The organism is Streptomyces sp. ISL-99 (genome assembly GCF_018614005.1).
GTDB lineage: Bacteria > Actinomycetota > Actinomycetes > Streptomycetales > Streptomycetaceae > Streptomyces > Streptomyces flavidovirens.
In genome coordinates this window covers 1-57,671 of the sequence record NZ_JAGGPC010000003.1, presented here as the reverse complement: position 1 = coordinate 57,671, position 57,671 = coordinate 1, and the positions used below count along the sequence as shown (strand labels likewise).

Annotated in this window: 45 protein-coding genes and 1 pseudogene (1 of these 46 running past the window's edge); 32 read left to right on the top strand and 14 right to left on the bottom strand. The window is 69.2% G+C overall.

From position 1 onward, the window contains the following. The 13 genes from J7E91_RS01585 to J7E91_RS01525 all read left to right on the top strand — a co-directional run. Nucleotides 1–814: the 3' portion of a methionine synthase gene (locus J7E91_RS01585; protein ID WP_214898439.1), read on the top strand. Its footprint begins 203 nt before the window's first position; only the last 814 of its 1,017 coding nucleotides appear in the window; its start codon lies off the left edge, out of view; the stop codon is at nucleotides 812–814. A 36-nt stretch (nucleotides 815–850) separates the two neighbouring features. Then, nucleotides 851–3,034, top strand: coding sequence for an NAD-dependent DNA ligase LigA (gene ligA / locus J7E91_RS01580; protein WP_214898437.1), 2,184 nt, complete (start codon nucleotides 851–853; stop codon nucleotides 3,032–3,034). Between the two features lie 295 nt (nucleotides 3,035–3,329). Then, nucleotides 3,330–5,465, top strand: coding sequence for a bifunctional diguanylate cyclase/phosphodiesterase (locus J7E91_RS01575; RefSeq protein WP_214898435.1), 2,136 nt, complete (start codon nucleotides 3,330–3,332; stop codon nucleotides 5,463–5,465). A gap of 153 nt (nucleotides 5,466–5,618) precedes the next feature. Beyond that, the gene (gene gatC / locus J7E91_RS01570) at nucleotides 5,619–5,915 is read left to right on the top strand and encodes an Asp-tRNA(Asn)/Glu-tRNA(Gln) amidotransferase subunit GatC (RefSeq protein WP_015036350.1); all 297 of its coding nucleotides are present in this window, start codon (nucleotides 5,619–5,621) and stop codon (nucleotides 5,913–5,915) included. A 5-nt stretch (nucleotides 5,916–5,920) separates the two neighbouring features. Continuing rightward, nucleotides 5,921–7,435 carry an Asp-tRNA(Asn)/Glu-tRNA(Gln) amidotransferase subunit GatA gene (gene gatA, locus J7E91_RS01565; protein ID WP_214898434.1) on the top strand — a complete coding sequence of 505 codons (1,515 nt, stop codon included), beginning with the start codon at nucleotides 5,921–5,923 and terminating at the stop codon, nucleotides 7,433–7,435. Between the two features lie 5 nt (nucleotides 7,436–7,440). Next, nucleotides 7,441–7,674, top strand: coding sequence for a hypothetical protein (locus tag J7E91_RS01560; RefSeq protein ID WP_214898552.1), 234 nt, complete (start codon nucleotides 7,441–7,443; stop codon nucleotides 7,672–7,674). A gap of 16 nt (nucleotides 7,675–7,690) precedes the next feature. Further along, on the top strand, nucleotides 7,691–9,202 hold the full coding sequence (gatB, locus tag J7E91_RS01555) for an Asp-tRNA(Asn)/Glu-tRNA(Gln) amidotransferase subunit GatB (RefSeq protein ID WP_214898432.1): 1,512 nt from the start codon (nucleotides 7,691–7,693) through the stop codon (nucleotides 9,200–9,202). Nucleotides 9,203–9,464: 262 nt separating this feature from the next. Then, a complete protein-coding gene (locus J7E91_RS01550; protein WP_214898430.1) occupies nucleotides 9,465–11,564 on the top strand; it encodes a phosphocholine-specific phospholipase C in 2,100 nt (699 codons plus the stop codon). A gap of 181 nt (nucleotides 11,565–11,745) precedes the next feature. After that, entirely contained in the window at nucleotides 11,746–13,968 is a 2,223-nt protein-coding gene (locus J7E91_RS01545) for an MMPL family transporter (RefSeq protein ID WP_214898429.1), read from the top strand. Between the two features lie 15 nt (nucleotides 13,969–13,983). Beyond that, nucleotides 13,984–14,538 carry a GNAT family N-acetyltransferase gene (locus tag J7E91_RS01540; protein ID WP_214898427.1) on the top strand — a complete coding sequence of 185 codons (555 nt, stop codon included), beginning with the start codon at nucleotides 13,984–13,986 and terminating at the stop codon, nucleotides 14,536–14,538. 35 nt (nucleotides 14,539–14,573) lie between these two features. Then, a complete protein-coding gene (locus tag J7E91_RS01535) occupies nucleotides 14,574–15,152 on the top strand; it encodes a hypothetical protein (RefSeq protein ID WP_214898425.1) in 579 nt (192 codons plus the stop codon). A 176-nt stretch (nucleotides 15,153–15,328) separates the two neighbouring features. Further along, nucleotides 15,329–15,526 (top strand): hypothetical protein, encoded by a 198-nt coding sequence (locus J7E91_RS01530; protein WP_214898423.1) that lies wholly within the window; start codon nucleotides 15,329–15,331, stop codon nucleotides 15,524–15,526. Between the two features lie 32 nt (nucleotides 15,527–15,558). Continuing rightward, the gene (locus tag J7E91_RS01525) at nucleotides 15,559–18,738 is read left to right on the top strand and encodes an AAA family ATPase (RefSeq protein ID WP_374224597.1); all 3,180 of its coding nucleotides are present in this window, start codon (nucleotides 15,559–15,561) and stop codon (nucleotides 18,736–18,738) included. An 80-nt stretch (nucleotides 18,739–18,818) separates the two neighbouring features. Here J7E91_RS01525 and J7E91_RS01520 read toward each other — a convergent pair whose 3' ends face one another. Further along, entirely contained in the window at nucleotides 18,819–19,997 is a 1,179-nt protein-coding gene (locus tag J7E91_RS01520; protein WP_214898421.1) for a sorbosone dehydrogenase family protein, read from the bottom strand. 222 nt (nucleotides 19,998–20,219) lie between these two features. Next, complete coding sequence (locus J7E91_RS01515) at nucleotides 20,220–21,212, bottom strand: aldo/keto reductase (RefSeq protein WP_214898419.1); 993 nt, start codon at nucleotides 21,210–21,212, stop codon at nucleotides 20,220–20,222. A 75-nt stretch (nucleotides 21,213–21,287) separates the two neighbouring features. Here J7E91_RS01515 and J7E91_RS01510 point away from each other — a divergent pair, with 75 nt between their 5' ends. The 6 genes from J7E91_RS01510 (at nucleotide 21,288) to serA (ending at nucleotide 31,031) form a co-directional block, all read left to right on the top strand. Next, nucleotides 21,288–22,226 (top strand): 2-hydroxyacid dehydrogenase, encoded by a 939-nt coding sequence (locus J7E91_RS01510; protein ID WP_214898417.1) that lies wholly within the window; start codon nucleotides 21,288–21,290, stop codon nucleotides 22,224–22,226. Nucleotides 22,227–22,562: 336 nt separating this feature from the next. Continuing rightward, complete coding sequence (locus J7E91_RS01505) at nucleotides 22,563–25,472, top strand: bifunctional diguanylate cyclase/phosphodiesterase (RefSeq protein ID WP_214898415.1); 2,910 nt, start codon at nucleotides 22,563–22,565, stop codon at nucleotides 25,470–25,472. A 205-nt stretch (nucleotides 25,473–25,677) separates the two neighbouring features. After that, the gene (locus tag J7E91_RS01500) at nucleotides 25,678–27,537 is read left to right on the top strand and encodes an acetolactate synthase large subunit (protein ID WP_214898413.1); all 1,860 of its coding nucleotides are present in this window, start codon (nucleotides 25,678–25,680) and stop codon (nucleotides 27,535–27,537) included. A gap of 26 nt (nucleotides 27,538–27,563) precedes the next feature. After that, nucleotides 27,564–28,091 (top strand): acetolactate synthase small subunit, encoded by a 528-nt coding sequence (ilvN, locus tag J7E91_RS01495; RefSeq protein WP_028813778.1) that lies wholly within the window; start codon nucleotides 27,564–27,566, stop codon nucleotides 28,089–28,091. Between the two features lie 108 nt (nucleotides 28,092–28,199). Then, nucleotides 28,200–29,201: a ketol-acid reductoisomerase gene (gene ilvC / locus J7E91_RS01490; RefSeq protein WP_214898411.1), complete on the top strand. Its 1,002-nt coding sequence runs from the start codon at nucleotides 28,200–28,202 to the stop codon at nucleotides 29,199–29,201. Between the two features lie 237 nt (nucleotides 29,202–29,438). Next, complete coding sequence (gene serA / locus J7E91_RS01485) at nucleotides 29,439–31,031, top strand: phosphoglycerate dehydrogenase (protein ID WP_214898409.1); 1,593 nt, start codon at nucleotides 29,439–29,441, stop codon at nucleotides 31,029–31,031. A gap of 165 nt (nucleotides 31,032–31,196) precedes the next feature. On the opposite strand, the gene J7E91_RS01480 is transcribed toward serA, so the two are convergent. Further along, nucleotides 31,197–31,784 (bottom strand): peptidase inhibitor family I36 protein, encoded by a 588-nt coding sequence (locus tag J7E91_RS01480; protein ID WP_251015030.1) that lies wholly within the window; start codon nucleotides 31,782–31,784, stop codon nucleotides 31,197–31,199. A gap of 1,208 nt (nucleotides 31,785–32,992) precedes the next feature. On the opposite strand from J7E91_RS01480, the gene J7E91_RS01475 reads away from it, so the two are divergent. The 3 genes from J7E91_RS01475 to J7E91_RS01465 all read left to right on the top strand — a co-directional run bounded on the left by J7E91_RS01475 (nucleotide 32,993) and on the right by J7E91_RS01465 (nucleotide 35,727). After that, nucleotides 32,993–33,361 (top strand): hypothetical protein, encoded by a 369-nt coding sequence (locus J7E91_RS01475; protein WP_214898405.1) that lies wholly within the window; start codon nucleotides 32,993–32,995, stop codon nucleotides 33,359–33,361. Between the two features lie 390 nt (nucleotides 33,362–33,751). After that, the gene (locus J7E91_RS01470) at nucleotides 33,752–34,420 is read left to right on the top strand and encodes a hypothetical protein (protein ID WP_214898403.1); all 669 of its coding nucleotides are present in this window, start codon (nucleotides 33,752–33,754) and stop codon (nucleotides 34,418–34,420) included. Beyond that, nucleotides 34,417–35,727, top strand: coding sequence for a hypothetical protein (locus tag J7E91_RS01465; protein WP_214898401.1), 1,311 nt, complete (start codon nucleotides 34,417–34,419; stop codon nucleotides 35,725–35,727). Before J7E91_RS01470 ends, J7E91_RS01465 begins: the two co-directional genes overlap by 4 nt. A gap of 204 nt (nucleotides 35,728–35,931) precedes the next feature. Here J7E91_RS01465 and J7E91_RS01460 read toward each other — a convergent pair whose 3' ends face one another. From J7E91_RS01460 to J7E91_RS01440, 5 genes are all read right to left on the bottom strand, one after another. Next, nucleotides 35,932–38,499, bottom strand: a complete 2,568-nt coding sequence (locus tag J7E91_RS01460; RefSeq protein ID WP_214898399.1) for a TniQ family protein — start codon at nucleotides 38,497–38,499, stop codon at nucleotides 35,932–35,934. Nucleotides 38,500–38,539: 40 nt separating this feature from the next. Beyond that, a complete protein-coding gene (locus tag J7E91_RS01455) occupies nucleotides 38,540–39,676 on the bottom strand; it encodes an ATP-binding protein (RefSeq protein WP_214898397.1) in 1,137 nt (378 codons plus the stop codon). Then, entirely contained in the window at nucleotides 39,673–41,853 is a 2,181-nt protein-coding gene (locus J7E91_RS01450; protein WP_214898395.1) for a helix-turn-helix domain-containing protein, read from the bottom strand. The genes J7E91_RS01455 and J7E91_RS01450 overlap by 4 nt, the downstream gene beginning before the upstream one ends. Then, nucleotides 41,850–42,602, bottom strand: a complete 753-nt coding sequence (locus J7E91_RS01445) for a TnsA-like heteromeric transposase endonuclease subunit (RefSeq protein ID WP_251015029.1) — start codon at nucleotides 42,600–42,602, stop codon at nucleotides 41,850–41,852. Before J7E91_RS01445 ends, J7E91_RS01450 begins: the two co-directional genes overlap by 4 nt. Nucleotides 42,603–42,714: 112 nt before the next feature. Next, nucleotides 42,715–43,869, bottom strand: coding sequence for a CdaR family transcriptional regulator (locus J7E91_RS01440; RefSeq protein WP_214898392.1), 1,155 nt, complete (start codon nucleotides 43,867–43,869; stop codon nucleotides 42,715–42,717). A gap of 164 nt (nucleotides 43,870–44,033) precedes the next feature. On the opposite strand from J7E91_RS01440, the gene J7E91_RS01435 reads away from it, so the two are divergent. Further along, nucleotides 44,034–44,960, top strand: a complete 927-nt coding sequence (locus J7E91_RS01435; protein WP_214898390.1) for a proline dehydrogenase family protein — start codon at nucleotides 44,034–44,036, stop codon at nucleotides 44,958–44,960. Nucleotides 44,961–44,995: 35 nt separating this feature from the next. Beyond that, nucleotides 44,996–46,627 (top strand): L-glutamate gamma-semialdehyde dehydrogenase, encoded by a 1,632-nt coding sequence (gene pruA / locus J7E91_RS01430; protein WP_214898388.1) that lies wholly within the window; start codon nucleotides 44,996–44,998, stop codon nucleotides 46,625–46,627. 102 nt (nucleotides 46,628–46,729) lie between these two features. On the opposite strand, the gene J7E91_RS01425 is transcribed toward pruA, so the two are convergent. After that, on the bottom strand, nucleotides 46,730–47,569 hold the full coding sequence (locus J7E91_RS01425) for a DUF1206 domain-containing protein (protein WP_214898386.1): 840 nt from the start codon (nucleotides 47,567–47,569) through the stop codon (nucleotides 46,730–46,732). A gap of 165 nt (nucleotides 47,570–47,734) precedes the next feature. On the opposite strand from J7E91_RS01425, the gene J7E91_RS01420 reads away from it, so the two are divergent. The 3 genes from J7E91_RS01420 (at nucleotide 47,735) to J7E91_RS36645 (ending at nucleotide 49,786) form a co-directional block, all read left to right on the top strand. Beyond that, a complete protein-coding gene (locus J7E91_RS01420; RefSeq protein WP_214898384.1) occupies nucleotides 47,735–48,793 on the top strand; it encodes a S1 family peptidase in 1,059 nt (352 codons plus the stop codon). Between the two features lie 56 nt (nucleotides 48,794–48,849). Next, a complete protein-coding gene (locus tag J7E91_RS01415) occupies nucleotides 48,850–49,386 on the top strand; it encodes a GNAT family N-acetyltransferase (RefSeq protein ID WP_214898382.1) in 537 nt (178 codons plus the stop codon). 271 nt (nucleotides 49,387–49,657) lie between these two features. Then, a complete protein-coding gene (locus J7E91_RS36645; protein WP_106964136.1) occupies nucleotides 49,658–49,786 on the top strand; it encodes a hypothetical protein in 129 nt (42 codons plus the stop codon). A gap of 28 nt (nucleotides 49,787–49,814) precedes the next feature. Here J7E91_RS36645 and J7E91_RS01410 read toward each other — a convergent pair whose 3' ends face one another. After that, nucleotides 49,815–51,383 (bottom strand): fibronectin type III domain-containing protein, encoded by a 1,569-nt coding sequence (locus J7E91_RS01410; protein ID WP_214898380.1) that lies wholly within the window; start codon nucleotides 51,381–51,383, stop codon nucleotides 49,815–49,817. 126 nt (nucleotides 51,384–51,509) lie between these two features. Between J7E91_RS01410 and J7E91_RS01405 the strand changes: the two genes are divergently transcribed. Next, nucleotides 51,510–52,553, top strand: a complete 1,044-nt coding sequence (locus J7E91_RS01405) for a 3-isopropylmalate dehydrogenase (RefSeq protein WP_214898378.1) — start codon at nucleotides 51,510–51,512, stop codon at nucleotides 52,551–52,553. 223 nt (nucleotides 52,554–52,776) lie between these two features. After that, entirely contained in the window at nucleotides 52,777–53,865 is a 1,089-nt protein-coding gene (locus tag J7E91_RS01400) for a branched-chain amino acid aminotransferase (RefSeq protein ID WP_214898376.1), read from the top strand. Nucleotides 53,866–53,950: 85 nt separating this feature from the next. On the opposite strand, the gene J7E91_RS01395 is transcribed toward J7E91_RS01400, so the two are convergent. From J7E91_RS01395 to J7E91_RS37200, 3 genes are read right to left on the bottom strand one after another with little or no spacing between them, the layout of a single operon-like run. Then, complete coding sequence (locus J7E91_RS01395) at nucleotides 53,951–54,979, bottom strand: protein-L-isoaspartate O-methyltransferase (protein ID WP_214898374.1); 1,029 nt, start codon at nucleotides 54,977–54,979, stop codon at nucleotides 53,951–53,953. Between the two features lie 15 nt (nucleotides 54,980–54,994). After that, the gene (locus tag J7E91_RS01390) at nucleotides 54,995–55,414 is read right to left on the bottom strand and encodes a lasso peptide biosynthesis B2 protein (protein WP_214898372.1); all 420 of its coding nucleotides are present in this window, start codon (nucleotides 55,412–55,414) and stop codon (nucleotides 54,995–54,997) included. Then, nucleotides 55,411–55,641 carry a PqqD family protein gene (locus tag J7E91_RS37200; protein WP_214898370.1) on the bottom strand — a complete coding sequence of 77 codons (231 nt, stop codon included), beginning with the start codon at nucleotides 55,639–55,641 and terminating at the stop codon, nucleotides 55,411–55,413. Before J7E91_RS37200 ends, J7E91_RS01390 begins: the two co-directional genes overlap by 4 nt. Nucleotides 55,642–55,752: 111 nt before the next feature. Between J7E91_RS37200 and J7E91_RS01380 the strand changes: the two genes are divergently transcribed. From J7E91_RS01380 to J7E91_RS01370, 3 genes are all read left to right on the top strand, one after another. Then, nucleotides 55,753–56,079, top strand: coding sequence for a transposase family protein (locus J7E91_RS01380; RefSeq protein ID WP_308375934.1), 327 nt, complete (start codon nucleotides 55,753–55,755; stop codon nucleotides 56,077–56,079). Nucleotides 56,080–56,992: 913 nt separating this feature from the next. Further along, nucleotides 56,993–57,253 (top strand): hypothetical protein, encoded by a 261-nt coding sequence (locus J7E91_RS01375; RefSeq protein WP_214898368.1) that lies wholly within the window; start codon nucleotides 56,993–56,995, stop codon nucleotides 57,251–57,253. 17 nt (nucleotides 57,254–57,270) lie between these two features. Continuing rightward, nucleotides 57,271–57,516 carry a hypothetical protein gene (locus J7E91_RS01370; RefSeq protein WP_214898366.1) on the top strand — a complete coding sequence of 82 codons (246 nt, stop codon included), beginning with the start codon at nucleotides 57,271–57,273 and terminating at the stop codon, nucleotides 57,514–57,516. On the opposite strand, the pseudogene J7E91_RS01365 reads toward J7E91_RS01370, so the two are convergent. After that, a pseudogene (locus J7E91_RS01365) lies at nucleotides 57,476–57,671 on the bottom strand (hypothetical protein); the annotation flags it as partial. The gene J7E91_RS01370 and the pseudogene J7E91_RS01365 overlap by 41 nt on opposite strands.

Below are 57,671 nucleotides of genomic sequence, written 5' to 3'. Positions count from 1 at the left end.
CGTCCATCTCGAACCCAGCGGCTGGCGCATCAGTGACCGGCCGGGGCGCGACACGCGGCGGGCGCGGTCCTGGCTGGGGGAGGACCTCGACGCGCTGGAGGAGTTCACGCAGGGGTACACGGGCCCGCTGAAGGTGCAGGCCGTCGGTCCGTGGACGCTGTCGGCAGGCGTGGAGACGCGCAACGGCGAGTCCGTGCTCCGCGACCCGGGCGCGGTACGTGACCTCGCGGGCTCGCTGGCCGAGGGGCTGCGGGCGCATCTCGCGGAGGTGCGGCGGCGGGCGCCGGGCGCGCAGGTGGTGCTCCAGCTCGACGAGCCGTCGCTGACGGCCGTACTGCGGGGGCAGGTCAGGACCGCCAGCGGGTACCGGACGTACCGGGCGGTGGACCGTCAGGTCGTCGAGGGGACGCTGCGGGATGTGATGAGGGCCCATGACGGTCCGGTCGTGGTCCATTCCTGCGCGCCGGACGTGCCTTTCGCGCTGCTGCGCCGGGCGGGCGCGGCGGGGGTCTCGTTCGATTTCTCCCTGCTCACCGAGCGTGACGATGACGCGATCGGTGAGGCGGTGGAGGGCGGTACGCAGCTGTTCGCCGGAATCGTGCCGGGCACCGACACGGCATTGTCAGACCCGGCCGGTAGCGTCATGGGTGTCAGGACGCTGTGGCGCAGGCTGGGGCTGAATCCGGGGACTCTGGCGGAGTCTCTGGTGATCACTCCGTCGTGCGGGCTCGCGGGGGCTTCCCCGGCGTACGCGCGCGCCGCGCTCGCGCACTGCGCCAGGGCCGCGAGATCGCTCGCGGACAACCCTGAGTAACGGGAATCGAATGGTCGGAAACGGGAGGACAAGACGGTGGCTGGCGAACAGCAGGTGGCGGTACCCGCGGAGGCACGGGATCGGCACGCACAGCTCGCTGAGCAGGTCGAGGAGCACCGCTTCCGGTACTACGTGAAGGACCAGCCGGTCATCAGCGACGCCGAGTTCGACCAGCTGCTGCGGACGCTGGAAGCGCTGGAGGACGAGTACCCCGAGCTGCGTACGCCCGACTCGCCGACCCAGAAGGTCGCCGGGGCGTACGAAACGGACTTCACGGCGGTCCAGCACCGCGAGCGCATGCTCTCCCTCGACAACGCTTTCGACGACGAGGAGCTGACGGCCTGGGGCGAGCGGGTCGCCGGCGAGCTGGGCTCCGTGCCGTATCACCTGCTGTGCGAGCTGAAGGTGGACGGCCTCGCGGTCAATCTGACGTACGAGAAGGGGCGGCTGACGCGGGCCGCGACGCGGGGCGACGGGCGCACGGGCGAGGACATCACGCCCAACGTCCGTACGATCGCGGGCATCCCGGACCGGCTGAAGGGCGACCGGATCCCGGACCTGGTCGAGATCCGCGGCGAGGTCTACTTCCCGATGGAGAAGTTCCAGGAGCTGAACGCTCGGCTGGTGGCCGCGGAGGACAAGCCCTTCGCCAACCCGCGCAACGCGGCGGCGGGTTCACTGCGGCAGAAGGACCCCAAGGTCACCGCGAGCCGTCCGCTGCACATGGTGGTGCACGGTATCGGGGCCCGCGAGGGCCTGGACATCGACCGCCTGTCGCAGGCGTACGAGCTGCTGCGCGAGTGGGGCCTGCCGGTCGCGCGGCACAACAGGGTCGTGAACGACCTCGCGGGCGTACGGGAGTTCATCGCGTACTTCGGCGAGAACCGGCACTCCGTGGAGCACGAGATCGACGGCGTCGTCGTCAAGCTCGACGAGATCCGGCTCCAGGGGCGCCTCGGCTCGACCTCGCGGGCGCCGCGCTGGGCCATCGCCTGGAAGTACGCGCCGGAGGAGGTCAACACCAAACTGGTGAACATCCGGGTGGGGGTCGGGCGCACGGGGCGCGTGACGCCGTACGCCCAGGTGGAGCCGGTGACCGTCGCTGGTTCCGAGGTCGAGTTCGCCACCCTGCACAACCAGGAAGTGGTGAAGGCCAAGGGCGTACGCATCGGGGACACGGTGGTGCTGCGCAAGGCGGGCGACGTCATCCCCGAGATCCTCGGGCCGGTCGTGGACCTGCGGGACGGCAGCGAGCGGGAGTTCGTCATGCCGTCCGAGTGCCCCGAGTGCGGTACGCCGCTGCGGCCGATGAAGGAGGCCGACATCGACCTCCGCTGTCCCAACGCCCGCTCGTGTCCGGCCCAGTTGCGCGAGCGTCTGTTCTACCTGGCCGGGCGCAAGTCCCTGGACATCGAGAACTTCGGGTACGTTGCGGCGGCCGCGCTCACCAGGCCGCTGGAGCCGGCCGAGCCGCCGCTGCGCGACGAGGGCGACCTGTTCGACCTCAAGGTCGAGCAGCTGCTGCCCATCAAGTCGTACGTACTGGACCAGGATTCGGGGCTTCCCAAGCGGGACCCGAAGACGGGCGAGGAGAAGGTCGTCACCTTCTTCGCCAATCAGAAGGGCGAGCCGAAGAAGAACACCCTCGCCATGCTGGAGAACATCGCGGCTGCGAAGCAGCGGCCGCTGGCCCGGGTCATCACCGGTCTTTCCATCCGGCACGTGGGCCCGGTCGCGGCGGAGGCGCTGGCCCGCGAGTTCCGTTCGCTGGACCGGATCGAGCAGGCGCCGGAGGAGGAACTGGCCGCTGTAGAGGGCGTCGGACCGACCATCGCCGCCTCGCTCAAACAGTGGTTCGAGGAGGACTGGCACCGGGAGATCCTGCGCAAGTGGCGGGCCGCCGGGGTCCGGATGGAGGAAGAGGGCGCCGGCGAGGAGCAGGGGCCGCGCCCGCTGGAGGGCCTCACGGTGGTGGTGACCGGAACCCTGCAGAACTACACGAGGGATGGCGCGAAAGAGGCGCTCCAGAGCCTTGGAGCAAAAGTGACCGGATCTGTTTCAAAGAAGACCGGTTTTGTGGTGGTCGGCGACAGTCCCGGCTCTAAGTACGACAAAGCCATGCAGTTGAAGGTGCCTGTTCTCAACGAAGAGGGATTTGCCGTCCTTTTGGCGGAGGGTCCGGACGCGGCCCGTGAAGCGGCTGTGCCGACCGAGGAGTAGGGGTGGTGCGGGACGGGGAAAGGGGCGGTGAGAGGGGGTAAGCACCGCAGCCGGGATCACCCGTTCAGCGCATAGCAGACGGACTCGGGTGGCTGGGTCGCATTCGGGCAACAGCGTTGGACCGCTGCCCCGGAGAGCCTTCTGCGGCCTACTGTTGAGATGTGCGCCTGCCGTGCACGGCTGCAATGAGGTGTCCCCTGCTCATAAAGAGCCCGGGAAAGGAATTTCAGTCGTGGACGGCATGACAACGGGGCCATCGCTTGGCAGGGGCACCGCCGGCTGTGAGAGGGACGGAATGAAACCGACCGAGAGTGCCGACCCGGCCTCACGGCTGAGGCGGTGGGCAGGCGCCCCGAGGGCGCTGCCCGCCGCCGTCGTGACACTGGCCGCCCTCGTCCTGTTCACCGGGATGGTCCGCGCCGTGACCGCGGACCGCGCGCTGTTCCCCGACAGCACGGTCGGCTGGTCCCTCGCGCTGCTCACCGGAGTCATCGTCGGCCATCTGGTCGCCCTCGGCCGCGACCGGTGGTGGGGCGGCACGGGATCGGGCGCCGCGCTCACCCTTGCCGTCCTGCTGCTGTACGGCTGGGTGCCCGCCGGTCTGGTCAGCCTGGCCGTCGTCGTGCTCGTCGGCGTGGCCCGCAGGCACCGCTGGAAACAGGGACTCCTGCACGGCGCGGTGGACATCCTGGGGATAGGCGTCGCGGCGCTCGTCCTGGCCGTGTTCGGCGACGTACCGACCGTCGAGAAGCCCTGGAACCCACTGGAGTGGGGGATAGAGACGGTCCCGGAGGTCGTGCTCGCCGCCACCGCGTATCTCGCCCTGACCCGGGTGCTCCTCTGGTACACGCTGGCGCCGCGCCGCGGACGGCTGCCGTCCGTCGCCCGGACGGCCCTGTACCGGCAGGCGCTCGTCGCGGTCGCCCTGCTCGGTATCGCACCACTGATCTGCGTGGTCGCGGTGGCGCTGCCGGTCCTGCTGCCGCTGTTCTCCGTACCGCTGATAGCGCTGGACTCCACGCTGTGGATCGCCAGGGCCAGGGCGGAGGAGCAGCTGCGGGACCCGCTGACCGGGCTGCCGAACCGGCACTGGCTGCTGCAGCGGGCCCGGCCGGTGCTGGAAGAGGCCCAGAGCACCGGCACCCGCTCCGCGCTCGTACTGATAGACCTCGACCGTTTCAGAGCGGTCAACGACACCCTCGGCCACCTGGCGGGCGACCGGCTGCTGCTCCAGATAGCCGACAGGCTGCGCCTGGCGCTGCCGCGCGGGGCGGAGGCCGCGCGGCTCGGCGGTGACGAGTTCGCGGTCCTGCTCCCCACCGCGGACTCGACGACCAGTGCGCAGCGCATCGCCAGGCATCTGGTGGCCGAACTCTCCTCGCCGCTCGACCTGGACGGGCTGACGCTCGTCCTGGAGGCCAGTGCGGGCGTCGCCGTCTTCCCCGACCACGCGCTGGACGCGGAAGGGCTGCTGCGGCGCGCCGACGTGGCGATGTATCAGGCCAAGCGGGACCGTACGGGCGTAGAGGTCTACGAATCCAAACGGGACAGCAACACACCCGACCGGCTCGGCCTGCTGGGTGACCTGCGGCGGGCGCTCGACGCGGGCGACGTCGAGCTCCACTACCAGCCGAAGGTGCGCTTCGACGGGCAGGTGGCGGGTCTCGAAGCGCTGGTCCGGTGGGTGCACCCGGAGCGCGGGCGGGTCTCCCCGGACGAGTTCATCGCCATCGCGGAGTCGTCGGGGCTGATGCCGCACCTGACGGAGTACGTCCTGGAGACCGCGCTCGCACAGGTCGCCCGGTGGCGGGCACAGGGACTGAACACTCCCGTCGCGGTGAACGTGTCACCGCGCGACGTGCACACGCCCGGCTTCGCGGGCGCGGTGGCGGCCCGGCTGGCCCGCCACGGTGTCCCCGCCGGGTCCCTGCAACTCGAAATAACGGAGCACGTGCTGCTGGAGGACCCGCAGCGCGCGGCGGACACGCTGGCCGGGCTGACCGGGCACGGCGTGAAGATGTCGCTGGACGACTTCGGTACGGGCTACTCCTCCCTCGTGCACCTGCGCCGGCTGCCGGTGAGCGAGCTGAAGATCGACCGGTCCTTCGTGGCCCGGCTGGCCGTCGACAACGAGGACGCCGAGATCGTCCGCTGCACGGTCGACCTCGCCCACTCGCTGGGACTGCTGGTGGTGGCGGAGGGCGTCGAGGACGACGAGACGTGGGAGCGGCTGCGGGACCTGGGCTGCGACGCGGTGCAGGGCTGGCTGGTGGCGGCGGCGATGCCGCCGGACGAGGCGACGGCCTGGCTGCTGGCCAGGGGCGAGCGCGGCTGGCACCGGCAGGTGGACCTGGACCGGGTCGCCGCCGCGGCCGCCCTGGAAGAGGCGCAGAGCCAGTCCCCGTCCCCGTCCGGCCAGCCGGTGAAGTAGCGGACCCGGAGTGCGAGTGGAGTGCACGAGAAGTACATGAGGCGTGTGTGAGGAGCGTACGAGGCCGTTCGCAGGGAATCCGTTTCGTGGGCAGGGGCCCGAGCCCCATAGGATTGGGCCAAAATCCACACACTCACCCCTGAGGATCGCTGCATGCCTGGCATCACGCGCGAGGAGGTCGCCCACCTCGCACGGCTGGCGCGTCTGGAGCTGAAGGGCGAAGAGCTCGATCACTTCGCCGGTCAGCTCGACGACATCATCGGCGCGGTCGCCCGCGTCTCCGAGGTCGCCGACCAAGACGTACCGCCGACCTCCCACCCGCTGCCGCTGACGAACGTCATGCGCGCGGACGAGGTCCGTCCGTCGCTCACCCCGGAGCAGGCCCTCTCCGGCGCCCCCGCCCAGGAGCAGCAGCGTTTCAAGGTGCCGCAGATCCTGGGGGAGGACTAATCACCATGACGACCGCCACACACAACGTCGAGCACATCATCAAGCTCACCGCCGCCGAGACCGCCGCGAAGATCGCTTCGGGCGAGCTCACGGCCGTCGAGGTGACCGAGGCCCACCTGGCCCGGATCGACGCCGTCGACGAGAAGGTGCACGCCTTCCTGCACGTCGACCGCGAGGGGGCCCTGGCCCAGGCTCGCGCCGTCGACGCGAAGAGGGCGAACGGCGAGAAGCTCGGCCCGCTGGCCGGCGTACCGCTCGCGCTCAAGGACATCTTCACCACCGAGGGCATGCCGACCACCGTCGGTTCGAAGATCCTCGAAGGCTGGATCCCGCCGTACGACGCCACGGTCACCCGGAAGCTCAAGGCGGCCGACGTCGTCATCCTCGGCAAGACCAACATGGACGAGTTCGCCATGGGGTCCTCCACCGAGAACAGCGCGTACGGCCCGACCGGCAACCCCTGGGACCTGACCAAGATCCCCGGCGGCTCCGGAGGCGGCTCCTCCGCCGCCCTCGCGTCGTACGAGGCGCCGCTGGCCATCGGCACGGACACCGGCGGTTCCATCCGCCAGCCCGCCGCCGTCACCGGCACCGTCGGCGTCAAGCCCACGTACGGCGGCGTCTCCCGCTACGGCATGGTCGCGTTCTCGTCCTCCCTCGACCAGGGCGGCCCCTGTGCCCGTACGGTCCTGGACGCCGCGCTCCTGCACGAGGTCATCGCCGGGCACGACCCGCTGGACTCGACCTCCATCGACGCCCCGGTCCCGCCGGTGGTCGAGGCCGCCCGCAACGGCTCCGTGGCCGGCATGCGCGTCGGCGTCGTCAAGCAGTTCCGCGGCGAGGGCTACCAGGCCGGCGTCCTCCAGCGCTTCGACGAGTCCGTCGAGCTGATGAAGGAGCTCGGCGCCGAGATCGTCGAGCTGGACTGCCCGTCCTTCGACCTGGCCCTCTCCGCGTACTACCTCATCGCCCCCTCCGAGTGCTCCTCCAACCTGGCCCGCTTCGACGCCATGCGTTACGGCCTGCGGGTCGGGGACGACGGCACGAAGTCCGCCGAGGAGGTCACCGCCCTCACCCGTGAGGCCGGCTTCGGCGACGAGGTCAAGCGCCGGATCATTCTCGGTACGTACGCGCTCAGCTCCGGCTACTACGACGCGTACTACGGATCCGCGCAGAAGGTCCGCACCCTCATCACGCAGGACTTCGAGAAGGCCTTCGAGAAGGTCGACGTGATCGTCTCGCCGACCACGCCCACCACCGCCTTCCCGATCGGCGAGCGCGCCGACGACCCGATGGCGATGTACCTCGCGGACCTGTGCACCATCCCGACCAACCTGGCCGGCAACGCCGCCATGTCGCTGCCCTGCGGCCTCGCGCCCGAGGACGGCATGCCGGTCGGTCTCCAGATCATCGCCCCCGCCATGAAGGACGACCGTCTTTACAAGGTCGGCGCTGCCGTTGAGGCCGCCTTCGTGGAAAAGTGGGGCCACCCGCTGCTTGAGGAGGCACCGTCGCTGTGAGCCCCATGCCCATCAAGGCCAAGGGATTCAAGAATTCCAAGGCCGGCACGTACCTGTCGATCGGCTCCACCGCCTTCGGCGCGATCAGCGTCGTCAAGCAGGCCCGTATGGCCCGCAAGGACAATGACACGCTCCGTCTCGTCGACGCCGTTGTCTCCGCCGCCGCCATCGTCACGGGCCTCGCTCTGCTTTACCGCGAGCTGAAGAAGCTCGGCGACGACGACGTTCTGCTGGGCTGAGAGGGAAAGTTTCACCGTGACCGTCACTGAACTGGTGTCGTACGAGGACGCACTCGCGTCCTACGACCCCGTCATGGGCCTGGAGGTCCATGTCGAGCTCGGCACAAAGACGAAGATGTTCTGCGGCTGCTCCACGGAGCTCAAGCAGGACGCCAACAGCCAGACCTGCCCCACCTGCCTGGGTCTGCCCGGCTCGCTCCCGGTCGTCAACGCGATCGGCGTCGAGTCGGCCGTCAAGATCGGCCTCGCGCTCAACTGCGAGATCGCCGAGTGGTGCCGCTTCGCCCGGAAGAACTACTTCTATCCGGACATGCCGAAAAACTTCCAGACCTCCCAGTACGACGAGCCGATCGCCTTCAACGGCTATCTGGACGTCCAGCTGGAGGACGGCGAGATCTTCCGCGTGCAGATCGAGCGCGCCCACATGGAGGAGGACACCGGCAAGTCGCTGCACGTCGGCGGCGCCACCGGGCGTATCCACGGCGCGTCCCACTCCCTGCTGGACTACAACCGCGCCGGCATCCCGCTCATCGAGATCGTCACCAAGCCGATCGAGGGCGCGGGCACGCGTGCCCCCGAGGTCGCGAAGGCGTACGTCGCCGAGCTCCGCGAGCTCATCAAGGCGCTCGGCGTCTCCGAGGCGCGCATGGAGCAGGGCCAGATGCGCTGCGACGTGAACCTCTCGCTGCGGCCGCACGGCCGTGAGGAGTTCGGTACGCGCTCCGAGACGAAGAACGTCAACTCCCTTCGCTCGGTCGAGCGCGCGGCCCGCTTCGAGATCCAGCGGCACGCCGCTGTTCTCAACTCCGGCGGCACGATCGTCCAGGAGACCCGGCACTTCCACGAGGAGGACGGCTCCACCACGGCCGGCCGCATCAAGGACAACGCCGAGGACTACCGGTACTTCCCGGAGCCGGACCTGGTCCCCGTGGCCCCCTCCCGCGAGTGGGTCGAGGAGCTCCGCCGCGGCCTGCCCGAGCTGCCGCGCGTACGCCGCAACCGCCTCCGCGAGGAGTGGGGTGTCAGCGAGCACGACATGCAGTCGATCCTCAACGCCGGCGCGATCGACCCGATCGTCGCCACGATCGAGGCGGGCGCGGACGCGGCTTCGGCGCGCAAGTGGTGGATGGGCGAGCTGGCCCGTAACGCCAACGAGTCCGGCCGCGACCTCGCGTCGCTGCCGATCACGCCGGAGCAGGTCGCCCGTATCACCGCGCTGGTGAAGGACGGCTCGCTCAACGACAAGCTGGCCCGTCAGGTCTTCGAGGGCGTCCTCGCGGGCGAGGGCGGCCCGGACGAGGTCGTCGAGAAGCGCGGCCTGAAGGTCGTCTCGGACGAGGGCGCGCTGGGCACGGCCGTGGACGAGGCCATCGCGGCCAACGCCGGCATCGCGGACAAGATCCGCAGCGGCAAGGTCGCGGCGGCGGGCGCGCTGGTCGGCGCGGTCATGAAGGCCACGCGCGGCCAGGCGGACGCGGCGCGGGTGCGCGAGCTGATTCTGGAGAAGCTCGGCGTGACCGAGGGCTGAGGCCCGTACGCCTGATGACGTACGAGGGGCGGCGCACCGGAATCATCCGGGGCGCCGCCCTTCGGCGTACACGAGCGGCTTAAGGACTTTCAGGGCCTCAGGACATGGCCGGATAGCGCTTGGACTCTTCGCTCCTTGTCTTGGACGTTCACGCCGGAGTCGTCGCCGGGTCTTCTCGTCGCCATCCGGTCTCACTACCGTCCCTGGCGTACCACTCAATGGATCACAGGCGGACCATTGGCTGTCGACTGGGAGGTCGAGCGTGTCACCGGACATTTCGCGCAGAAGGATGCTCGCTCTGGGCGGAGGCGCCATCGGCGCCGCCGCGGCCGGATCGCTGCTTCCGCCCTCGCTGCGGACGGCGATAGCCGCCGAACTGCCCTCGGGCGGGCTGGGAGCGGTCAAGCACGTCGTCGTCCTCATGCAGGAGAACCGATCCTTCGACCACTACTTCGGCACCCTGCGCGGCGTACGCGGATTCGGTGACCGCAACGCCGTGGAGCTCCCGTCCGGCAAGCCGGTCTTCGAGCAGCCCGCGCCGTCGCGCACCGTCCTGCCCTTCCCGGTCCGGGACGCGGCCGAGGCGCAGAAGAAGGACCTCCAGTACATCGGCGACCTCGACCACTCGTGGGGCGGCGGTGCCAAGGCCTGGAACCAGGGCTGGATGGACGGCTGGGTATCGGCCAAGACCGCCGCCACCATGGCGTACTACGACCGCCGCGACCTGCCGCTGCACTACGAGCTCGCGGACACGTTCACCATCTGCGACGCCTACCACTCCTCGATCCATACGTCGACGAGCCCGAACCGCAACCACCTGTGGAGCGGCTGGACCGGGCACGAGGCCGACGGCAGCCGCGCCGTCACCAATGCGGCGTACGCCGAGGGCACGCATCCCGGCTACCCGTGGCCGACGTACGCCGAGCGGCTGGAGAAGGCGGGCCGGTCCTGGAAGACGTACCAGGAGTGGGAGAACTTCACCGACAACAACATCGAGTTCTTCACGGCCTTCAAGAAGATCGCCCGCAAGGCCCTCGCGAAGGCTCCCGGCGGCTTCACCTACATGGAGGCCTTCTACGCCAAGGTGCGGGGCACCGCAGACGCCGCCGAGCGCGAGCGGCTGCTCGCCGCGCTGGAGGAGGGCGTGGCCACGCTGACGAAGGCCGAGCGCTCCCTCTTCGAGCGCGGCCTGCGGCGCGTCGAGACCGGCGGGCTCGCCGACGACTTCCGGACCGACGTGGCGGCGGGGAAGCTGCCCGAGGTGTCGTACCTGGTGCCTTCGGCGGTCGACTCGGAGCACCCCGGCTCCTCCTCGCCGATCGCCAGCGCCTCGCTCGTCTACAAGGTCCTCGACGCGCTCGGCTCGCACCCGGACGTCTGGCGGCACACCGTCGTGCTGATCAACTACGACGAGAACGACGGGTTCTTCGATCATGTGCCGCCGCCCGTGCCGCCCGCCGACAACACCGACGAGCGGTATCAGGGCCGGCCGACCGGACTCGGCATCCGCGTCCCGATGCTGGTCGTCTCGCCGTGGACGGTCGGCGGGTACGTCTGCTCCGAGGTCTTCGACCACACCTCCGTGATCCGCTTCCTGGAGCGGTGGACGGGCATCGAGGAGCCCAACATCACGCCCTGGCGGCGCACGGTCACGGGCGACCTGACCTCGGCGTTCGACTTCAGGCGCGGGCACCGGCAGCCGCAGGTCGAGCAGCCGGGTGCGATACCGCCCTTCACGGGGCGCTGGCGGCCGGTCCCGCCGCTGGAGCAGCACATGCCCGTACAGGAGGAGGGGACGCGCCCCGCGCGCCCGCTGCCGTACCAGCCGGACGCCCACGGCAAGGTGGAGGACGGCGCCTTCAAGGTCGAGCTCAGCAACACGGGGCGCGCGAGCGCACACTTCGCGCTCTACCCGTACGCCGGTGAATTCGCCATTCCGCAGCACCGGGATGTAAGGGGCACCGTGCAATGGGCCGTACCCCTTACGCGTGACGACTACCGCTTCACGATCACCGGGCCGAACGGCTTCCGCCGCGAGTTCGCCGGTACGAAGGCGGGCGTCGCCGACGTCTCCTCGTACCTCGACGTACGCGACCGTGACCTGCACCTCACCCTCGTCAACCGGGGCAAGGACCCGCTGACCTTCACCGTGCGGACGCTCGCGTACGCCGACGAGGCCGGCCTCGACGACAGGCGGCCCCGCGAGGTCACGGTGAAGCCGGGCCGCAGCCGCACCGTGGTGCACTCCGCCGCGGACGCGCACGGGTGGTACGACCTGGCGATCACCGTTACGGGTGACGACGCTTTCCGCAGGCGTCTCATGGGGCACATTGAGAACGGGCGCGCGAGCGTCTCAGGCTGACACGCCGGGTGGTGCGCGGGAGCCCGGGAGCTGTGCCCCTGGCTCCCGCGATTTCTGTGACTATGCGCACGAATGGGACAAAGGATCGCTTTCAGCTGTCAAAGTTGCTGGTCGTAGGTCCTGAGTTCTTTGCGGGTTTGTTCCCGGTAAAGATCCACGAACCATCCAGGGAGCAAGTCCGTTGGCAGCAATCGCCCGGTGGTGCGTCAAGCACCGTTTCGCCTCAGTTCTGCTGTGGCTGCTCGCGCTCGGCGTAGTGGCCGGAGCCGCTGGAATCGCCGGTTCGGCGTATTCCAACGACTACGAGGTACCCGGCACCGAATCTGGGCGTGCCACCGCCCTCCTCGATGCCGGATTCGACGGCCGGGCAGGCGACAGCAACACCGTCGTCTGGCACACCGCGGGCCGCACCACCGTCGAGGCCGCCGGAGTCGAGCAGTCGATGACGCGGACGCTGGACGCCATCGAGGACCTTCCGGGCGTGGTGGGCGTCGTCAGCCCGTACGAGAGCGAGGGCGCCGCGTCGCAGATCAGCAAGGACGGGCACACCGCCTACGCCACCGTCACCTTCGACACGCAGGCCGACGACGTCCTCCAGCGGCAGGCAAAGGCTCTCGTCGACACCGCGAAGGCCGCGGAGACCGCCGAGATCCAGGTGGAGCTCGGCGGCAACGCGGTAGCACTCACCGAGGCTCCCGACTCCCACCTCAGCGAGCTCGTCGGGGTCGTGGTCGCGGCCGTCGTCCTCTTCGTCGCCTTCGGCTCGCTCGCGGCCAGCCTGCTGCCCATCGCGACCGCCCTGGTCAGCGTCGGCACGGCGTACGCGGGCACCATCCTGCTCGGCCACGTCATGACGGTCGCGGACTTCGCGCCGATGCTGGGCATGCTGGTCGGGCTCGGCGTCGGCATCGACTACGCCCTGTTCATCGTCACCCGGCACCGCGAGGGGCTGCGCCGCGGCCTGTCCGTCGCCGACTCGGCGGCGAACGCGGTCGCCACCACCGGCCGCGCGGTCGTCTTCGCGGGCGCCACGGTCTGCATCGCCCTGCTGGGCATGCTGATACTGCGCCTGTCCTTCCTCAACGGCGTCGCGATCGCCGCGTCGCTGACCGTCATCCTCACCGTCGCCGCCTCGGTGACCCTGCTGCCCGCCCTGCTCTCCCTCATCGGCATGAGGGCGCTCAGCCGCCGCGAACGCAGGCAGCTGAGCAAGCACGGCCCGCAGCCCGCGCTGCCCACCGGGTTCGCCGCCCACTGGTCCGCCTTCGTCGAGCGCCACCCCAAGCTGCTCGGTGCCGTCGCCGCCGTCGTCATGGTGGTCCTCGCACTGCCCACCCTCGGGCTGCACCTGGGCACGTCCGACCAGGGCAACAACCCGGTGTCCTCGACGACCCGCTCGGCGTACGACCTGATCGCCGAAGGCTTCGGCCCCGGCAGCAACGGCCCGCTGACCCTCGTCGCCGAGGTCCACGGCGCGGACGACCGCGCCGCCATGGGCGCCCTCGCCGGCACCGTGCGCGGCGCCGACGGTGTCGCGTTCGTCGGCCCGGTGGCGTACAGCGGCGACGGCGAAACGGCCGCACTCACCGTCGTACCGCAGTCGTCACCGCAGTCGAAGGACACCAGCGACCTCGTCGACCGGCTGCGCGACAACATCCTGCCGCAGGCCGAGCAGGGGACGTCGCTGGAGGTGTACGTCGGCGGGATCACCGCGAGCTACGACGACTTCGCCGATGTCATAGTGGGCAAGCTGCCGCTCTTCGTCGGCATCGTGATCGCGCTCGGCTGCGCCCTGCTGCTGCTCGCCTTCCGCAGCGTCGGCATCCCGCTGAAGGCAGCGCTGATGAACGTGCTCGCCGTCGCCTCCTCCTTCGGAGTCGTCGTGGCCGTCTTCCAGTGGGGCTGGGGCAGCGAACTGCTCGGGCTCGGCAGCGCGGGACCGATCGAGCCGTTCCTGCCGGTGATCATGGTGTCGGTGCTCTTCGGGCTCTCGATGGACTACCAGGTCTTCCTCGTCAGCCGGATGTACGAGGAGTGGCTGGAGACCGGCGACAACCGGCGGGCGGTGCGGGTCGGCCTGGCCGAGACCAGCCGAGTGATCAACTCCGCGGCCGTGATCATGATTTCGGTCTTCCTGGCCTTCGTCCTCAGCGGCGACCGGGTGATCGCGATGTTCGGCATCGCGCTCGCGGCGGCCGTCGCCCTGGACGCGTTCGTGCTCCGTACGCTCCTGGTCCCCGCTCTGATGCACATGCTCGGCGGCGCGAACTGGTGGCTGCCGCGCCGGCTCGACCGGTGGCTGCCGCGCATCAGCATCGAACCCGCCGAATGCCTTACGGCACATGACAAGATCGATGCCCAGCGCACGGGCGACTCCGAGGAGCCTCCGCAGCTCGTGCCATAACCGGCGAGGAGCGGGATGTTCGAGATACAGCTGGGCGGCGACGACGGCGCGGTGCTGCGCCCTCTGGAGCCCTGGCGGGCCGAGGAGTATCTCGCCCACATCGACCGCGGGCGCGAGTACATCGACCAGTACATCGGGCTCGCGGCGGCCGCCAAGGACCTCGGTGCGGCGCGGGCCTTCCTCCAGTCGTACGCCGAGAAGCGGGCCGCGGACACCGGACACCTCTACGGCATCTGGCTCGAAGGCACGCTGGTCGGCGGGGTCCTCTTCCGGACCTTCGACGCCGCTTCGGGCAACTGCGAGGCCGGCTGCTGGCTGGAAGAAGGGGCGGCGGGCCGCGGCCTCGTCACGCGCGCCATGCGGGCGCTGATCGACTGGGCGGTGGACGAGCGCGGGATGCACCGCGTGGAGTGGCGCGCGGCGTCCGCGAACACGGCGAGCATCAATGTGGCGAAGCGGCTGGGGATGACGCGGGACGGCGTACTGCGCGAAAGCCATCCGTACCGGGGCGTACGGCACGACATCGAGGTCTGGTCCGTGCTGGCGCACGAGTGGCGCAAGGGGCGTTAAGAAAGCTCTCAGAAACCACACCTAGCGTGCGGCGTATGACAGCCACAGCCCGTACTCAGTCCGACAAAGCAGCCGACACATCAGCCGACGAGATCGCAGCAGGAGAGACGGAAGAGACCAAGAAGGCCGAGGCCGCTGACCAGGACGTCACGGTTGACGGCTCCGAGGCCGCCGACCAGGCCCCGCGCGCCTCTTCCCCCGGCGTCGGCGCGGGCGCCGCCGCCGTGGTCTCCACGGTGCTCGGCCTCGCCGCCCTCACCGGGACCTGGGTCAGCGATGTCGTCGCCGAGCGCCAGAGGATCGTCGGGCAGCTCGGGATGGAGCAGACCGCCGGCCCCGCCGAACAGATCAGCACGATGTACGGCGACCCGTGGCACCTGACCGCCCTCGTCAACGGCGGCTTCGCGCTGCTCGCGCTCGTCGTCGCCGCCGTGGTGCTGGCCCGCCCGGCCTTCGCCGCCGGCCACCAGTCCGGCTGGGTCCGCTCCTTCGCCTGGGCCGGCATCGCCCTCGGCGCCCTCGGGCTGCTTGTCTCCGCCGGCATGTACTTCGACCTCTTCGCCTCGATGCCTACGCCGCCCACCGCGGGAACGGGCGCCGGAGCAGGCCAGTAAGGCAGCCACACCAGGGGCCTTAGGGACGTACGCACCTTCGCGTGTACGTCCCTAAGGCCCTTCGTGCTGCCAAGATGCGGCACTCTCCCGATGTGCCGGGGCGCCCTGGGAAACGAGAGTTGAGGCATCGCGAAAAGCGAACTCGACGAACGACTCGACTCCTTGAGGAGCACACCATGTTCGAGCACGAGATCCAGCAGCAGCACGCGGCCGAGCTGATGCGCGTGGCCGCCACCGAACGCCTCGCACGGCAGGCCGCCAAGGACCGCCGCGCCGCCCGCAGGACCGACCGCCGGGCCGCCCGCACGTCCGGGCAGAACGCATCCGAGGGGCCGGTGAGTTCGCTGCGCAACCGGCTCGCACGGGCCGCGTGACGGCGGCCTGACGGCGCGGCGAAGGACGCGAGATGAGCGTCGTGGCCGTTACGGGTTTCCTGGCCCGTCCCGCGATGTCGGACCCCTGTGCGATGCTCAGCGATGTGGAGACCAGGTCTGTCAGCCCCGTGTTCGTCGGCCGCGCCGGCGAGCTGGCCCAGCTCACCGATGCGCTCGCCCGCGCCACCGCGGGCGAGCCGCAGGCGTTGCTCGTGGGTGGTGAGGCAGGGGTCGGCAAGACCCGCCTCGTCGAGGAGTTCTTCGCCGCCGCCTGCCGGGCCGACGCCGTCGTCGTGGTGGGCGGCTGCGTCGAGATCGGCGCCGACGGGTTGCCGTTCGCGCCGTTCTCCACCGCGCTGCGCGCCCTGCGGCGCAGAATGCCCGACGAGGTCGCCGCCGCGGCCGAGGGCCAGGAGGGCGAACTGGCCCGGCTGTTGCCCGAACTCGGCGAGACCTCCCGCGACCAGCACAGCGAAGACGGCATGACGCGCCTCTTCGAGCTCACCGTCCGCCTTCTGGAGCGCATCACCGCCGACCGTACGGTCGTGCTCGCCCTGGAGGACCTGCACTGGGCCGACACCTCCACCCGCCACCTCCTCGCGTACCTCTTCCGCACGCTGCGGCGCGGACGCCTTGTCGTCATCGGCACCTACCGCGCGGACGACATCCACCGCCGCCACCCGTTGCGGCCCCTCCTCGCCGAACTCGACCGGCTGCGCACGGTCCGGCGCATCGAACTGTCCCGCTTCAACCGTTTGGAAGTGCACCGCCAGCTGACCGGAATCCTCGCCGCCGAACCCGAAGCGGCCCTGGCCGAAGAGGTGTTCACACGCTCCGACGGCAACGCGTTCTTCGTCGAGGAACTGGCCTCCTGCATCGGGACCGGCTGCGCCACCGGCCTGAGCGACTCCCTGCGCGACATCCTGCTGGTGCGGGTCGAGGCGCTGCCCGACGACGCCCAGAAGGTCGCCAGGATCGTCGCCGAGGGCGGCTCAACCGTCGAATACCGGCTGCTGCTCGCCGTCGCGCGGCTCCCCGAGGACGATCTGATCGAGGCCCTGCGGGCCGCCGTTGGCGCCAACCTGCTGCTCGCGACGCCGGACGGTGACGGGTACCGCTTCCGGCACTCCCTGGTGCGCGAGGCGCTCAGCGACGATCTGCTCCCCGGCGAGCGCTCCCGCCTCAACCGGCGGTACGCCGAAGCGCTGGAGGCCGACCCCTCGCTCGTACGGGCCGACGAGTACGCCACCCGTCTCGCCAGCTACTGGTACGCCGCGCACGACGCCGCCAAGGCGCTTCCCGCCGTGCTGAAGGCCTCCGTCGAGGCGCGCGGCCGCCACGCGTACGCCGATCAGCTGAGCCTGCTGGAACGGGCGATGGAGCTGTGGGATGACGCCCCCGCCGAGATCCGCGCGGTGCTGCGCCCCCTGGACTACGCCGAGGTCTACCCGCCCTGCGGCTGCGACGCCGCGACGACGCCGCTGCGCTACCTCGACCTCATGGCGGAGGCCACCGTCGCCGGCCGGTTCGGCGGCGAGCGCGAACGGGCCCTCAAGATCGCCAAGAAGGCGCTGCGGCTCCTGGAGGGCGAGGGGGACGCCCAGCGCGAAGCCTGGTTCTGGGTGCAGCGCTGCAAGCTGATATCGAGCCTGGGACGGGGCGACGGCTGGGCCGAACTCGCCCGCGCCCGCGAACTCGTGCGCGGACTGCCGCCGTCGGCCGTCCATGCCGAGGTCCTGTCGTACGTCGCGGGCTGGGGCATGCTGCACGAGCCGGGCCCGGACACCCTGGTCGCCGCCGAACAGGCCGTGGAGTACGCGCGCATGGTCGGAGCCCGGGACACCGAACTCTCCGCGCTGACCACCCTGGGGGGCCTGACCGTCGACGCGGGCGACGTCGAGGGCGGCCTCGCCACGCTGTACGCCGTCAAGGAACAGGCGGTCGCACAGGGCATGGCCAGCGTGGCGGGCCGCATCTACGTGAACCTCCCCTCGGCTCTGGAATCCCTGGGGCGCTCCCGGGAGGCGGTGAAGATCGCCGAGGAAGGCGTCGCCTTCTCCCGGAAGTACGGCCTCGCCGACGTCGAAGCCTGGGTGCGCGGAAATCTCGCCGAGGCGCTCGTCTCCCTGGGGCACTGGAGCGAGGCCGTCGGGCACGCCGTGGACATCGAACGGGCCTCCGCGCCGAGCGCGAAGCCGCGCGGCGCCGCCGCCTGGATACAGGCCGACGTGGCACGCGCCCGCGGCGAACTGACCGCCGCCGAGGAGCGGCTGGCAGCCGCCCACGCCTACTTCGGCACCCACGACCCGATGCCCCAGCACGACCTCCCCAGGCACCGGATCGAGCTCACCCTCGCCGCCGCGCGAGGCCGCATCCTGGACGTCCGCGCCGGATTCGCGCGGGCCGCCGCGGCCGGCTTCCCTCTCGGCACACACCGTTACGCCTGGGCGCTGCTGGCCGAAGCCGCCGCCGCCGAGGCGGACGCACGTGGCCTGCCGGCCGCCGGGACGGGCCGCGCCGAGGCCCTGGAGCTGATCCGGAACCGGGCGAAGCGGCTGGCTACCCCGGCGCCGCTCTGGCAGGCGTACGAGCGCTGGGTGAGAGCCGAACTGCGCCGGGCCGAGGGCCTTGCCACCCCCGACGACTGGGCCGGCGTCGTCACGGCGTTCGAGACGCTGGAGCGCCCGTACGACCTGGCCCGCGCGCGCCTGCGCTGGGCGGAGGCACTGCTCGCAGCCTCCACCCACACCGGCGGCTGCGACGCCGGGGCTGCCGCCGCCCCGCAGGCCGGTGCGGCGAGCCCGCGCGAAGTGAACGCCGACGAGCGCGAGCGGGCCGCCGAGCTGCTCCGGCTGGCCCGGGCCGCCGCGGAACACCTGGGCGCCCGCCCGCTGGCCGAGAGCGTCGCACTGCTCGCCCAGCGCGCCCGCCTCGCGCTGAACCGGGAGCCCAAAGCGCCGGTACTCACCGCGAGCCCGGCCGCGTCGCTGGGACTGACCCCGCGCGAACAGGACGTACTGCGGCTGGTCGCGGCCGGCCGCAGCAACCGGCAGATCGCCGAGGAGCTCTACATCTCACCCAAGACGGCGAGCGTCCACGTCTCCAACATCCTGGCCAAGCTCGGCGTCTCCGGCCGTGGCGAGGCCGCCGCCGTGGCCCACCGGCTGCGCCTCTTCACCGACACCCAGGACCACCCCCTGACGCCCGGCTGACCCCACCCAGCGGCGTGCACCCCCTGCCCCCACCACGGGCGCCGCCGTCCCGGCACGGGCGTGTCATTGGTCCGGGCCGGTTACTTCACCTCCAGGTTCAGGATGCGGTCGTCGCCCGGCTCCGGCGTGCCGCGGGTGTCCGTCTCGCTGGTGACCAGCCACAGCTTGTCGCCGCCGGCCGCCACCACCGTGCGCAGCCGGCCGTGCTCCTCCGCCAGGAACGACTCCGGGTCCGCCACCGGCTCCGTACCGTTCAGCGGAATCCGCCACAGCCGTTCACCGCGCAGGCCCGCCATCCAGATTGAGCCCTCGGCGTACGCGATCCCGCTCGGTGAGGCCTCGGACGTCTTCCACTGGGCGACCGGGTCGACGAACCCCTCCTCGCCGCCCTTGCCCTCGACCTCGGGCCACCCGTAGTTCTGGCCGGGGCGGATCTGATTGAGCTCGTCCCAGGTGTTCTGGCCGAACTCGGCCGCCCACAGCCGCTTCTCGCTGTCCCAGGCCAGGCCCTGGACGTTGCGGTGCCCGTACGAGTAGACGACCGAGTCCGCCTCCGGGTTGCCGTGCACCGGCTCGCCGTCCGGGGTCATCCGCAGGATCTTGCCGCCCAGTGACTTCTTGTCCTGGGCCAGGCCGGTGTCACCCGTCTCGCCCGTCCCGGCGTAGAGCATCTTGTCCGGGCCGAAGGCGATCCGCCCGCCGTTGTGGACCGTGCCCTTCGGGATGCCTCTCAAGATGGTGTCCGGCGCGCCCAGTTGCTGCCCGGCGGGCTTCTTCTCGTCGTACAGCATGCGGGCGATGCGGTTGTCGGACTCGGTGGTGAAGTACGCGTAGACCAGGTGGTCCGAGGCGAAGGAGGGCGAGACGGCCAGGCCCATGAGGCCGCCCTCCCCGGCCGGGGCGACCCCCGCCACGGTGCCGATCTCTGTCTTTTTGCCGCTCTCGCCGTCGACGCGGGTGATCGTCCCCTCGTCGCGTGAGGAGACCAGCAGATCGCCGTCGGGCAGCGCAGCGAGTCCCCAGGGCGACTTGAGGTCCTCGGTGAGGGTGCTCACCACCTTGACCGACCCCTTCGCGGGCGGCGGCTCGGCACGGGACCCGGACCCGGGCCGGGACGCGTCCCCCGAGGGCGACGCACTCGCGCCGCCCGTGGCCGTCGGAGCCGGCGCGTTCCCGTCCGCGCCGGAACACCCCGCGGTGAGCAGGAGAACGGCGGCAGCCAACACAGCTGTCACAGCAGGACGTTGCACGGTACGCATCCCTTCGACGGCCGGCAGTCTTCACCGGCAGCGGCTCTCACTCTTCATACACCGCTGGTGCGCCGCAGGTTCCCTTCTCGACCGGCCCGGTGATCGGGTCTTTGCGGCCGGGGGTCCGGGGGTTGCCCCCGGGGGAAGGGAGCCGCCGCTGGTGTGCCGCGGGTTCCCTTCTTGACCGGCCCGGTGATCGGGTCTTTGCTGGCAGGCCGGTGAGCGGGGCGGTCAGTCCCAGGAGCCGCGCGCCGGCGGCAGCTCCGCGATCTCCGCCAGGTCCTCCGCCGTCAGCCGCAGCGCCGCCGCCCTCGCGTTCTGTACCGCCCACCGCTCGCGCTTGGTCCCCGGCACCGGCACCACATGCCGGCCGCGCCCCAGCACCCAGGCCAGCGCCACCTGCGCCGGAGTGGCGCCGTGGCGCTCGGCGACCCGCCGCAGCCCGGCCACCACCGGCTGGTTCGCCGCCATCATCTCCGCCGTGAAACGCGGATGCCTGGCCCGTACGTCGTCCGGCTCGAAGCCCTGCCCCGGCTTGAGCGTCCCCGTCAGAAAGCCGTTGCCCAGCGGCATGGCGGCCAGAAAACCGACGCCCCGCGCCTCGCACCACGGCAACAGCGCCGCCAGTGCCTCCGGCGACCACACCGAAAGCTCGGCCTCCACCGCGCTCACCGGGAAGACCTGCTGCACCCGCTCCAGCTGATGAATCGTTCCGTCGTGCATCCGCGCCCCCGGACGCCGCGACGCCCGCGCCCCCACCGCGCACACCCCGAGAGCCCGCACCTTCCCCGCCCGCACCAGATCCGCCATCGCGCCCCAGGTCTCCTCGACCGGCACCTCCGGATCCGGCCGGTGCAACTGGTAGAGGTCGATCACATCGGTCTGCAGCCGCCGCAAAGAAGCGTCGCAGGCCCGCCGTACGTACCCCGGGCGCCCATTGGCGACGATGTGCTGATCACCGACGAGCAGCCCGCACTTGGTCGAGACGAACGCGTCGGCACGCCGCTCCCTGAGCACCCGCCCCAGCAGCAGCTCGTTGGTGAAGGGCCCGTACATGTCCGCCGTGTCGAGCAGGCTGCACCCCGCGTCGAGCGCCGCGTGCACGGTACGCACCGACCGGTCCCCGCGCTGCTGCGAGCCGGTGTACGCCCAGCTCATCGGCATGCATCCGAGGCCGATCGCGCCCACTTCGAGCGCTGCCGCACCGATTGTCCTGCGCTCCAACTCCCCGTACCCCTCCCTCTGCCGCTCCCAAAACTAACCTCTGCGTCACACGCCCCTTCGCATAGCCTCCTGACCATGACTTCAGATGTATGGCTCCCCGTCCCCGCCGCCGAGATACAGGGCCTTCCCGAGGGGTTCATCTACCGCTTCTGGGACGGTGGCCAGGACTTTCCCGCCGATCCCGCCGACTGTGCCTTCTATGTCGTCCCGTACATGAAGGGCACCGAGATCGCGGTGCGCCCGCTCGCCGCGATGACGTCCGTACGCGCGGTCCAGACGCTCTCCGCAGGCATCGACCACGTCGAGCCCGGCCTCGGGGACCTGCCCGCCGGCGTCCAGCTGTGCAACGCCCGAGGCGTCCACGAGGCCAGCACCGCCGAGCTGACCCTCGCACTGGTCCTCGCCTCGCTGCGGGGCATCCCCGGCTTCGTACACGGCCAGGACAAGGAGGAATGGCGGGCCGGTTTCTATCCCGCGCTCGCCGACAGGTCCGTCCTCATCGTCGGGTACGGCTCGATCGGCGCGGCCATCGAGGACCGGCTCACGCCGTTCGAGTGTGCGCGGGTGGCGCGCGTCGCGCGCTCTGCCCGTACAACGGAGCGCGGTCCGGTGCATCCACTGGCCGACCTGCCCGGACTGCTGCCCTCCGCCGATGTCGTGATCCTCTCCACGCCGCTCACGGAGGCGACGCAGGGCCTGGTGAACGCCGGCTTCCTGTCGCGGATGAAGGACGGGGCGCTGCTGGTGAACGTCTCGCGCGGCCCTGTCGTCGACACCAAGGCACTCCTCGCCGAGCTCGAATCGGGCCGGCTCCGTGCCGCCCTCGACGTCACCGACCCGGAGCCCCTTCCCGCAGGCCACCCCTTGTGGCAGGCGCCCGGCCTCCTCATCAGCCCCCACGTGGGCGGCAGTACTTCGGCCTTCATGCCGCGCGCCAAGCGCCTGATGGCCGGCCAGCTCACCCGCCTCGCCGCCGGGGAACCGCTGCACAACATCGTCCTCACCACGTCCTGAAAGGCCCGGGGAAAGACGCCGCGAACACACTCCGAAGCCACCCGAATGCGCGGCGTGCCGAAGACATCCCTGCTGGTCACGGAGAGTAGAGGGAGTATGTCCCTGAGTGACTGAATTGGTGTATCGTCCGGACCAAGGGGCTGCGCCGCGCATTATCACGGCGCTGGGGAGCGACCGGACTGTGAGGGGGCGACGGGCGATGTACGGCGAATGGACCAAGGATCCGACGCGGCAAGGCGATCGGCGACCACCCTCCTGCGATCCGGCGGTCACACCGGATCCGCGACCGCTCCTCGCTCCTCCGGTGCCCGGAGTGCCATGCGGCGGGGCGGTCCGGTGAGCGCCCCCGGCGCGCTCCTCGCCCGGCAGCAGGTGCCCGGCAGCGGGGCGAGCCTGCTCTCGCAGCTCGTCCTCACCCTGGTCTGCGGCGCCTACGCCGTCGGCTCGGCCCTCGGCTGGGGCTCTGCCGAAGTCGCACTGATCATGGGCGACTTCGGCCTCGCCGCCGCCGCTCTGGTCGCGGCGGTCTCCTGTTTCGTCTACGCACGCGCGCGTGAGAGCCGCTTTCGACCCGCCTGGCTGCTGTTCGGGGTCTCCTCCGCGATGGCGGCCTGCGGGAACGCCGTGTGGGGCTGGTACGAAGTGGTGCTGGACCGCGAGGTTCCCTCGCCGTCCCTGGCCGACCTCTTCTTCCTCTGCTTCGGCCCGCCCGCCATCGTCGGCCTGCTGGTCCTCGCCAAGCGCCCCGTCACGCGCGCCGGCTGGGTCTGCCTCGCGCTCGACTCCTGGCTCATCGGCGGCTCGCTGCTCACGCTCTCCTGGAGCCTCGCTCTCGCGCACACCGCGCACTTCCAGGCCGAGAGCACGGCCCACGCCGCGCTCTCCCTCGCGTACCCGCTGCTCGACATCGCGCTGGTCAGCATGGTGCTCGCGCTGCACTTCCGGCGCTCCAACGCCAACCGCACGGCGATCAACACCGCGATCGCGGCCCTCGCCACGACCGTGCTGTGCGACGCCCTGTTCACCTCGCCCCTGCTGCGCGAGAGCTACCGCTCGGGCCAGCTCCTCGACGCGGGCTGGTTCGCCGGCTCGCTGCTCCTCGCCTACGCGCCCTGGGGCGCGCGCCGCGCGGAGCAGTGGGGGGAGGGCGCGCCGTACAACCGGGGCACCCACAGCGCGGGCACGCGCCATGCGGCGGGCAGCCGTCCCATCGGCGGCTCACTGGCGGCCCTCACGCCGTACCTCGCCGCCGCCGTCTGCACGCTCGGCATCCTCTACAACGTCATCGAGGGCCGCCGCGTGGACCGGGTAGTGGTCCTCACCGGCTGCACGGTCGTGCTCGCACTGGTCGTACGCCAGGGCATCATGCTCGTCGACAACATCTCCCTCACCCAGGAACTGGCGCAGAAGGAGAACCACTTCCGCTCCCTGGTGCAGGGATCGAGCGACGTCATCATGATCGCCGCCCCCACCGGCATACTGCGTTACGTCAGCCCGGCCGCGTCCGGCGTCTACGGACGTGACGCCGAGGATCTCATCGGGTCCGAGCTCGCCTCGCTGATCCATGCGGAGGACCTGGGCAGAGTCGTCCACGAAGTACGCCGCTTTCTGGCCGCGCCTCCCGCCGAGGAGCCGACGACCCGCATCGAGTGCCGCTTCAAGTCGGGCACGGGGGAGTGGCTCAATGTCGAGTCGACCGTCAACCGGCACCAGGGCGGCCTGATCTTCAACTGCCGGGACGTGACGGAAAGAGTCCGCCTCCAGGCACAGCTCCAGCACAACGCCGAACACGACCCGCTCACCGACCTGCCCAACCGCGCCCTGTTCACCGCGCGCGTCCGCCAGGCCCTCAGCGGCCGCCGCGTCGGCGATCCCGGCACGGCCGTGCTCTTCATCGACCTCGACGGCTTCAAGGCGGTGAACGACACCATCGGCCATCAGGCCGGCGACGAGCTGCTCATCCAGGCGGCCCGCCGCCTCCAGGAATCCGTACGGGCGGGTGACACCGCGGCCCGGCTCGGTGGCGACGAGTTCGCCGCACTGATCGTCGGCGAGGGCTCCCGGGACCAGGCCGCCCGCGAAAGCCAGGTCCACGAGATCGCCGACCGGCTGCGCCTCACGCTCTCCCAGCCGTACCGGATCGACGGCAACGAGGTGCGCGTCGCCGCGTCCATCGGCGTCGCCTTCGCCGAGCCCGGCATCAGCCCCACCGACCTCATGCGCAACGCCGACCTCGCCATGTACCGGGCGAAGGCGGCCGGCAAGGACCGGGTCGAGCTGTACGCGCCGCAGATGCAGGCCGAGGTGGTCCGCAGGGGCGAACTGGCCACCCGGCTGCGCACCGCCCTCCACGACGGCGAGTTCGCGCTGCTCCACCAGCCGGTGGTGAGCCTGACCACCGGCGAGGTGGCCTCCGTCGCCGCCCAGGCCCGCTGGCGGTCCACCCAGGGCATCCTCTTCACGCCCGCCGAGTTCCTGCGGGTGGCCGAGACCGGCGAGGCTCAGGAGGGTGCCCGCACGGCCGAGCTGGGGCGCTGGCTCCTCGAGCAGGCGGTCGAGCAGGCGGCGGAGCGCAACCGGGCGGGCCACGAGGTGCCCGTGACGGTCCGGCTCTCGGCTCGCAGGCTGGTGGACAAGAGCTTGCCGCTCGGCTCCATCGAGGCCCTGCTCACCCGGCACGGCCTGCCCTCGGGCTCGCTCATCATCGAGCTGGCCGACAGCGACCCGCGGATCTCCTTCGATGAGCTCGAGCGGCGCCTGGTGGCGCTGCGCAGGCTCGGGGTGCGGATCGCGCTGGACGGGTTCGGCAGCGGTTACGCCGCCATCAACGCGCTGCGTCGGCTCCCCATCGACGTACTGAAACTGGACCGCGGCCTGGTCGAGGGCGTCGTCGAGTCCGCCCGGCTGCACAAGATCACCAGTGGGCTGCTGCGGATCGCGTGCGACCTCGGGATGCAGTCCGTGGCCGACGGCGTGGACGTGCCGGAACAGGTGACCGCCCTGCGCGCCATGGGGTGTACGCATGGGCAGGGGATGGCGTTCTCCGGACCGCTCGACGAGTACCGGCTGCGGCGGGCACTGGTGCGCGGTGAGTTCCCGGTGCCGGGCGGGGCGGCGGCCCTGCCCGTCCTGGCGGGCGGATCGGGTGGATCACTTCCCGTGCGCCATGTGGGCACGAACGGAAGCGAAACGATCACACGCCCTCCGATGCGCTCAAATAGTGAGACGCCCGTCCCACCTACTTGACAGGCACTGGCCGCCGGAGGGAGGGTCAGTGCCATGCGCACCCGAATTCTCGTACTTGGAAAGCGCGTCGGCTGAAGCAGAGCACGCACATGCAGCTCTGCAGACCGCACCGGCGCGCTCCCCTCGCTTGCCTCACGGCACGGGGGGTTTTTTGTTGCACTGGCACTTCCCAAACCCTCGTAAATCCCTCAGCTTCGAGAAGAGAATGCCGATGACCGAGCAGGCCTCCGGGGCCCACCATCCGCAGCCGCGGCCCCGCAACGGCGGACACCACGCCACCACTGTCGAGCACGTGACGGGCGCCCAGTCGCTCATCCGCTCCCTCGAGGAAGTGGGGGCCGACACGGTATTCGGCATTCCCGGCGGCGCCATCCTGCCGGCGTACGACCCGCTGATGGACTCCACGAAGGTCCGCCACGTCCTGGTCCGCCACGAGCAGGGCGCCGGCCACGCCGCGACCGGTTACGCGCAGGCCACCGGCAAGGTCGGCGTGTGCATGGCCACTTCGGGGCCCGGCGCCACGAACCTGGTCACGCCGATCGCCGACGCCCACATGGACTCCGTCCCCATGGTCGCGATCACCGGTCAGGTCGCCTCCAAGGCGATCGGCACCGACGCCTTCCAGGAGGCGGACATCGTCGGCATCACCATGCCGATCACCAAGCACAACTTCCTCGTCACCAAGGCCGAGGACATCCCGCGCACCATCGCCGAGGCGTTCCACATCGCCTCGACCGGACGCCCGGGCCCCGTCCTGGTCGACATCGCCAAGGACGCCCTCCAGGCGAAGACCACCTTCAGCTGGCCGCCCACGCACGACCTGCCCGGCTACCGCCCGGTCACCAAGCCGCACGCCAAGCAGATCCGCGAGGCCGCCAAGCTGATCGTCCAGGCCAAGCGACCCGTCCTGTACGTCGGCGGCGGCGTCATGAAGGCCAACGCCACCGCCGAGCTGAAGGTCCTCGCCGAGCTCACCGGCGCCCCCGTCACCACCACCCTGATGGCGCTGGGCTCCTTCCCCGACAGCCACCCGCTGCACGTGGGAATGCCGGGCATGCACGGTGCGGTCACCGCCGTCACCGCGCTGCAGCGGGCCGACCTGATCGTCGCCCTCGGAGCCCGCTTCGACGACCGCGTCACCGGCAAGCTGGACAGCTTCGCCCCGTACGCCAAGATCGTCCACGCCGACATCGACCCGGCCGAGATCGGCAAGAACCGCGCCGCGGACGTGCCGATCGTCGGTGACGCCCGCGAGGTCATCGCCGACCTCGTCCAGGCCGTCCAGGCCGAGCACACCGAGGGCAACACCGGCGACTACGCGGCCTGGTGGAACGACCTCAACCGCTGGCGCGACACCTACCCGCTCGGCTACGACCTGCCGGAGAACGGCCAGCTGTCCCCGCAGCAGGTCATCCAGCGCATCGGCCAGCTCGCCCCCGAGGGCACCATCTACGCCGCGGGCGTCGGCCAGCACCAGATGTGGGCCTCGCACTTCATCCAGTACGAGCAGCCCGCCACCTGGCTGAACTCCGGCGGCGCGGGGACGATGGGGTACGCCGTCCCGGCCGCCATGGGCGCCAAGGCCGGCATGCCGGACCGTACGGTCTGGGCCATCGACGGCGACGGCTGCTTCCAGATGACCAACCAGGAACTGACCACCTGCGCGCTCAACAACATCCCGATCAAGGTCGCCGTCATCAACAACGGCGCGCTCGGGATGGTCCGCCAGTGGCAGACCCTCTTCTACAACCAGCGCTACTCCAACACCGTGCTGCACAGCGGCCCGGACGCCGACGGCAAGCAGCCGAGCGCGGGCACCCGCATCCCGGACTTCGTGAAGCTGTCCGAAGCCATGGGCTGCCACGCGATCCGCTGTGAGGACCCGGCCGATCTCGACAAGGTCATCGCCGAGGCCAATGCCATCAACGACCGCCCGGTCGTGGTCGACTTCATCGTGCACGAGGACGCCATGGTCTGGCCGATGGTGGCCGCCGGCACCTCCAACGACGAGGTCATGGCCGCCCGCGGGGTGCGCCCCGACTTCGGCGACAACGAAGACGACTGAGCAGACGAGAGAGAGAATTGAAGCCCATGTCCAAGCACACCCTCTCCGTCCTGGTCGAGAACAAGCCGGGCGTCCTCGCCCGGATCACGGCCCTGTTCTCCCGCCGCGGGTTCAACATCGACTCCCTCGCGGTGGGCACCACCGAGCACCCCGAGATCTCACGCATCACCATCGTGGTCAACGTGATCGAGGCCCTGCCGCTCGAACAGGTGACGAAGCAGCTCAACAAGCTCGTCAACGTCCTGAAGATCGTCGAACTCGAGCCCAGCGCCGCGATCCAGCGCGAGCTCGTCCTCGTGAAGGTGCGCGCCGACAACGAGACGCGCTCGCAGATCGTCGAGATCGTCCAGCTCTTCCGCGCCAAGACCGTCGACGTCTCCCCGGAGGCCGTGACCATCGAGGCCACCGGCGGCGCCGACAAGCTCGAAGCGATGCTCAAGATGCTGGAGCAGTTCGGCATCAAGGAGCTCGTCCAGTCCGGGACGATCGCCATAGGGCGCGGCTCCCGGTCGATCACCGACCGCAGCCTGCGGGCCCTCGACCGCTCGGCCTGACCAAGCTCCAAGCTTCCGTCCCGCTGTTCGCATAGCGAGACCCGAAATCCTTCATTCCGCCCCCCGCCGTACGGTGGGACGCACAACCAGCACACAAGGAGAATCCCAGTGGCCGAGCTGTTCTACGACGACGATGCCGACCTGTCCATCATCCAGGGCCGCAAGGTCGCGGTGATCGGCTACGGCAGCCAGGGCCACGCCCACGCGCTGTCGCTCCGTGACTCGGGTGTCGACGTCCGCGTCGGTCTGCACGAGGGCTCCAAGTCCAAGGCGAAGGCCGAGGAGCAGGGCCTGCGCGTGGTCACTCCGGCGCAGGCCGCCGAAGAGGCCGACGTCATCATGATCCTGATCCCGGACCCGATCCAGGCCCAGGTCTACGAGGAGTCCGTCAAGGACAACCTGAAGGACGGCGACGCGCTGTTCTTCGCCCACGGCTTCAACGTCCGCTTCGGCTTCATCAAGGCCCCGGCCGGCGTCGACGTCGCGCTCGTCGCCCCCAAGGGCCCGGGCCACCTGGTCCGCCGCCAGTACGAGGAAGGCCGCGGCGTTCCGGCGATCGCCGCCGTCGAGCAGGACGCGACCAGCAACGCCTTCGCACTGGCCCTCTCGTACGCCAAGGCCATCGGCGGCACCCGCGCGGGCGTCATCAAGACGACCTTCACCGAGGAGACCGAGACCGACCTGTTCGGTGAGCAGGCCGTGCTCTGCGGCGGTGCGTCGGCGCTCGTGAAGGCGGGCTTCGAGACCCTGGTCGAGGCCGGCTACCAGCCGGAGATCGCGTACTTCGAGTGCCTCCACGAGCTGAAGCTGATCGTGGACCTCATGTACGAGGGCGGCCTGGAGAAGATGCGCTGGTCGGTCTCCGAGACCGCCGAGTGGGGCGACTACGTCACCGGCCCGCGCATCATCACGGACCAGACCAAGGCCGAGATGAAGAAGGTCCTCGCCGAGATCCAGGACGGCACGTTCGCCAAGAACTGGATGGACGAGTACCACGGCGGTCTGAAGAAGTACAACGAGTACAAGACGCAGGACTCCGAGCACCTGCTGGAGACCACCGGCAAGGAGCTCCGCAAGCTCATGAGCTGGGTCGACAACGACGAGGCGTAAGTCTCGAACGAGGGGCCGCGGCGTATCGCCGCGGCCCTTCGCGCACAACTGGACAGAACGTCCAGCCACGGACGGGTGATCCTTCCGTTGAGGCGGAAGACCACCTACCCAGCGCCACTAGACTGCTTCTTACATAACGCGTCAGGCCCACAGCGTCGTGCGTCTTCCACGCGGCTAGCCCCTCCACCGCCTGCGGCCGTCGGGACGGCCGTCCGCAAAGGACCAGTGAGGACTCACGTGAGCTCGAAACCTGTCGTACTCATCGCTGAAGAGCTGTCGCCCGCCACAGTCGACGCCCTGGGCCCGGACTTCGAAATCCGGCACTGCAACGGCGCCGACCGGCCAGAGCTCCTGCCGGCCATCGCCGACGTGGACGCGATTCTCGTCCGCTCCGCCACCAAGGTCGACGCCGAGGCCATCGCCGCGGCGAAGAAGCTCCGCGTCGTCGCCCGTGCCGGTGTCGGCCTCGACAACGTCGACGTCTCCGCCGCCACCAAGGCCGGCGTCATGGTCGTCAACGCGCCGACGTCCAACATCGTCACCGCCGCCGAGCTCGCCTGCGGCCTGCTCGTCGCCACCGCGCGCAACATCCCGCAGGCCAACACCGCCCTGAAGAACGGCGAGTGGAAGCGCTCCAAGTACACGGGCGTCGAGCTGAGCGAGAAGACCCTGGGCGTCGTCGGCCTCGGCCGCATCGGTGTCCTGGTCGCGCAGCGCATGTCGGCCTTCGGCATGAAGATCGTCGCGTACGACCCCTACGTGCAGCCCGCGCGCGCCGCCCAGATGGGCGTCAAGCTGCTCTCGCTCGACGAGCTGCTCGCGGTGTCCGACTTCATCACCGTGCACCTCCCCAAGACCCCCGAGACGCTCGGCCTCATCGGCGACGAGGCGCTGCACAAGGTCAAGCCCGAGGTCCGGATCGTCAACGCCGCCCGTGGTGGCATCGTTGACGAGGAGGCGCTGTACTCCGCCCTCAAGGAGGGCCGGGTCGCCGGCGCGGGCCTCGACGTGTACACGAAGGAGCCCTGCACCGACTCCCCGCTGTTCGAGCTCGACCAGGTCGTCTGCACGCCGCACCTCGGCGCCTCGACCGACGAGGCGCAGGAGAAGGCGGGCATCGCGGTCGCCAAGTCCGTGCGCCTCGCGCTCGCCGGTGAGCTCGTGCCGGACGCGGTCAACGTCCAGGGCGGTGTCATCGCCGAGGACGTACGCCCCGGTCTGCCGCTCGCCGAGAAGCTCGGCCGGATGTTCACCGCGCTCGCGGGCGAGGTCGCGGTGCGTCTCGACGTCGAGGTGTACGGCGAGATCACGCAGTACGACGTCAAGGTGCTCGAACTGTCCGCCCTGAAGGGTGTGTTCGAGGACGTCGTCGACGAGACTGTGAGTTACGTCAACGCGCCGCTCTTCGCGCAGGAGCGCGGCGTGGAGGTCCGCCTCACGACGAGCTCGGAGTCCCCGGACCACAAGAACGTCGTGACCGTGCGCGGCACGCTCTCCGGCGGCGAGGAGGTCTCGGTCTCCGGCACGCTGTCGGGCCCCAAGCACCTCCAGAAGATCGTCGGGATCGGCGAGCACGACATCGACCTGACGCTGGCCGACCACATGGTCGTCCTGCGCTACCAGGACCGTCCCGGTGTCGTCGGTACGGTCGGCCGCATCCTCGGTGAGGGTGGCCTCAACATCGCGGGCATGCAGGTCTCGCGCGCGGACCAGGGCGGCGAGGCGCTGGCCGTTCTCTCCGTGGACGACACGGTTCCGCCGGCGGTCCTCTCCGAGATCGCCGACGAGATCGGCGCGGCCTCGGCCCGCTTCGTGAACCTGGCCGACTGACCCGGCTCGTTTTCCCGCCCGTGCCCGGGACGCACGGATGTCTCGTACGAAGAAGGTGTACGAGACGTCCGCGTCCCGGGCACGGTGCTGTCCGGTCCGTATGTCCCTGCCAGGGGGGCGAAGGAAGGGCAGCGCGAGACCGGAGGGGCGCTCAGCCGCCAGTCGTCAGCACACCCACAGGCCGTCTGCCTTGTCGTTGTTGGCGCTGCCGACGTAGGAACTGGACGACGGGGCGGTGGACGTCCACAGGCGGACCCAGGAACTGCCCGACCAGTTGTAGACAGTGGTCTGGGTGCCCCGCGTCTGGTTGTTGTGCCAGGACGTCGTCTTGTCGTTGAAGCCCCAGTTGGCGAGGTTCTCGAAGTTGCAGTCCGACCAGGTCAGCCGGCGGCCTTCGAAGCTCTGGTGCTCGTAGAGACACGTCCAGGCGTAGCTGCAGTTCGGCGATCCGAGGGTGCCGACGGGCTCGTTGACGGCGCGGGCCTGCTTCTCACCCGGTAACGGGAACGTCATGACGGCCTTGCCGCCGCGCCAGGCGACCTGGTTGACGCCGATCTGCTTGCCACCGGGCGTGGCGGCGAGCTGCTTGTCGATCTGCTTCTGGAGTCCCGCAACCTCGCTCTTGCTCAGCCCGGCCTGTTTCACCTCGGACGCGATCTTGGATTCGAGCGTGGTCGACGCGGAGGTCGGGCCGGCCAGGCCCAGAACTGCCATCGCTCCCGCTGTGGTGGTGACGGCGAGCTTGGTTCTCATGCGCATAGGAAGTGCGTTCCCTTCGCTCACGTCGCTCCAGGCTGTCCGGAGCGACGCAAACGCTAGTGACGCGGCCGGTGAGCCTCCAGAGGCTTTCTGGTCGTACGCCCCCTTGCGCGGCGGAAGTCACGGTCGCCGGGCGCGGCGGCGACGTGGTCGAGGGGAGGGCCGCAGGTCGGCGGGCGGGTCGCCGTGCCGCGCGAGGGGCGGCGCTGTGCAGAGCCGGTTCCTCCGTGGCCGCCCGCCGGTGCTGCTTGACGCGTACAGGGCCCGTAATGAGTCAACTCGTGATCGAGACGCCCATCGGGCGGCGCCGACGTGTAGGGTCCGCGACTTCGTGAGCACTGGCTCCTGCAGAAACGCCGGAATCCGGGCGTAGTGAGCACTGGTGGCCGCGGCGGAACGTGAGCAATCGGCGGTTCCTTCTCGGTCAAGCCGGTGACGGCCTGTGAGGTAGGCATGGTCTTGGGGATCCCTGGCTTCGATAACCGGGTTGACCGGCTATGCAGGGAGACGGCCGGCTCGTTCGCGAGCCAGCTGTGCTTTGACAAAGCCGTGCCTCTCATGCGGCTCGGCTGCTATGGCAGCCCCCGACCTCCCGAAGGACAGGCCCCGATAGGGGGAGCCCACCCTAGGATGCGCGCCCGGGGGCGTACGCCTGGAGCGAATATCCCGTCCTCAATGCGCCGCTGACAATTCGCCACCTCAACGAATAGCGTCACGGTGTGCTGTCGGCTGGGGGCTCTGTCACGTGGCTCGATTCGAGAAGTCCCGCAGCTGATGACGGTACGCCGACGTGTAGCACAGGGGGAGTTGTGAGCGGCAACCAACGTCGACGACAGTCTGAAGGCAACCCAAGACCGGGAGGCCGGCCCGACAATCGGCGCACGGCCGGGCAGCTGAGAGAGCGAGCGGCTCGGGAGTTCACCGCCGCAGGGGAGCGCGGGCTGGCTGGTGTCCCGATCGGAGGGGAGACTCAGCCAGCGTACGTCCAGTTTCTTGAGGGGGGCCTCGACGAACTGATGGCGGATCCAAACCCCGAAGCCGGGCTACCGCAAGCCATCAACAACCTTGAGGGCTTCACCGCGGGCCTGGCCACCGAGACGCGGCGTCGCAGTCTGGCTGACGTCAGCATGGCCGTGTTCACCCTGGTCAAGAGGAACACCTGCCCCCTATGGCCATTCTGCTGATCCAGAAAGAAGGCCGCCATGGCTGCAGACGACGATGCAGCGGCAGTGGAGCGGCGGAAGCAAGCCCTCACAGCGGCGTCGGAAACGAGTAAGCACGTTCTGACGCTGACGACCGCAGTCGTCACTATCACGATTAGCCTGGCCAAGGACATTACCACCAGGGCCGCGCCCTCGGATTTGCTGTGGCTTCAGATGGCCTGGCTGGCCCACGCCATCTCCGTGCTGGCCGGAGTCGCTACACTCCTGGCCCTCGCTGGCACCCTTAGTGAGGGCGACAGCACAAGGTCAATCTACTCACCGAACATTCGGCTGCCAGCAGCTATGCAGATGGCTTTCTTCGCCTTCGGCGTGGTTCTCGTCGTTATCTTTGGTGTTCTGGCCGCATAGCACGCTCCGCCAGCCAATGGCGGCCAATGAGGAATGGGGGAGGCTCATGTCTCTAGCAGAGGTTCCGTTCGAGAAGCGTAAGTTGTTTACCGTGGACCAAGCGGGGGCACTTTCGGAAAATGAGAGGATGGTCATGAGGGCAGCGCTTCAACTGAAGCGTCAACACAACCTCAACATGATGAATGGCATGAATCAGATACCTTGCTACTTCACCAAAGCTCTGCCCTTCATGGCCTCTGGGGCAACCGATCACAAGTTCGCCGTTTGTCAAGTACATCGGAATTTTCTGGGATCCCTTGTGGTGATCGTTTCCCGTTTGCTTGCATTGGTTATCGGTTGGTCAGCGCACGAGGCTGCTCTGCGCTCCCTCATCCACGCAAGGAGCGCGCCTTGCCACTGCCACTGATCGTCGGCGCTGTTGTGCTGGCGGGCGGAGCGATCGGGACGGCTATCACCGTCCACCGACTCAAGCGCCCAGCAAAGATCATCCTGCTCGGTGAAGGGATGAGCGGCAAGACCACCCTGTTGAACACCTGGCAGGGCAGGTGGGACGCGCCGGTGCACCGGACCCATCCAGCGGGAGAATTCATCGGAAAGATCCGGTTGGACACGGGGAAGAAGATTCTCTGGATCGACAAGCCGCTCAAGTTCAGGAACGTCAAGGACTTCAGTGGCATGGACGAGATCCTCGACGCCTCTCAGAACGGCGTAAAGGCGGCCCAATACATCCTCTACCTCATCAAGGCGCCCCACCTCGAAGCGGACGAGGAGGCTCCCGGAGCGTCCGTTCCATATGAGCGGCTGACCGCAGACGTCGCCCGCATCAAGAGATACATCACCAAGGTCGAAAGGGTCATTTTCGTCGTCACTTTCACCGATAAGGACTCCCGGTACGACCTGTTGGGTTCGGCCGCTTACCTGACTCGTGTGCGCGGGCAGCTCAGCGACCTGATCAGCATGCTTAACATGCGTGAGGAGACCAGGGTGGTGGCCGGGAGCCTCGCTACTTTGGAATCCGCCGAACTCCTGGCGGGCGAAGTCATTCAGGCAATGCTGTGAGCGTCCATCTGCGGCTGGTCTACGCCGAATACGAGAGCGGCGAGCCGCCCTTCGTCTGGCTCGACGGGGAGCGCCAGAGACCCGAGGAGAAGCGACGGGCGATCCGCCTGATCAGTGGGCTAAGCAGGAAAGGAAAGCACCGCCGCGGCGAGCCGGGGCTGGCAATCCGTCTTGGTGACTCGCTGTTGATCCAGACAACGGTCGGGCTCGGTCATGACAACGGTGGGTCACAGGGTGCCGTCATGGTCGTCAAGGGCCTCGGCTCCGGCGCGGATTGGGAGGCCGCCGTCACCGAGCGGATAGCCGAAGTACTGCGGGACGGCCGGATCACTGTGGACCGCGAGAAGTTCCGCTCTGTTCTGGAATGGGGTGCCCAATCGAGGGCCAAGGAGGCGACGCAGGCGCTGAAGGGAAAAGGGGGAACCCTGTTCGCGGCGGCCAAGACGAGAATGACACGAACAGAAGAAAAGGCGGCCTTGGCGAAAATGCGCATTCCGGAGGAACTGGCCGATCGGCTGATGACCGTCTCCCGGGAGGACTTCGTCCGCATCTCTGACGACGATCCGGAGAGGCTCCGCGACCATCGAATCACGATCGTCCCGGTACCGCTGTTCGGCCGATGGAAGCAGTTCCCTGAACTACGGGAGACCGTCCTGTATCCCGATCAGGCGTATGTGCGCGATCGTGATTCCGGCTACCGATATGCGGCGGTGGACAACGCGATTCAGGGGACGGCACTGCGGAAATGTCGGCTTGCACTCAAGGTATGCAAGGAGCTCGGCGCCAAGTCGCTGTACGTCATAGAGTCCCGAGCGGATTCCGGAAGCTTCAGCGTCGGCAATGAGTACACCGCTCAGGCGCGGGCCGAACGGGCGGGGGAGGTGCATAAGAAGCTGCCGAAGGCGAGCCTGTCAATCGAGGAGCAGAGTTCGCTCCACCTCGCTGCCCAGCTACGGCACGATCTGAAGGTGACCATCGAGGCAGAGGGGAACTGGCCCGGCCACGCGCCTTCGATCGCGGGAGCCCTGAGCGTCCTGGAAGGATACGATCCGAGCGACGTCGAAGATCTGCGGATCTTCATCGAGCAGCGAGATGGAGCGTACAACGTGAGCACGAGCCTTTCGCTCGTGGTCAATCTCCTCAGCGAGCTGAACCGTGATTTTGATCTGTTCTACAAGACCGCCGCCGGTCTTGAGGCTACGCTCGGGCACCAGCAGGCCAAGGCTGAGATGAGCATGAGTAACACATTCAAGGTGCAGTTCGAAAGAACGAGGATGGTCTCCCTCTCACTCAAGGTCGAGTTCTGAATGCGGAGATTCGTCGCCCAGGGTTTCGGCGTAGTCGCGTGACCTCCGGTTTGTTATCACGTGAGTCCGAGTAGTGCGAGCGGTCGGTGAGCGTCGCGGGCGCTGCGGCGGCGATGTTGGTCACGCCGACGAGTTTCAAGGCGCTGATGGCCAGGTTGCCATAGGTGACCATGGCGCGCGGTACGTTGCCGATCCGACGGCTGATCACTCTTGGTGAAGACGGGCTGCGTCGGCGATGCGGAGAATTTCGGCAGCTTCGCGGAGGAACTCCTGTCCGCGTTCGGTGGCGGCGAGGGGTCTGACGGAGCGGTCGATGATCTGGAAGCCAACTGCCTCTTCGACACCGATGACTCGTTGGCGGAGTGCGCTGTCGGTCCCGGCGCCGTCGCTTCGGGCCGCGGCGGCGAAGCTGGGGTGGCCGGAGATCTGGGTGATGGCTCGCAGCCGGTTGAGGGCTTGCGAGTTCATGACTACTTTGCGCATGTCCTCGGACAAGGGGCGGTGAAGGTGCAGGTGTCCGACGGCGTTGTAGCACTGCCCTCCAGCGGGGCGGATCGTGATGCCCCAGGCTTTGGCCATTCTGGTGAGGTGGTAGTGGGTGACGCGGCGTTCGCGGGCGAGGTTGGCGATGTCGCGTTGGCGTTCGACGTACTCGTGGTGGAGCCATTCGCGGGTGATGTCAGGGCGGTCCGGAATTCGTCGTGGCCGGGGGCGGAGTGGGATGCCGTCTTGCCGGAGGAGCCGGCGGACTGTGTCGGGGCTGCAGGACGCCAGGTTGGCGATGTGCGTGAGTTCCAGTTTCTGGTTTACGTAGAGGTCGTGGAGTCGGTCCGGGGCGAGAATGCCTTCGCGGGTCTTGGCCGTTCTCACGGTCCGTGCGCTGAGGTGCTTGCCGATCACGTCGCTGGGGGTGGCTGCGCCGGTCGCCGTGAGGTCGCAGTAGAGGCGGACGTGTTCTGTGGCCAGGCCGAGGGCACCGGCGGTCTCGCGGACGGTGCCGGACGTTGCGAGCAGGTCGCGGAACTCGTCCTCGACGATGTCTGCGGGGGAGAGGCCGGGCCATCGGACGGCGGTCACCCAGGCATCGGGTGGTTCCCAGGTGACGGGTTCGATGATCTTGTGGTGGGTGAGGTTGTCCTTGGCCTGCCGGCGGAGGAACGAGCGGAGGGCGCGGGGCGCATGGAACCGGAACTCCGAGCAGTGCCATGCGAATCGGTAGGACGCCCCTTCGGGCGGGGGATGAACCTCGCCGGTCAGCAGCATCAGGAGATACGCACGCATGAGGAGGACGCGATGCTGCTGACCGGGATTCCAGCCCTGCTGGGCGCATAGCCATGTATATGCATCGAGATCGAGGGTGACTGTGGCGCTGGTGAAGGTGGCTCGCCGTCTGGCGTAGTCGATAGGGGAGCCGTGCTGGTCCAAGGCGCGGGCGAGTTGGGCCAGTGTGGATGCCAGTGGGGTCAGATCGTGATCGAGGTAGAGGCGTCGTTCGATGCTGTCGCGGTCGGTGTTGATCTCCTGGTTGCCCAGGAGCGGGCCGACACGTTCGAAGTTCAGCTGGGGCGGTCCGCCGGGAAGCAGGAGGAAGCTGCTGCAGCCGCGGCGGAACGTGCCCGCGCGGGGGTCTTTGCTGTTCTTGGGCCGTGGGAGCAGGCGCATCGTCCATCCGGGCCAGAGCATCGCAGGGATCATGGCCGCCCGGCGGGTGATGGCGTCGGCGGGGAGGTCCGGCCAGCGTGGTCGGGGGCTGGCACTGGCATAACGAAGTCGGGCGTGCAAGGTGGCGCGGGGGTCGAGCTTGGCCAGCACGCGCCCGACCAGCTCGGGACCGCTCCAGGTCCATCGGCCGGCCATCGCGCCGATGTTGTTCTTCGAGGCTTTCAGCAGTGAGCGGTCGGCTTCGAGGATCCACTCGAAGAGTGCCTCGTGGTCGGCATGGCCGGGGTGGAGGGCGATGCGGGCCAGTGCGGTGCCGACGGCGGCGTTGTGGGCGTCGTGCCCGACGTCCTCGCTGGTCAGTTGCGGTAGCTCTCCGCCGCATTCGGCCACCACGGTGTGTACGACTTCCGGCGCCCGGTCCGCGATGGTGTGCAGACCTCGCAGAATGCGCCAGGCCAGGGCGTAGAGCTGCTTGACCTCGGCCAGCGCGGTCGGCCGTGCGGCCGGTTCGCCGTTCAGCAGGGTGGTGATGTGCTGCTGGGCGGCCAGTACGAATCCCGAGGCGGGCAGCGGGGTGGCCAGGGCCTGCGTAAGGTCAGCTCCGCAGGCCGCTCTGAGGCCGAGACTGCTGTGGGCCCGCGTGCAGGCGCCTGTTGCGCGGGGGCCGAGCCGTCTTGCCTTCCAGGGGTGCGGGGGCTGATGGCAGTCGGGACAGAAGTCCAGCAGCAGTGTGTGGTGGGTGGTGCAGGCGAAAGCCCACGGGAGGCGCCAGAAGACCGGCCCGCGGCCGGCGTTATCGCCCAGGCACCCAGGACAGTAGCGGGCTCGGCTTCCGCTGAATCTCCAGGCCGGTGGTCTGCTCAGCTTGCGCCGGTCGGGCAGGATCGCCACTGCCAGTCCGTCGTAAGGTTCGAGCGTCATGCTGGTGAGTGCCTGCCGTTCGACGCCGGTGGCCCGCTCCAAGGCAGCCGCTTCGTCGGCGGTGAGCCGTAGCGCGAGGTGTGACGTGCGGGCGCCGGGCATCCCGGCGGCTTCGAGGAAGACGCTGTCGGTGACGCGTAGGCGCCGGGCGTAGGCGCCGATCCAGCTCTCCAAGGCCTCGCCGGCCACTGGCGGACCACGAGGGGGATGCGGTCGGGAGTCCAGAGTGTCACGCCGGCCGCTTCAGGGACGGTGAGCGCAGACCGGGCCGCGTGGTCAAAAGCCCTGCCTTGATCGCGGCATCGAGTTCCAGGCGGGCCTCCTCCGCCGCCGCGTCGTTCTTGACCCCGTTCATCAGGTCTTCGTCAAGGCGCTCGTGACCGCGGCGGATCGCCCGCAGACAGCCGCGGTTGATCAGCGACATCAGCGAGGCGAAGTGCCCGGTCGAGCGGGCGTAGAGGTAGTCCGAAAGATCCTCGGCCAGCATGCCGGGGAACTTCTCCGCGAGGACCAGTTGCTGTTCGATCGTCTTCAGCAGCGTCCTCCACTCCAGACGGCCCTGCTCGCTTTCGACATCGAAAGGCCGCAGGGTCAGCGGGGTGGTGCGGCGCCCGAACTGGGCGAAGAGAGAGTCTCCGTGGCCCATGCCTTCCTTGAGGATGCCGCGGTGCTGGACTCCGACACCCACATAGATCAAAGTGACCGGGAAGACGTTCGACAGATACTTCAACTGGTTGGCCATCCTGGCCGAGTTGGTTCTCGAACCCGCCAGGAAGTGGACATCATCCACGATGATCGCGGTGGTCTTCATGCTCAGCACCGCATCGACGGCCCGCTCGGCCAGAGTGTCGGCGTCCCCGGTGACCGGCAGGCCGTAGAAGCGGCAGATCGAGGCATTCAGTCCGCGGATCTGCGTGTTGCCGCTCAAAGCGATGTAGATCACCGGGACCCTGCGGTCCCCGCTGGGCGTGGTCTCCCCTCGCAGGGCGACCTGCTTGCGGTAGAGGCCGCAGCCGTAAGCCCGCACGGCCGTACTCTTCCCCAGCCCTGGATAGGCGTCCACCAGCGCGGCCGGCTTGGTTTTGTCGCCGTCGTGCCGGTTCGACTCCACGATTTCCGCAAGCTCATCGTGCAGGGCGAGGAGTTGGGGCGTGTCGATCGGGCCGATGTTGGCGTGCCAGACCTCCCGCCCGTCGTTGTGCACCAACAGATCCCGCGGCGAGAGGTTGGCGAGTTGGGCCCGGGTGAGTTGCTTGGGCTTGATGCGGTCCGGGCCGTTGACCTCCTGCAGCCAGCCTGGAAGCCGGGTGGGCGAGTACTGGCGGTCGTCGCCTTCGAACGGCGCGAGGCGCTCGGCCGCACTCAACGGCTCTCCCAGATGTCGGCGTAGTACTCATCCTCATCGACCAGGCCCGCGGTCTCCTCGTCTGCCGGGGCTGCCTCGCATTCCTCGTCCTCGTCATCGTCCCCGCCCAGGTCCTCATCCGCAGACGCAATCACCTGCAAATCCGGTGCTGCCTGGTGGCCCGCTCCCGCGTCCGGCGAACTGAGCGCTGCCAGACGGCGCACGGAGGGGAGTTCGGCGATCTCGTCGTCTTCGGGGCCGCCTTCGCCGACCAGCCGCAGACGGTCCTGCGACAAGCGCACCGCCATGCGCCGCTCGGACCGATCCTCGGTCAGCCCGGCACCCCAGCGTTCCAGCAACTCGATCAAGGCGCGCTTGGTGTCCGGGAAACGATGCGTCTTGGCCGCGATCCGGCGTGCGTACTTCAACGCTTCCAGGCTAGCCGGCCCGTTCAGGGCCGGGGCGTGCTCCCAGCCCAGGGTGTGCCACAGGTGAGGCTGCTTCGGATCCTGGAAGTAGATCTTTCTGATGTCGGCGCGATCCACGGCGACGGGCCATTTGCCGGCGTGCTCGCCGCGGTGCGGGCTGATCTGATTGCGGTAGGCGTCGAGCCCGTCGCCGTTGTAACGGAGCCCGTTGATCTCCACCCCGTAGTGGTGGATGGGGCACCACTCCTCTTCCAGGAACTCGAACGCGAGGCCCGGCCTGGACGGGATGCGCAAGGGCCCCGCCCGGTTCACCCCGTGCTCGAACATCTCCAACGGGCTCAGCTTCAGACCCGGGATCTCCGGGACCGTCAGCCCTCGGTGGTGCCGCCTGTGATAGATCAAAGTGATCCACTCGCGGATGATCATCTCAAGCTCGTCCAGGAAGAAGTACGCCTCGTCCTCCACCTTCTCTCCCCGGCTGTGCACGTCCGGCCCCTTGTAGCCGGGAAGTGCCGCCAGTAGCCCCTGGTTCAACGTTTTGAACCACCGCTCCACCGGCTTGTCGGTCGGCGTATAGGGGCGAGCCGGCTGCAGGGAGATGTCGAGCTTCGCGCTCACGCTCGCGATGTGGTTCGAGACGTAGATCTTGCCGTGGTCGTAGATGATCGTCTCCGCCGCGACTGCGGGCAGCAGCGGCTGGCCGTGCGCGTCCACCAGCTTCTCCGCGTCGAACACCACCGTGGAAGGAACCCCGCAGTACGGAAGCGGCTCGCCCGTTCCGGCAGACGACACCTCCCGCGGTCGGATCGTCTCGAACAGGACACCGGCCACGTCGGTCGACTTCGTCGATACCGGCGTCAGACGCAACCCGGTGATCACCTTGCTGTAGAGGTCCATCGCGACCGTGAGCTCGCACTGCACCCACCGGCACGTCACCGGCTCCATCGCGAAGACATCCAGACTGTTGGTGTCCAACACGATGTACTCACCCGGCCGCGTCGCACGCAGTCTGCCGAAGACCCCCTGCGGACGGTTCGCAATTGACCGCTTCCCCTTCGTGCTGCCATCGAACGCGTTCGTCCCCCGGCTGAGCTCCTTCAGCAGTGCGTACCCGTTCGTCTGCTTCGGAATGCTCACCACACCGGGGCCGTACTCCTTGACCACACGCTCTTCGATCTCCATCAGCACCAGACCACGAACGGGCCGGCTGGACTTCTTCAGGCTCCCGATCACCGAGCGCGCCATCTCCAACCAGCGCGGATCCACGCGGTCCAGCACGCTTGTGTGCTGGCGCTTGCTCACCAGGCCCGCTGGCCCCGACTCCTCCACCAGTGCCACCCACCGGCGCACCGTGGTCACGCTGACGCCGAGTTCCGCAGCCTTTGCCTCGTACCGGTGCATCAAGGGCACTCCCGGCGCGTAGTCAGGTCGCGGTTCACCCTCCAATGCCATCTCAGCAGAGCCCAACCGGTAGCTGGATCGCACCTCCTGGACATGCCGGAACCGGGTGGTGAGCGCATCGTCCTCCGCGGTGCTGAGCTCACCCAGCGTCGCTGTGACCGCCGGCTGTGCAGGTGGCGCTTCCACCAGGAACTCGGTGGAGGGATGGGCCATCAGCACCGACAGATCGATCTGCCGCCACGTGGGACGGCCTTCCGCCGAGATCTGCTGCAGGAGAATACGGCGGCCTTCGATCTCCGCGATGGTGAACTGCTCGCCGTCATAGGTCAGCGACAGGCCTGTCCGAAGCGGTGTAGTCCAGGTGTTCACGCGGACCTCCGCAGTACCCAGTCGCCACTCAGCGGACGAGACAGATCGGTGGTCAGCCGTCCTGACCACACCAGGGCCAGCAAAGGCGGTCGTGCCTCGTAGTCGGGGCGCCCGGCTGCCAGACGACGCTCAGCGTCCGCAAGCTGGTCTCCGTCCCGCACCGTCTGCCAGGCCCGCTCGATATCGGCCTCGGGGACCACCCCAGGTCGGCGGTATGCCGCCAGGAAGCGGACATTCTCCAAGAGCACGCGATCCGCCCCGGACCAGATCTCGTACTCCCAGCCATGCCGCTCGATCAACTCTCCGGGCCAGGCCAATGCCTCCACAATCTTCGGATCGGCAAGCCGGTCGGCTGGCTTGACGTTGACCACGCGTACTGTCCCTGACGCCATGACCAGCAGAAAGTCCGGAACATGCCGACGAACGCGATCCCGGACCCGGGCCGTCAGATGACATGGCTGGGCGTAAATCTCACGTACCGCAGGATCCATGTCGGCCAGGAGCAGCCGGGCTAACTCCAGCCGGCTCTCGTAGACGACGGGCCCAGCCATCGTCGTTGATGCGTATCGCCCCGAGTAGTGCGTCTGGCCGTGCACGGAGCGAAAACTCCGCCAGGGCACCGACCAGGTGAAATCCGCCAACCGCAGATCCGAGAAAGGGACCTTGCGCACCGACGTGTCGTCGTACCGGATCGACGCCGTGGTCGGCGCACTCTTCTTGCCGGATCGCATTGGAATCTGAACGACCATAGGAGCGAACGTAGTTACTGATCGCAGTCAGTGCCCACGGAATGGCGAAAATGCCCAATCGCTGTCCATTTCGTATGGGCAGTGTCCATCAAAATGCGGAACCTACACGACGTCACAGACGGGCGGCCTTGAGGGACATGTGGAGCAGCAGCCGGTCCTCGCCGTTGTGGAGGTCGAGACCGGTGAGCTGTTCCACGCGGGACAGGCGGTAGTAGAGCGTCTGGCGGTGGATGTTCAGGGCGCTCGCGGTGCGGCCCGCCTGGCCGGCGCAGTCCAGGAAAGCCTCCGCCGTGCGGGCCAGTTCGGCGTGCGCGGGTTCGAGGAGGGGGCGTACGGCGGGGTCCACCGGGTGGCCGGGCCCGCTGTCGGGGAGTGCGGCCAGCAGGCGGTACGGACCGATGCCCGACCACTGGGCGACCGGGCCGAGGTGGGGGCGGGCCAGGGCCGCCCGCGCGGCGGCGGAAGCCTCGCGCCATGCGCCCGGCAGGTCGTCCAGTGCCCGTACGGGGTTGCCGATGCCGACGACCGGGCCGGCTGAGGTGAGCAGGTTGGCGGCTGCCTGGTGAGCGGGGGAGAGGTCGGTCTGCGTACGGATCCTGATCAGGGCGGCGAGGCGCGGCCCGGCCGGGCCCGGCACCGGCAGGAGGCACAGCGCGGCCGCCCCGGGGACCGTACGTACACCCGGCGCGGGATCCGTCCAGGGGGCGACGCACAGCAGGGCGTACGGTCCCGAGTCGCCCAGCGCCGCACCCAGCGAGTCCAGCGCGGCGGAGCGGCTGTCGGGGGAGTCCGAGGTCAGCAGGGTCAGCAGGTGGGGGCCGAGGTCGGCGCGGGCGCGGGCTTCGTCGGCGAGCAGCTCACCGATCCTGGCGCAGACCGCCATCGCCGAGGCGGGGACGGGCCCGGGCGGACCGCCCTCCCCGGCGAGCAGCCACACGTAACCGTGGACGATGCCCCGATGCCGTACCGGCAGGCAGAGCCGGCCGCGCAGCACGCCCGCGGCGGGGTCGGCGGGGATGTACACCGGCGCTTCCGCGGTCGCGATGCCGAACTTCTCGAACCAGGCGCGCACCTCGGCCGTCGAGCGGCGGGTGAGGATGGAGCGCGTACGGACGGGGTCCAGGGTGGTTTCGTCGAAACCGCTGCCGCTGTCGTGCGCGCCGAACGCGATCAGGCGAAAATCGCGGTCCTCCAGCGTCGCGGGGGCGCCGAGCAACGCCGAGATCTCGTCGACCAGGTCCTGGTAATCGCCTTTCACGTTTCCCATTCTCGCATCCCTTCAGACATCTGTATGAGATACGGGACACGGATGCGTGACAGGTGTCGATGGCTCGCCGTGCGAGCGATCCTTAGATTTCACGGTGGTTATCCGTGCCGTGCCGATTTTCCCTGGTCGCGGCCCCCTTCAAGCCTTTTCCGTGGAGGTGCCCCGTGCTGGGTCCCGTGATCCTCGCCGCTTCGCGCAGCGACAGAATGCGCCGCTTCGTGTCGGCTGCGCCGGGCACCAAACAGGTCGTCGGCCGGTTCATCGCCGGTGAGACGGTCGAGCAGGTCATCCCGATCGTCCAGGACGCCGCCGGCAAGGGGCTGGAAGTAACCCTGGACGTCGTGGGCGAGGACATCACCACCCGCGAGCAGGCCTTCGCCGCGCGTGACGCGTACCTGGACCTGGTCGAGCACCTCAAGGGCCTGGGCCTGGGCGAGCGGGCCGAGATGTCGGTGAAGCTGTCGATGTTCGGCCAGGCGCTGGAGGGCGGCCACGAGCTGGCGCTCGCCAACGTCCGGCCGGTCGTCGAGGCCGCTGCCGCGATCGGCACCACGGTCACGCTGGACGCCGAGGACCACACCACGCTCGACTCGATGTTCGCCATCCACGAGGAACTGCGGAAGGACTTCCCGCAGACCGGCTGTGTGATCCAGGCGTACCTGTTCCGCACCGAGGACGACGCGCGCCGTCTGTCCGGGGCCGGCAGCCGTGTCCGTATCGTCAAGGGCGCCTACAAGGAGCCCGCCGGCGTCGCGTTCCAGGACAAGGCCGAGATCGACAAGGCGTACGTCCGGAGCCTCAAGATCCTGATGGCGGGGGACGGCTACCCGATGATCGGGTCCCACGACCCGCGACTGATTGCCATCAGCCAGGAGCTCGCCCGGCGCGCAGGGCGCAAACTGGATGAGTACGAATTCCAGATGCTGTACGGGATCCGCAGCGAAGAGCACGTGCGGCTCGCGGCAGAGGGCCACCGGATGCGTGTGTACACCGCGTACGGCACCGACTGGTACGGCTACTTCATGCGACGCCTCGCGGAGAAGCCGGCCAACCTGCTGTTCTTCGTCCGCTCGATGATCACCAAGAACTGACTCACCCCTCACGAAGACGAAGGAGTCACGAACTCATGGACGCTGTGACCCAGGTCCCCGCGCCGGTCAACGAGCCGGTGCACACCTACGCGCCCGGTTCGCCGGAGCGTGAGCGCCTCGAAGCCAAGCTCAAGGAGCTGGCCGAGAACCCCCGCGACCTCCCGATGACGATCAACGGCGAGAAGCGGATGGGCGGTGGCGAGCGTTTCGACGTCGTACAGCCGCACAACCACCGGGCCGTACTCGGCACCGCCGCCCACGCGACCAAGCAGGACGCGCAGGACGCGATCGACGCCGCACTGGCCGCCGCTCCGGCCTGGCGCGCCATGTCCTTCGACGACCGCGCGGCGATCATCCTGCGCGCCGCCGAGCTGCTGTCGGGCCCGTGGCGCGAGACGCTCGCCGCCTCGACCATGCTCGGCCAGTCGAAGACCGTCCAGCAGGCCGAGATCGACACCCCGTGCGAACTCGTCGACTTCTGGCGCTTCAACGTCAAGTACGCCCGTGACCTGCTCGCCGAGCAGCCGCCGGCGAACTCCCCGGGCGTGTGGAACCGGCTGGACCACCGTCCGCTGGAGGGCTTCGTCTACGCGATCACGCCCTTCAACTTCACGGCCATCGCGGGCAACCTGCCGACCGCTCCCGCCCTGATGGGCAACGTCGTGGTCTGGAAGCCGTCCCCGACGCAGACGCACGCCGCCGTGCTGCTGATGCAGCTGCTCGAGGAGGCCGGTCTGCCCAAGGGCGTCATCAACCTGGTCACCGGTGACGGCATCGAGGTCTCCGAGGTCGCCCTCAACCACCGCGACCTGGCCGGAATCCACTTCACCGGCTCGACCAAGACCTTCCAGTACCTGTGGAAGACGGTCGGCAACAACATCGAGAAGTACCGCACGTACCCGCGTCTCGTCGGCGAGACGGGCGGCAAGGACTTCGTCGTCGCGCACCCGAGCGCCGACCGCGCCGTCCTGAAGACCGCGCTGACCCGTGGCTCCTTCGAGTTCCAGGGCCAGAAGTGCTCGGCGTCCTCGCGTGCGTACGTCCCGGCCTCGATCTGGAACGACGGCTTCAAGGAGGAGTTCGCGGCGGAGGTCGACGCCATCGCCATGGGCGACGTCACCGACCTGTCGAACTTCATCGGCGCCGTCATCGACGAGCGTTCCTTCGCCAAGAACAAGGCCGCGATCGACCGCGCCGCCGCCGACCCGACGTGCACGATCGTCGCGGGCGGTACGTACGACGACTCGGTCGGCTACTTCGTCCGCCCGACGGTCATCGCGTGCACGGACCCTTCGAGCGAGGTCTTCACGACCGAGTACTTCGGCCCGATCCTCGCCGTCCACGTCTACGAGGACGAGAAGTACGACGCCATGCTGGAGCAGATGGAGTCGGCGTCCGACTACGCCCTGACCGGCGCCGTCATCTCCCGTGACCGCGCGGCGGCGGCGTACACGATGGACAAGCTGCGCTACGCCGCGGGCAACTTCTACATCAACGACAAGTCGACCGGCGCCGTCGTCGGCCAGCAGCCCTTCGGCGGCGGCCGCGCTTCGGGTACGAACGACAAGGCCGGCGCCCCCCAGAACCTCCAGCGCTGGACCCTGACCCGGGCCATCAAGGAGACCCTGGTCCCGCCGACCGACTACACCTACCCGCACCAGGGCTGACAGCACCGCGGCGCGCGGCCTCCGGTCGCGCGCCCCGCGAGACCCCGCCCCCGTCCCGGCCCCCACGCCGGACGGGGGCGGTTTGGTGTGCCGCCCCGGAGGTCAGATCTTGCGCCAGCGGGCCATCGCGAACGAGAAGAGGCCGAACATGGCCAGGCCAACGGCTATCAGGACCAGCAGCCACGGGCCCGCCGGCGTGTCGGCGAACGAGCGGAGGGTGTCGTCGATGCCCTTCGCCTTGTCCGGTTCGTAGTCGACCGCGGCCTTGACCGCGAAGCCGCCGAGGACGGCGAAGACGGCGCCGCGCGCGACACCGCCCGCCACGCCGGTGACGTCGACGGCCTGGCGGGTACGGCCGTGCAGCGCGCTCATCTTGAGGTGTTTGTGGTACTTGCGCAGGGCGGCGCGGCTCGCGATCCACAGGCCGGTGACCGCGATGGCCAGGCCGCCGATGCCTACGATCCACTGGCCGCCGGGGAGTTCCATGGCCCTGGCCGTCACGTCCTCCGACTGCTTGTCGCTCGATCCGCTGCCGCTGCCGCCCGTGCCCGCGGCGAACGACAGCACGCTGTACGCCACGAAGCCGTAGAAGAGAAAACGCGCCAGGGAGAACAGGCGCTTGCGGGGCTTGTCGCCGTCGGGTCCGGCCGCGCCGAAGAAGGCTTCGGAAAGCCGCCACAGCGCCATGCCCACCAAGGCGATGCCCAGGGCCCAGAGCAGGAACGAACCGAGCGGCTGCGCGGCCACCTCCGTGAGCGCGCCCCCGCGGTCCGCCTCCTGGCCGCCGTCGCCGAACGCGATGCGCAGCGCCAGTCCGCCGACCAGCAGGTAGAGCACCCCGCGTGCCACGAATCCCCAGCGCGCGGCGGCCTCCATGGCCGAGCTGTTCGAAGCCTGCCGTGCCCTGAGTTTGCCTCTTCTGCCGAGTGCCGCTGTGCCCATGTTCTCGCCTCCTTCGTCTGAGAGCGTGTGCCCCGAAGCGGGCGCCGGAACCGGTGCGGGCATGTGACGTGGCGTCGACGCGCCCTTGTGGATTGGCAATGGGCATGTCAAATTCCTCGGCGATGTCTCTGTTCCCCACGGAGACCTGACCGAGGAGACCCCCCCATGAGACGCATGCTCCGTGCGCGCACATCCCTGACCGCCTTGATAGCCGTCGGCGCGCTCGGCCTCGGCGCGGCCCCCGCCGGCGCCGGGACCACCGCCGAAGCCGCCGCCGCGGGCCCGGCGACGTACCGCCTCGACTCCGAGCTCGCCCAGCGCCTCGGCGACGACACCGCCGGCAGCTACATCGACCGCCGCACCGGCGACCTCACCGTCACCGTCACCAGCGACCGCGCCGCAGAGCAGGTCCGCGCGGCGGGCGCCGTCGCGAAGCGTGTGGAGCGCGGTGCCGCGCGGCTGGAGGCGGCCATGGCGGCGCTGGAGTCCGGAGCGAAGATCACCGGTACGTCGTGGGGCATCGACCCGAGGACCAATCAGGTCAGCGTCGAGGCCGACCGGTCCGTGTCCGCACGGGAGCTGGCCCGGCTGAGGAAGGTCGCGGACGCGCAGGACGGGGCGGTGCGCATCTCGCGCGTACCGGGGACCTTCAAGCGCGAGGTGGCGGGCGGCGACGCGATCTACGGCGGCGGGTACCGCTGCTCGGCCGCGTTCAACGTCTCCAAGGGCACGACGCGTTACTTCGTGACGGCAGGCCACTGCACGAACGACGTCGCCAACTGGTCGGCCACGTCCGGCGGTCCGGTGATCGGCGTCCGGGAGGGAACCAGCTTCCCCACCAACGACTACGGCATCGTCCGTTACACGGACGGCTCGGCGCCCGCGGGCAACGTCAACCTCTACAACGGCAGTTACCAGGACATCGCGTCCGCCGCGAACGCCGTCGTGGGCCAGGCCATCAGGAAGAGCGGCTCCACGACCAAGGTGACCAGCGGCACCGTCACCGCCGTCAACGTCACCGTCAACTACGGCGACGGCCCCGTCTACGGCATGGTCCGCACCACCGCCTGCTCGGCCGGCGGCGACAGCGGCGGCGCGCACTTCGCCGGCAGCGTCGCGCTCGGCATCCACTCGGGCAGCTCCGGCTGTACGGGCACCAATGGCTCCGCCATCCACCAGCCGGTCAAGGAAGCCCTGTCGGTGTACGGCGTGAACGTGTACTGAGCGCGCCGGGCCGCCACCCCTCCGCCGGGGGTGGCGGCCCTGACAGAGTGCGGTGCATGAATCGGATCCGTACCGCACACACCGCCGACCTCGGCCCCGCCACCCTCCACGAGATCCGCGCCCTCCTGGACGCCGCCTTCGGCGGCGACTTCGGTGCGGACGACTGGGACCACACCCTCGGCGGCATACACGCCCTCGTCCACGACGAGCACGGCCGCCTCGCCGCCCACGGCAGCGTCATCCAGCGCCGGGTCTTACACCGCGGCAGGTCGCTGCGCACCGGTTACGTCGAAGGGGTGGCCGTAAGGGAGGACCGCCGCAGGGAGGGGCTCGGCGGCCTGGTGATGGAGGCGCTGGAGCGGGTGATCGACCGGGCGTACGTCCTCGGGGCGCTCTCGGCGTCCGACGACGGAGCGGCGCTCTACTCGGGGCGTGGGTGGGTGGTGTGGCCCGGACGGATCGCCGCGCTCGGCCCCTCCGGCACCGTCCGCCTGCCCGACGACGAGGGGACGACGTATCTGCGCCCCGTGGAGGGGCTCCCCGACGCCTCCGACACCCTGTTCTTCGACTGGCGCGGCGGCGACGTGCTCTAGCGGCCCCGGCGCACGCCCCTGCGCCGGTGATGACGACGAACGGCCACGCGCTCGCGGAGGCGTGGCCATGATCGCGTCTCAGATAGTAGGAAGTCCGAGTAATTGTGGAGACAGACAGTCCGGCCTCGCTTAGCGTGATAGAGCCGAACGTCTCGCTCCATCAGCGAACGGCGGTCGTGAGCCCGTGCCCCATGCAGGTAACCCCTGCGGCACCTGCTCCCCGCCCATTCCGGCGCCCTGAAATCATTCTGATCTCAAGGAGTCGATCACCATGGCCGAGACCGCCGTCCGCCGCGTCCGCCACACCCCACGCTCGAACGACACCGACCGCAAGCAGGCCGCCGCAGCCCTCCAGCGTGCGCTGGACCGCCGCGACAACGGCGGCGCGACCGGCCACTGATCCGCGGGCCGCGCCCCCTCGCCGCTGCCTAACGGCTGCGCCGGATCTCGAAGTAGTCGACGCGCTCGCCCGATCCGGCGAGCGCGGAGACCTTCAGGCTCGGCGACGTACCGGCCTCGGCCTCCACCGCGAGGAACGAGAAGCCGGTGTACCGCACCCGTGACCACTCCACCGTGTCGGGGTCCGGCAGCCGCAGCTTCGTCCAGTGGAAGCTGACGATGTGGTCGTGGTCGTGGACGTTGCCCTCGTAGCTGTCCTTCACGCCGGGCCCGAACCCGTACAGGTCCTTGCCCGCGCCGCCCGCCGTGACGTACACGATCCCGTCCCGCGTCGGATCGGTCGAGGCACCGACGGGGACCGGCTTGCCGACCTCGCCGCCCTTGATGGCATCCGTGCGCTCGTACACGTGGTTGTGCCCGTTGATCACCAGGTCGACCTGGTGCTTGGTGAAGAGCGCGAGCCACGCGTCGCGCACGCCCCCGTCCGAGGCGTGCGTGGACGTCGAGTACACGCAGTGGTGGAAGAAGACCACGATGAAGTCGATGCCGGCCTGCCGCCGCAGCTCGCCCAGCCGCTTGTCTAGCCAGGCGCTCTGCGCGCCGTCCGTGTAGCCCTTGTTGGCGGGTATCTCGTGCGACACGTCGTTCGCGTCCAGCGCCACGACGCCGACATTGCCGTACGTGAAGGAGTAGATGCCGGGGGCGTTCTTCGCGTCGGGGCCGTTTTCCGGCAGCGACCAGCGGGCGGACTGGCCGCCGTAGCCGTTGGGGGAGTACCAGGCCTCCATGTCGTGGTTGCCGGTCGTCACCATCCACGGCACGCGCGACGCCACACTCTCGGTCTGCGCCAGGAACTGGTCCCACACGCGCGCGTCGTACGTGTCCGACTCCTTGCCCTGTCCGCTGCTGTCCGCGTAGCAGATGTCGCCCGCGTGCAGGTGGAAGGACGGGTTCTGACCGAGGATCAACTGGTCGTTGGCGAGGGCGTCGTAGCTGACCCCCTGGTCGCCGAAGGCCGTGAAGACGAACGTCTCCGGCCGCTCGGGCGCCGTACGGAACGAGCCGATCGTCGACAGGCGCGAGGCGTCGGCCGGGTCGAATCCGTCGTGTCCGACGCCGTAGTAGTACGTCGTCCCGGGCTTCAGCTCGTCGAGCCCCACGTGCAGGTAGAACTGGTCGACCGCGGGCAGCTTCCGCGACAGCGACGGCGTGTGCAGAGCCCGCACCTCCGCCTCGATCTTCCGGCTCAGCTCCCACGGCTTCAGCCCCACCCGCACGTACGGCCCCTTCACGGCGAAAGGCACCTGCCACGAGATCCGCATCTGCGTCTTCGGGTCGGTGCCGAAGGCGAGATGGCGGCCGAACGGCGCCACCAGCGAGCCGTCCACCCGCGCGGTGACCGAGGAGGGCAGCAGGGCGGGGAAGCCGGCGTACGCCGGGCTCGCGCCGCCGAGCAGGGCTGCGCCGCCCACGGTGGCGGCGGACGACGCGATCACGCGCCTACGGGAGAGTTTCGTACGCAGATACTCGTGCTGCTCCGGCATGGTCATGCGGCGCGCGATCTGCTCGGGGATACCGGTGCGGGGGGTGTCGGCCATGGGAAAAACTTCCCAGTAACAACCAACTATGGCCAGTACTAAGGGTGAACAGAGTCTGTCGAGATTTTGAGTCCGAATGGCGGACGGTCGGTGTCAGGGGATGGGACGCGGGAGTAGGGTGCCGACATGTCTCGCAGCCTCAATCTCGCAGTGATCCCTGGTGACGGTATCGGCCAGGAGGTCGTGGCCCAAGGGCTCAAGGTCCTCAACGCCGTCCTCCCCCAGGACGTGAAGCTGCAGACCAAGGAGTACGACCTCGGCGCCCAGCGCTGGCACCGCACCGGAGAGACCCTCCCGGACGCGGAGCTCGACTCCCTCAAGCAGCACGACGCCATCCTGCTCGGCGCGATCGGCGACCCGTCCGTGCCGTCCGGCGTCCTGGAGCGGGGCCTGCTCCTCAAGCTCCGCTTCGCCTTCGACCACTTCATCAACCTGCGCCCGTCGAAGCTGTTCCCGGGCACCGCGACGCCGCTGGCCGGCCGCCCCGAGATCGACTTCATCGTCGTCCGCGAGGGCACCGAAGGCCCGTACACCGGCAATGGCGGCTCCATCCGCACCGGTACGGAGCACGAGGTCGCGACCGAGGTCAGCCTGAACACGGCGTACGGCGTCGAGCGTGTCGTCCGCGACGCGTACGAGCGGGCGGGCGCCCGCCCGCGCAAGAAGCTGACGCTGGTCCACAAGAACAACGTCCTCGTGTACGCCGGCCACATGTGGAAGAACATCTTCGACAAGGTCGGCCAGGAGTACCCCGAGGTCACCACCGACTACCTGCACGTCGACGCCGCGACGATCTTCTTCGTCACCCAGCCGGAGCGCTTCGACGTCATCGTCACCGACAACCTCTTCGGCGACATCCTCACCGACCTCGCCGCCGCCGTGACCGGCGGTATCGGCCTGGCGGCCTCCGGCAACATCAACCCGACGGGTGCCTTCCCGTCCATGTTCGAGCCCGTCCACGGCTCCGCGCCCGACATCGCGGGCCAGGGCAAGGCCGACCCGACGGCCACGATCCTCTCCGTCGCCCTCCTCCTGCGGCACCTCGGCTACGAGGCCGAGGCCGGCCGTATCGAGGCGGCCGTCTCCGCCGACCTCGCGGAGCGCGACGGCAGCACGGTCCGTACGACGGACGAGATCGGCGACGCGCTCGCGGTACGCGTAGCGGGCTGACCCGACGGACTCCTCCCACAGCCGCCGGGTCACAGACACCCGGCGGCTGTGCTTTGCCGCGGCCGGGTGGGACCATCAATCCTGGGCCGCACTACACGCCGTTTCATGCACGCACTCCCACAGGCGATAATCGAACGTGGGGCCGCGGTATGAGGGGAAGCTCGGACGTCCTGCTAGGCGTGAGCGCGGTCCACCACACACAACCGGTGAAGGACACGCACTCATGACGACGCCCACGATCGAGCTCAAGCCCTCCTCGCACCCGCTGTCCGACGCGGAGCGCGAGGCGATCCTGGCCAACCCCGGATTCGGCCGCCACTTCACCGACCACATGGTGACCATCCGGTGGACCGAAGGCCGTGGCTGGCACGACGCGCAGCTCGTGCCGTACGCGCCGCTGTCGATCGACCCGGCCAACATGACCCTGCACTACGCGCAGGAGATCTTCGAGGGCCTGAAGGCCTTCCGCCGACCCGACGGCTCGGTCACCACCTTCCGCCCCGACGCGAACGCCAGGCGCTTCCAGGTCTCCGCGCGCCGGCTCGCGATGCCGGAGCTTCCGGTCGAGACGTTCATCGCGGCGTGCGACGCGCTGGTCCAGCAGGACAAGGCATGGGTTCCGGCGCACGGCGGCGAGGACTCCCTGTACCTGCGCCCGTTCATGATCGCCAACGAGGTCGGGCTCGGTGTGAAGCCGGCCAACGAGTACCTCTTCATCGTCATCGCGTCGCCCGCCGGGGCGTACTTCCCCGGGGGTGTGAAGCCGGTCTCGGTCTGGCTGTCCGAGAACTACGTCCGCGCCGTCCCCGGCGGCATGGGCTTCGCGAAGACCGGCGGCAACTACGCGGCGTCGCTCCTCGCCTTCGCCGAGGCGGCGGAGAAGGGCTGCGACCAGGTGGTCTGGCTGGACGCGCTGGAGCACAAGTGGGTCGAGGAGATGGGCGGCATGAACCTGTACTTCGTGTACGGCGACCGCATCGTCACCCCGGAGCTCACCGGCTCACTCCTCGCCGGCATCACCCGCGACTCGCTGCTCCAGCTGGCCCGTGATCTCGGCTACGAGTCGGCGGAGGGCCGGATCTCCACGGAGGACTGGAAGCGCGACACCGAGAACGGCACCCTCACCGAGGTCTTCGCGTGCGGTACGGCGGCGGCGATCACGCCGGTCGGCTCGGTGAAGTCCGAGGGCGCGGAATGGGTCCAGGGCGACGGGCAGCCGGGCAAGGTCACGATGGAGCTCCGCAAGGCGCTGCTCGCCATCCAGACGGGCACGGCGGAAGACACCCACGGCTGGATCCACGAACTGGCCTGACACCGCCTGTAGTTGTACGCAGGTGGGTATACGCACGTGAGGCCGCGCCCCGGCGAGGTTCGCCGGGGCGCGGCCTCCGCGTTGTTCAGGGGCGTGGGAATGAGGTAACGGCGGGCGCGATACGGGCGTGCCAGGACTCGCCTTCACGGATGAGGCGCGCGCGCAGTTCGTGCGTTCGGGGAGCGCCGGTCTCCCACCAGTGGCGGACAAGGGCGCCGAGGGCTTCGAGTGCCGGGGACTCTGCCTGGTTGGCGATGACGTGGGCGTCGGTGATGACCGCGGCGTGTGCGGCACCGTCCGGGGCCAGGAATCCGATGCCGATGCCAGTGCCTTGGTCAAGGGTCGCTTCGAGCAGGCCGTCGGGGGCGATGGCAATCAGCCAGTTCTTCAGATGGAAGTAGTCGGTGCCTGGTGCTGAGGTCGGCGCGATGCGAGGCGTCTCGGTCAGAGAGGAGAGGAGCGACGCCGCGACGCCCAACTCGTACTCTCCGAGGATAGTGAGCGCGCGTTCCGGCTGCTGCGGGTCGACGGCGCGGCAAGTGGTCTTCAGGGGGAAGGCCGCGATCATGGGCGTGTATCCGCCGTGGTGGATCTCGACTGTGTGTGGCTGGTGGTGATCGTCGACGGTGACGCGGGCGATCGCGTAAGCCCCCGGCAGATCGGCGAGGCGTGCGCCGCAGAGGAGCGTTCCGCCGGGCTTCAGTTGCTGGAGCCAAGCGTCGGGGATGGCCGGCGGGGTGGTGCCGACGAGGATGCGGTCGTACGGGGCGCTGGGCGGGTAACCGAGGAGGCCGTCACCCACGGCGACGGTGACCCGGTGCCCGTGTTCGGCGTAGAGGGCTTCGGCGCGCTTGGCGATGTCGGGCTCGATCTCGATGGCGGTGACGCGCCCTTCTGCTCCGGCCAGTCGGGCAAGGAGCGCGGCGGAGAGGCCGGAGCCGATGCCGATGTCCATGACGTTCGCGCCGGGGTGGACATCGAGCATTCGAAGGTGGCGGTGGGTGACTGCGGCCGGGGTGCAGGGGCGTACGGCCTGCCCGTCGACGCCATGGAACTGCGTGCTCGGCACGGTGCTGATTGCTTGGTCGAGAGCGGGGTGGGTGGGTTCGGGCATCGACTGCTCCTTGCCTCAGATGCGGAGAGTGACGTGGAAGGGGCGGTCCGGGGCGTTCGGCTCTCCGACTGGTCGGCCGCACGCCTCGATCCAGGCGTGCGACTCGCATGGGTCGAAGCGGCAGCCTATGCACCAGTCGACGGACCGGCCGTGCAATGCCGAGTCGAGGAAGGCGGCCAGGGACACCTCCAGGCAGGCGGCGCGGCTGGGAAAGAACCGGCTGGCCCAGTCGCGTGCGGCGACCGTGCTCACGGCCTCTGACACGCTGGCGCGACGTCGGGTGCATCGCTTGGCGACTCGGGCAACGGTGAGGGTGGTGCGTAGCGGGGCGGCTTCGACCAGCATCGTGGCCAAGGCGAGCGTGGCGACGGCCATGAAGCGATCCCGCAGCGGTGGGCGTTCGATTTGCGCGGGTATGGCCATAGGGATGCTCACCGGTGCCACCTCCCGCCGTTGTGGACACGTAGAAGGTGGCGGTCCTGCAGTTGTCGCGCGAGATTCCGCATGTCGGCGCGTACACGCTCGGGGTCGCATCCGAAGTGGGCCGCGACGGCGTCGGCAGCCTCGTCCGCTGTAGCGCCCTCGGCCAGGTGGCGCCACCAGAGTGCGCCGGATCCAGTGAGCGCGTACCACCGGCCCCGGCCTCGTACATCGAGGAGCATGCCGCCGCGTTCGGTGAGCCTCCGCCAACTTGAAGTCGCAGGTCAAAGGGCTGGCGTGACCGGTTCTCGGGATGCTCACGCTGGTCGTGGGCTGCAGTCTGCGAAGTAGACATCACCGCCGCCCGCCACGATCACATCCTGGCCCGCCTGCGCGCCGCCGGTCTTGGCGCCCTCGCGGACCTCGGCTTCCGCGGCCTGGACAACGACGTACGTGACCCCGTGGTCGTCACCGGCTTCACCGCCAGCCGCGCGTACAAGCTCACCCCAGGCCAGAAGACCGCCAACCGAGTCCTCGCCACCGGACGCGCACCGGTCGAACACGGATTCGCCCACCTCAAGAACTGGCGGATCCTCACCAAACTCCGCACCGACCCCGCCCGCGCCACCCACCTTCTGCGCGCCCTGCTCGTCCTGACGAACCTCGAAGTCAACCGCTGACAGATGGTCTACTCCGCAGACTGCCGCCCACGACCAGCGTGAGCACCCCGAGAACCGGTCACGCCAGCCCTTTGACCTGCGACTTCAAGTTGGCGGAGGCTCTGTGGTGCGCAGTGAGGGAACCACCCGCCAGTGCGCACCAGATGCGCTGACCAGCCATGGAAGGTTCACCACCGTCGGCTCTCGAAATGTGAGCCGAACGAGACCGTGCGCCAAGAGGTTTGGTAAGCGAGGCGGTGAGGACGCAGGCGAAGGCTGAAGGCAGACAGCACATCCGCGACTGAGGGGACCGACCGTGAAACTGCTGCGCCGCCTTTTCGCCCGCCGCACCGTCCAGCCCGCTCCCGCGCAGAACCTCCCGCGCTACGCCTGCGACGAGGCACTCGCCTGGACGCCTGCTGCCACGGCTGCTGGCTCGCAGCATCATCAACGACGTCTGGGTCGGCTACCTAGTGGCCACCAGCGGCCACGGCAACCTCGAAGACCTCCTCCTCCCCGACGTCGCCGCTCATTTCGCGGATGGCATGCCGAAGCTCACAGGGGAGGAGCACACGACGGCACAGGCCCCGATCACACAATGATGGGCTCGCTGAGAAGGGCCACAGATGCCCCGTCTGCCTCTCCGGCATGGAACAGAATTGGCAGAACGCGACCGACGCCGAACCAGCCGCAGGCTGATCGCTCATTGCGATGAACTCCACAGATGCTTCACTGCAGCCCCTTGCCTGGTGCGGCCTGCAGGGGCGGCCCTGGCGGCCGCCCCACTCCGAACTGCCGACGCGCGTCGGAAGACCTGAGAAGCCGTTGTCTTTCCGGATGTGACCGCTGAGTTTCCGCTGGTCGGGCACGGTTTCGGTGTCGTCGTGGGAGGGGTTGGACGTTCTGTTCGGCCGCGACGATGCGGAGGTGTCCGGTGGCATCGGTGATGGGGTTGCTTGAGGAGCGGGAAACCGCTGCCCGGGTGCGGGTGGAGGAGCTCCAGGCGGAGGCGGATCGGATCCTGGCTGAACTCGGTGTGGCCGAGGCGGTGTTGGAACGCCGGGCGATTGCGCGTGCGGAGCTGGCCGAGGCCCTGGCCACTGGCGACGATGTGGCAGATCCGCCCCGCCTGGAGGTGAGGGATCCGGCACCTGCGGCCCACGTGGTCAAGGCGCCGTCACCGGGGCGACGGTAGTGCGATGCCGGGAGGGGATGACCGTTCAGGCGCTCGCGCCGGAGTACCGGCGGATCGTTGAGTTGCTTCAGGCCGAACCGGGCGACGGTGAGGGGGTGTCGGCGAAGGAACTGGCGGCCCGGCTGGAGCTGGAGCTGGTGCCGGCGAAGATCGAGGGAGTGCGGTCAAGGGCAAAACGGCTGGTCGAGCGGGAGTGGCTGATGGCGTCGCCGTCGGGCCGGTTCATGCCGCGAGCGTCGTTGGTGCCTGCTGCGGGGAGTTGACCGCCATGCCTGTGGTGGTGCGGGCCAGGCGGCGGGCCATGAGCATGCTCGCCGAGAAGTGGATGAACGCCTCGCTGCTGGCGGGCTGGGTCTCGTAGTCGCGCACCAGGCGGCGCGAGCGCATCAGCCACCCCGTTGGGTCGGCCGCGCGGCGA

Bases quoted from the DNA above. Each gene is read 5' to 3' on its own strand.
- gatA (WP_214898434.1), top strand. From the start codon at position 5,921: ATGACGACCGCCACACACAACGTCGAGCACATCATCAAGCTCACCGCC.
- ilvN (WP_028813778.1), top strand. From the start codon at position 27,564: ATGTCCAAGCACACCCTCTCCGTCCTGGTCGAGAACAAGCCGGGCGTC.
- J7E91_RS01395 (WP_214898374.1), bottom strand. From the start codon at position 54,979: ATGCCCGAACCCACCCACCCCGCTCTCGACCAAGCAATCAGCACCGTG.
- J7E91_RS01500 (WP_214898413.1), top strand. From the start codon at position 25,678: ATGCCGATGACCGAGCAGGCCTCCGGGGCCCACCATCCGCAGCCGCGG.
- gatC (WP_015036350.1), top strand. From the start codon at position 5,619: ATGCCTGGCATCACGCGCGAGGAGGTCGCCCACCTCGCACGGCTGGCG.
- J7E91_RS01415 (WP_214898382.1), top strand. From the start codon at position 48,850: ATGAATCGGATCCGTACCGCACACACCGCCGACCTCGGCCCCGCCACC.
- J7E91_RS01510 (WP_214898417.1), top strand. From the start codon at position 21,288: ATGACTTCAGATGTATGGCTCCCCGTCCCCGCCGCCGAGATACAGGGC.
- J7E91_RS01410 (WP_214898380.1), bottom strand. From the start codon at position 51,383: ATGGCCGACACCCCCCGCACCGGTATCCCCGAGCAGATCGCGCGCCGC.
- J7E91_RS01575 (WP_214898435.1), top strand. From the start codon at position 3,330: ATGAAACCGACCGAGAGTGCCGACCCGGCCTCACGGCTGAGGCGGTGG.
- J7E91_RS01405 (WP_214898378.1), top strand. From the start codon at position 51,510: ATGTCTCGCAGCCTCAATCTCGCAGTGATCCCTGGTGACGGTATCGGC.
- J7E91_RS01445 (WP_251015029.1), bottom strand. From the start codon at position 42,602: ATGGTCGTTCAGATTCCAATGCGATCCGGCAAGAAGAGTGCGCCGACC.
- J7E91_RS01400 (WP_214898376.1), top strand. From the start codon at position 52,777: ATGACGACGCCCACGATCGAGCTCAAGCCCTCCTCGCACCCGCTGTCC.
- J7E91_RS37200 (WP_214898370.1), bottom strand. From the start codon at position 55,641: ATGCTCCTCGATGTACGAGGCCGGGGCCGGTGGTACGCGCTCACTGGA.
- J7E91_RS01420 (WP_214898384.1), top strand. From the start codon at position 47,735: ATGAGACGCATGCTCCGTGCGCGCACATCCCTGACCGCCTTGATAGCC.
- J7E91_RS01425 (WP_214898386.1), bottom strand. From the start codon at position 47,569: ATGGGCACAGCGGCACTCGGCAGAAGAGGCAAACTCAGGGCACGGCAG.
- J7E91_RS01440 (WP_214898392.1), bottom strand. From the start codon at position 43,869: ATGGGAAACGTGAAAGGCGATTACCAGGACCTGGTCGACGAGATCTCG.
- J7E91_RS36645 (WP_106964136.1), top strand. From the start codon at position 49,658: ATGGCCGAGACCGCCGTCCGCCGCGTCCGCCACACCCCACGCTCGAAC.
- J7E91_RS01370 (WP_214898366.1), top strand. From the start codon at position 57,271: ATGACCGTTCAGGCGCTCGCGCCGGAGTACCGGCGGATCGTTGAGTTG.
- pruA (WP_214898388.1), top strand. From the start codon at position 44,996: ATGGACGCTGTGACCCAGGTCCCCGCGCCGGTCAACGAGCCGGTGCAC.
- J7E91_RS01520 (WP_214898421.1), bottom strand. From the start codon at position 19,997: ATGCGTACCGTGCAACGTCCTGCTGTGACAGCTGTGTTGGCTGCCGCC.
- J7E91_RS01530 (WP_214898423.1), top strand. From the start codon at position 15,329: ATGTTCGAGCACGAGATCCAGCAGCAGCACGCGGCCGAGCTGATGCGC.
- J7E91_RS01540 (WP_214898427.1), top strand. From the start codon at position 13,984: ATGTTCGAGATACAGCTGGGCGGCGACGACGGCGCGGTGCTGCGCCCT.
- J7E91_RS01475 (WP_214898405.1), top strand. From the start codon at position 32,993: ATGGCTGCAGACGACGATGCAGCGGCAGTGGAGCGGCGGAAGCAAGCC.
- J7E91_RS01535 (WP_214898425.1), top strand. From the start codon at position 14,574: ATGACAGCCACAGCCCGTACTCAGTCCGACAAAGCAGCCGACACATCA.
- J7E91_RS01560 (WP_214898552.1), top strand. From the start codon at position 7,441: ATGCCCATCAAGGCCAAGGGATTCAAGAATTCCAAGGCCGGCACGTAC.
- J7E91_RS01480 (WP_251015030.1), bottom strand. From the start codon at position 31,784: ATGAGAACCAAGCTCGCCGTCACCACCACAGCGGGAGCGATGGCAGTT.
- J7E91_RS01525 (WP_374224597.1), top strand. From the start codon at position 15,559: ATGAGCGTCGTGGCCGTTACGGGTTTCCTGGCCCGTCCCGCGATGTCG.